This is a genomic window from Microbacterium sp. LEMMJ01, assembly GCF_002114135.1.
Classification (GTDB): Bacteria; Actinomycetota; Actinomycetes; order Actinomycetales; family Microbacteriaceae; genus Microbacterium.
The window spans coordinates 1-56147 of record NZ_NCTV01000036.1 but is presented as its reverse complement, the minus strand read 5'-3'; the positions used below and the strand labels follow the sequence as shown (position 1 = coordinate 56147).

54 protein-coding genes and 3 tRNA genes (1 of these 57 running past the window's edge) are annotated in these 56147 nt (G+C 70.1%); 23 read left to right on the top strand and 34 right to left on the bottom strand.

All coding sequences use genetic code 11. The features are described from left to right. Window positions 1-543, bottom strand: the 5' portion of a protein-coding gene (locus B7W94_RS15190; RefSeq protein ID WP_025103416.1) for an alpha-ketoacid dehydrogenase subunit beta. 468 nt of this gene lie to the left of the window's left edge; the window shows 543 of its 1011 coding nt (coding positions 1-543); the start codon lies at window positions 541-543; its stop codon lies off the left edge, out of view. Window positions 544-545: 2 nt separating this feature from the next. Continuing rightward, a complete protein-coding gene (gene pdhA, locus B7W94_RS15185; RefSeq protein ID WP_025103415.1) occupies window positions 546-1661 on the bottom strand; it encodes a pyruvate dehydrogenase (acetyl-transferring) E1 component subunit alpha in 1116 nt (371 codons plus the stop codon). Between the two features lie 171 nt (window positions 1662-1832). Here pdhA and B7W94_RS15180 point away from each other — a divergent pair, with 171 nt between their 5' ends. Continuing rightward, window positions 1833-2306 carry an Lrp/AsnC family transcriptional regulator gene (locus B7W94_RS15180; RefSeq protein WP_025103414.1) on the top strand — a complete coding sequence of 158 codons (474 nt, stop codon included), beginning with the start codon at window positions 1833-1835 and terminating at the stop codon, window positions 2304-2306. On the opposite strand, the gene B7W94_RS15175 is transcribed toward B7W94_RS15180, so the two are convergent. Beyond that, window positions 2278-3177, bottom strand: coding sequence for an alpha/beta fold hydrolase (locus tag B7W94_RS15175; protein ID WP_025103413.1), 900 nt, complete (start codon window positions 3175-3177; stop codon window positions 2278-2280). The genes B7W94_RS15180 and B7W94_RS15175 overlap by 29 nt on opposite strands. 136 nt (window positions 3178-3313) lie before the next feature. Here B7W94_RS15175 and B7W94_RS15170 point away from each other — a divergent pair, with 136 nt between their 5' ends. Both B7W94_RS15170 and B7W94_RS15165 read left to right on the top strand, forming a co-directional pair. Further along, window positions 3314-4228, top strand: coding sequence for a helix-turn-helix transcriptional regulator (locus B7W94_RS15170; RefSeq protein ID WP_085607936.1), 915 nt, complete (start codon window positions 3314-3316; stop codon window positions 4226-4228). 185 nt (window positions 4229-4413) lie between these two features. Next, entirely contained in the window at window positions 4414-4731 is a 318-nt protein-coding gene (locus tag B7W94_RS15165; RefSeq protein ID WP_060921991.1) for a DUF7882 family protein, read from the top strand. A 53-nt stretch (window positions 4732-4784) separates the two neighbouring features. On the opposite strand, the gene B7W94_RS15160 is transcribed toward B7W94_RS15165, so the two are convergent. The 7 genes from B7W94_RS15160 to B7W94_RS15130 all read right to left on the bottom strand — a co-directional run bounded on the left by B7W94_RS15160 (window position 4785) and on the right by B7W94_RS15130 (window position 10439). Next, the gene (locus B7W94_RS15160; protein ID WP_025103410.1) at window positions 4785-5045 is read right to left on the bottom strand and encodes a DUF6458 family protein; all 261 of its coding nucleotides are present in this window, start codon (window positions 5043-5045) and stop codon (window positions 4785-4787) included. Window positions 5046-5153: 108 nt separating this feature from the next. Next, window positions 5154-6365 carry a globin domain-containing protein gene (locus B7W94_RS18590; protein ID WP_085607469.1) on the bottom strand — a complete coding sequence of 404 codons (1212 nt, stop codon included), beginning with the start codon at window positions 6363-6365 and terminating at the stop codon, window positions 5154-5156. A gap of 99 nt (window positions 6366-6464) precedes the next feature. Then, the gene (locus B7W94_RS15150) at window positions 6465-7067 is read right to left on the bottom strand and encodes a hypothetical protein (protein WP_085607467.1); all 603 of its coding nucleotides are present in this window, start codon (window positions 7065-7067) and stop codon (window positions 6465-6467) included. A 52-nt stretch (window positions 7068-7119) separates the two neighbouring features. Beyond that, a complete protein-coding gene (locus B7W94_RS15145; protein WP_085607465.1) occupies window positions 7120-8886 on the bottom strand; it encodes a DUF5979 domain-containing protein in 1767 nt (588 codons plus the stop codon). Window positions 8887-9192: 306 nt separating this feature from the next. Continuing rightward, a complete protein-coding gene (locus B7W94_RS15140) occupies window positions 9193-9705 on the bottom strand; it encodes a DoxX family membrane protein (protein WP_085607463.1) in 513 nt (170 codons plus the stop codon). A gap of 95 nt (window positions 9706-9800) precedes the next feature. Continuing rightward, window positions 9801-9874: transfer RNA gene (locus tag B7W94_RS15135), tRNA-Ile, on the bottom strand. Window positions 9875-9902: 28 nt separating this feature from the next. Beyond that, window positions 9903-10439 (bottom strand): gamma carbonic anhydrase family protein, encoded by a 537-nt coding sequence (locus B7W94_RS15130; protein WP_085607461.1) that lies wholly within the window; start codon window positions 10437-10439, stop codon window positions 9903-9905. A 130-nt stretch (window positions 10440-10569) separates the two neighbouring features. Between B7W94_RS15130 and B7W94_RS15125 the strand changes: the two genes are divergently transcribed. Further along, the gene (locus tag B7W94_RS15125) at window positions 10570-11055 is read left to right on the top strand and encodes a Dps family protein (RefSeq protein ID WP_025103404.1); all 486 of its coding nucleotides are present in this window, start codon (window positions 10570-10572) and stop codon (window positions 11053-11055) included. Window positions 11056-11118: 63 nt separating this feature from the next. Here B7W94_RS15125 and B7W94_RS15120 read toward each other — a convergent pair whose 3' ends face one another. Genes B7W94_RS15120 through B7W94_RS15100 form a run of 5 tightly spaced genes read right to left on the bottom strand, consistent with a single transcriptional unit; the run spans window position 11119 to window position 15999 of the window. After that, complete coding sequence (locus B7W94_RS15120; RefSeq protein WP_085607459.1) at window positions 11119-12615, bottom strand: amidohydrolase; 1497 nt, start codon at window positions 12613-12615, stop codon at window positions 11119-11121. Further along, window positions 12612-13253, bottom strand: a complete 642-nt coding sequence (locus B7W94_RS15115; protein ID WP_025103402.1) for an FMN-binding negative transcriptional regulator — start codon at window positions 13251-13253, stop codon at window positions 12612-12614. Before B7W94_RS15115 ends, B7W94_RS15120 begins: the two co-directional genes overlap by 4 nt. 42 nt (window positions 13254-13295) lie before the next feature. Further along, window positions 13296-14294, bottom strand: a complete 999-nt coding sequence (locus B7W94_RS15110) for an Fpg/Nei family DNA glycosylase (RefSeq protein ID WP_025103401.1) — start codon at window positions 14292-14294, stop codon at window positions 13296-13298. Window position 14295: 1 nt separating this feature from the next. After that, window positions 14296-14781 carry a ribose-5-phosphate isomerase gene (locus B7W94_RS15105; protein WP_025103400.1) on the bottom strand — a complete coding sequence of 162 codons (486 nt, stop codon included), beginning with the start codon at window positions 14779-14781 and terminating at the stop codon, window positions 14296-14298. Window positions 14782-14814: 33 nt separating this feature from the next. Further along, complete coding sequence (locus tag B7W94_RS15100; RefSeq protein ID WP_025103399.1) at window positions 14815-15999, bottom strand: ferrochelatase; 1185 nt, start codon at window positions 15997-15999, stop codon at window positions 14815-14817. A 170-nt stretch (window positions 16000-16169) separates the two neighbouring features. Between B7W94_RS15100 and pepN the strand changes: the two genes are divergently transcribed. The 4 genes from pepN to B7W94_RS15080 all read left to right on the top strand — a co-directional run bounded on the left by pepN (window position 16170) and on the right by B7W94_RS15080 (window position 21987). Next, window positions 16170-18722, top strand: coding sequence for an aminopeptidase N (gene pepN / locus B7W94_RS15095; RefSeq protein ID WP_085607457.1), 2553 nt, complete (start codon window positions 16170-16172; stop codon window positions 18720-18722). Window positions 18723-18803: 81 nt separating this feature from the next. After that, entirely contained in the window at window positions 18804-19880 is a 1077-nt protein-coding gene (locus tag B7W94_RS15090; protein WP_085607455.1) for a mechanosensitive ion channel family protein, read from the top strand. After that, complete coding sequence (locus B7W94_RS15085; RefSeq protein ID WP_085607453.1) at window positions 19877-20326, top strand: globin; 450 nt, start codon at window positions 19877-19879, stop codon at window positions 20324-20326. Before B7W94_RS15090 ends, B7W94_RS15085 begins: the two co-directional genes overlap by 4 nt. Then, a complete protein-coding gene (locus B7W94_RS15080) occupies window positions 20323-21987 on the top strand; it encodes an FAD-binding dehydrogenase (RefSeq protein WP_085607451.1) in 1665 nt (554 codons plus the stop codon). The genes B7W94_RS15085 and B7W94_RS15080 overlap by 4 nt, the downstream gene beginning before the upstream one ends. A gap of 31 nt (window positions 21988-22018) precedes the next feature. Here B7W94_RS15080 and B7W94_RS15075 read toward each other — a convergent pair whose 3' ends face one another. Then, the gene (locus B7W94_RS15075) at window positions 22019-22684 is read right to left on the bottom strand and encodes a hypothetical protein (protein WP_025103394.1); all 666 of its coding nucleotides are present in this window, start codon (window positions 22682-22684) and stop codon (window positions 22019-22021) included. A 50-nt stretch (window positions 22685-22734) separates the two neighbouring features. Between B7W94_RS15075 and B7W94_RS15070 the strand changes: the two genes are divergently transcribed. Then, window positions 22735-23622, top strand: coding sequence for an acyl-CoA thioesterase (locus B7W94_RS15070; protein WP_085607449.1), 888 nt, complete (start codon window positions 22735-22737; stop codon window positions 23620-23622). Between the two features lie 8 nt (window positions 23623-23630). Here B7W94_RS15070 and B7W94_RS15065 read toward each other — a convergent pair whose 3' ends face one another. The 4 genes from B7W94_RS15065 to B7W94_RS15050 all read right to left on the bottom strand — a co-directional run bounded on the left by B7W94_RS15065 (window position 23631) and on the right by B7W94_RS15050 (window position 26837). Next, window positions 23631-24119: an acyl-CoA thioesterase gene (locus tag B7W94_RS15065; RefSeq protein ID WP_025103392.1), complete on the bottom strand. Its 489-nt coding sequence runs from the start codon at window positions 24117-24119 to the stop codon at window positions 23631-23633. A 7-nt stretch (window positions 24120-24126) separates the two neighbouring features. Next, complete coding sequence (gene ettA / locus B7W94_RS15060) at window positions 24127-25806, bottom strand: energy-dependent translational throttle protein EttA (RefSeq protein ID WP_025103391.1); 1680 nt, start codon at window positions 25804-25806, stop codon at window positions 24127-24129. A gap of 80 nt (window positions 25807-25886) precedes the next feature. Then, window positions 25887-26372: a DUF6993 domain-containing protein gene (locus tag B7W94_RS18160; RefSeq protein ID WP_025103390.1), complete on the bottom strand. Its 486-nt coding sequence runs from the start codon at window positions 26370-26372 to the stop codon at window positions 25887-25889. Window positions 26373-26381: 9 nt separating this feature from the next. Further along, entirely contained in the window at window positions 26382-26837 is a 456-nt protein-coding gene (locus B7W94_RS15050; protein ID WP_025103389.1) for a single-stranded DNA-binding protein, read from the bottom strand. A 206-nt stretch (window positions 26838-27043) separates the two neighbouring features. On the opposite strand from B7W94_RS15050, the gene B7W94_RS15045 reads away from it, so the two are divergent. After that, window positions 27044-27316: a hypothetical protein gene (locus tag B7W94_RS15045; RefSeq protein ID WP_025103388.1), complete on the top strand. Its 273-nt coding sequence runs from the start codon at window positions 27044-27046 to the stop codon at window positions 27314-27316. Between the two features lie 26 nt (window positions 27317-27342). Here B7W94_RS15045 and B7W94_RS15040 read toward each other — a convergent pair. Beyond that, window positions 27343-27418, bottom strand: a tRNA-Arg gene (locus B7W94_RS15040). A gap of 61 nt (window positions 27419-27479) precedes the next feature. Between B7W94_RS15040 and orn the strand changes: the two genes are divergently transcribed. The 6 genes from orn to B7W94_RS15010 all read left to right on the top strand — a co-directional run bounded on the left by orn (window position 27480) and on the right by B7W94_RS15010 (window position 30081). Continuing rightward, a complete protein-coding gene (orn, locus tag B7W94_RS15035) occupies window positions 27480-28106 on the top strand; it encodes an oligoribonuclease (protein ID WP_025103387.1) in 627 nt (208 codons plus the stop codon). A 36-nt stretch (window positions 28107-28142) separates the two neighbouring features. Continuing rightward, window positions 28143-28218 (top strand) — tRNA-His (locus B7W94_RS15030). A gap of 68 nt (window positions 28219-28286) precedes the next feature. Next, on the top strand, window positions 28287-28916 hold the full coding sequence (locus B7W94_RS15025) for a LysE family transporter (protein WP_085607447.1): 630 nt from the start codon (window positions 28287-28289) through the stop codon (window positions 28914-28916). Window positions 28917-28949: 33 nt separating this feature from the next. Beyond that, window positions 28950-29297 carry a metallopeptidase family protein gene (locus B7W94_RS15020; protein ID WP_025103385.1) on the top strand — a complete coding sequence of 116 codons (348 nt, stop codon included), beginning with the start codon at window positions 28950-28952 and terminating at the stop codon, window positions 29295-29297. Further along, window positions 29288-29587, top strand: coding sequence for an ATP-dependent Clp protease adapter ClpS (clpS, locus tag B7W94_RS15015; RefSeq protein ID WP_025103384.1), 300 nt, complete (start codon window positions 29288-29290; stop codon window positions 29585-29587). The genes B7W94_RS15020 and clpS overlap by 10 nt, the downstream gene beginning before the upstream one ends. Beyond that, window positions 29584-30081 (top strand): DUF2017 family protein, encoded by a 498-nt coding sequence (locus B7W94_RS15010; RefSeq protein ID WP_085607445.1) that lies wholly within the window; start codon window positions 29584-29586, stop codon window positions 30079-30081. Before clpS ends, B7W94_RS15010 begins: the two co-directional genes overlap by 4 nt. A gap of 6 nt (window positions 30082-30087) precedes the next feature. On the opposite strand, the gene B7W94_RS15005 is transcribed toward B7W94_RS15010, so the two are convergent. The 6 genes from B7W94_RS15005 to gatC are packed head-to-tail and all read right to left on the bottom strand — an operon-like array spanning window position 30088 to window position 35640. Beyond that, entirely contained in the window at window positions 30088-30669 is a 582-nt protein-coding gene (locus B7W94_RS15005) for a hypothetical protein (RefSeq protein ID WP_085607443.1), read from the bottom strand. Next, window positions 30653-30970, bottom strand: a complete 318-nt coding sequence (locus tag B7W94_RS15000; protein WP_071328758.1) for a hypothetical protein — start codon at window positions 30968-30970, stop codon at window positions 30653-30655. The genes B7W94_RS15005 and B7W94_RS15000 overlap by 17 nt, the downstream gene beginning before the upstream one ends. Before the next feature lie 37 nt (window positions 30971-31007). Beyond that, the gene (locus B7W94_RS14995; RefSeq protein ID WP_085607441.1) at window positions 31008-32264 is read right to left on the bottom strand and encodes a DNA polymerase IV; all 1257 of its coding nucleotides are present in this window, start codon (window positions 32262-32264) and stop codon (window positions 31008-31010) included. Between the two features lie 48 nt (window positions 32265-32312). Next, the gene (gene gatB / locus B7W94_RS14990; RefSeq protein ID WP_085607439.1) at window positions 32313-33827 is read right to left on the bottom strand and encodes an Asp-tRNA(Asn)/Glu-tRNA(Gln) amidotransferase subunit GatB; all 1515 of its coding nucleotides are present in this window, start codon (window positions 33825-33827) and stop codon (window positions 32313-32315) included. After that, window positions 33827-35344 carry an Asp-tRNA(Asn)/Glu-tRNA(Gln) amidotransferase subunit GatA gene (gatA, locus tag B7W94_RS14985; RefSeq protein WP_085607437.1) on the bottom strand — a complete coding sequence of 506 codons (1518 nt, stop codon included), beginning with the start codon at window positions 35342-35344 and terminating at the stop codon, window positions 33827-33829. The genes gatB and gatA overlap by 1 nt, the downstream gene beginning before the upstream one ends. Continuing rightward, a complete protein-coding gene (gatC, locus tag B7W94_RS14980; protein WP_025103377.1) occupies window positions 35341-35640 on the bottom strand; it encodes an Asp-tRNA(Asn)/Glu-tRNA(Gln) amidotransferase subunit GatC in 300 nt (99 codons plus the stop codon). Before gatC ends, gatA begins: the two co-directional genes overlap by 4 nt. Before the next feature lie 64 nt (window positions 35641-35704). On the opposite strand from gatC, the gene B7W94_RS14975 reads away from it, so the two are divergent. From B7W94_RS14975 to B7W94_RS14965, 3 genes are read left to right on the top strand one after another with little or no spacing between them, the layout of a single operon-like run. Next, the gene (locus tag B7W94_RS14975) at window positions 35705-37405 is read left to right on the top strand and encodes a long-chain-fatty-acid--CoA ligase (RefSeq protein WP_085607435.1); all 1701 of its coding nucleotides are present in this window, start codon (window positions 35705-35707) and stop codon (window positions 37403-37405) included. A gap of 46 nt (window positions 37406-37451) precedes the next feature. Then, window positions 37452-39299, top strand: a complete 1848-nt coding sequence (locus B7W94_RS14970) for a DEAD/DEAH box helicase (RefSeq protein WP_441338633.1) — start codon at window positions 37452-37454, stop codon at window positions 39297-39299. Between the two features lie 11 nt (window positions 39300-39310). After that, window positions 39311-39790 (top strand): GNAT family N-acetyltransferase, encoded by a 480-nt coding sequence (locus B7W94_RS14965; protein WP_085607431.1) that lies wholly within the window; start codon window positions 39311-39313, stop codon window positions 39788-39790. 3 nt (window positions 39791-39793) lie between these two features. Here B7W94_RS14965 and ligA read toward each other — a convergent pair whose 3' ends face one another. The 3 genes from ligA to B7W94_RS14950 are packed head-to-tail and all read right to left on the bottom strand — an operon-like array spanning window position 39794 to window position 44430. After that, window positions 39794-42109, bottom strand: a complete 2316-nt coding sequence (gene ligA, locus B7W94_RS14960; RefSeq protein WP_085607429.1) for an NAD-dependent DNA ligase LigA — start codon at window positions 42107-42109, stop codon at window positions 39794-39796. A 38-nt stretch (window positions 42110-42147) separates the two neighbouring features. Then, entirely contained in the window at window positions 42148-43245 is a 1098-nt protein-coding gene (mnmA, locus tag B7W94_RS14955) for a tRNA 2-thiouridine(34) synthase MnmA (RefSeq protein WP_085607427.1), read from the bottom strand. Between the two features lie 9 nt (window positions 43246-43254). Then, window positions 43255-44430: a cysteine desulfurase family protein gene (locus tag B7W94_RS14950; protein WP_085607425.1), complete on the bottom strand. Its 1176-nt coding sequence runs from the start codon at window positions 44428-44430 to the stop codon at window positions 43255-43257. Between the two features lie 101 nt (window positions 44431-44531). Here B7W94_RS14950 and glgX point away from each other — a divergent pair, with 101 nt between their 5' ends. From glgX to glgB, 3 genes are all read left to right on the top strand, one after another. Then, window positions 44532-46604: a glycogen debranching protein GlgX gene (gene glgX / locus B7W94_RS14945; RefSeq protein ID WP_085607423.1), complete on the top strand. Its 2073-nt coding sequence runs from the start codon at window positions 44532-44534 to the stop codon at window positions 46602-46604. Window positions 46605-46668: 64 nt separating this feature from the next. After that, entirely contained in the window at window positions 46669-48738 is a 2070-nt protein-coding gene (locus tag B7W94_RS14940; protein ID WP_085607421.1) for an alpha-1,4-glucan--maltose-1-phosphate maltosyltransferase, read from the top strand. After that, the gene (gene glgB, locus B7W94_RS14935) at window positions 48735-50936 is read left to right on the top strand and encodes a 1,4-alpha-glucan branching protein GlgB (protein ID WP_139833339.1); all 2202 of its coding nucleotides are present in this window, start codon (window positions 48735-48737) and stop codon (window positions 50934-50936) included. Before B7W94_RS14940 ends, glgB begins: the two co-directional genes overlap by 4 nt. A gap of 38 nt (window positions 50937-50974) precedes the next feature. Here glgB and B7W94_RS14930 read toward each other — a convergent pair whose 3' ends face one another. Next, entirely contained in the window at window positions 50975-51913 is a 939-nt protein-coding gene (locus B7W94_RS14930) for a tetratricopeptide repeat protein (protein ID WP_085607419.1), read from the bottom strand. After that, window positions 51910-53856, bottom strand: coding sequence for a glycosyl transferase (locus tag B7W94_RS18155; RefSeq protein ID WP_172400134.1), 1947 nt, complete (start codon window positions 53854-53856; stop codon window positions 51910-51912). The genes B7W94_RS14930 and B7W94_RS18155 overlap by 4 nt, the downstream gene beginning before the upstream one ends. Before the next feature lie 178 nt (window positions 53857-54034). Here B7W94_RS18155 and B7W94_RS14920 point away from each other — a divergent pair, with 178 nt between their 5' ends. Next, the gene (locus B7W94_RS14920; RefSeq protein WP_025103365.1) at window positions 54035-55096 is read left to right on the top strand and encodes an AI-2E family transporter; all 1062 of its coding nucleotides are present in this window, start codon (window positions 54035-54037) and stop codon (window positions 55094-55096) included. A gap of 18 nt (window positions 55097-55114) precedes the next feature. Here B7W94_RS14920 and B7W94_RS14915 read toward each other — a convergent pair whose 3' ends face one another. Together B7W94_RS14915 and B7W94_RS14910 are read right to left on the bottom strand one after the other, a co-directional pair. Continuing rightward, window positions 55115-55831 (bottom strand): alpha/beta hydrolase, encoded by a 717-nt coding sequence (locus B7W94_RS14915; protein ID WP_085607415.1) that lies wholly within the window; start codon window positions 55829-55831, stop codon window positions 55115-55117. 2 nt (window positions 55832-55833) lie between these two features. Beyond that, window positions 55834-56121, bottom strand: coding sequence for a hypothetical protein (locus B7W94_RS14910; protein ID WP_085607413.1), 288 nt, complete (start codon window positions 56119-56121; stop codon window positions 55834-55836). Window positions 56122-56147: the final 26 nt, after the last annotated feature.

The following is a 56147-nucleotide window of genomic DNA, read 5'->3' as shown; positions in this document are numbered from 1 at the left end:
CCCCTTGTGGTGATAGAGGCGCTTGGGCTCGAAGAACACGACGGGGTCGTCCGAGGCGATCGCCTGGCGAAGACTCCGGTAGGCGTCCTCCGGGTTCGACACGGCGACCACCCGAAGGCCGGCCGTGTGCGCGAAGTACGCCTCCGGAGACTCGGAATGATGCTCCGCGGCACCGATGCCGCCGGCCCAGGGGATCCGGATGGTGATCGGCATCTTCACCCGCCCCTGGGTGCGGTAGTGGAGCTTCGCGACCTGGGAGACGATCTGGTCGAAGGCCGGGTAGACGAACCCGTCGAACTGGATCTCGACGACCGGGCGGTATCCGCGGAAGGCGAGGCCGACGGCCGTGCCGACGATCCCGGACTCCGCGAGGGGGGTGTCGATGACCCGGGCCGCCCCGAACTCGTCGAGGAGGCCGTCCGTGATCCGGAAGACGCCGCCGAGCTTGCCGATGTCCTCCCCCAGGAGCACCACCTTCTCGTCGTCGCGCATCGCCTGACGCAGGCCGGCGCCGAGCGCCTTGCCGAGAGTGAGCTCGGTCATGGTCACGCCTCACCCTCGAACGACGCCAGATAGGCGGCGTACTCGTCGCGCTGCCGCTCCAGACCCGTGTGCGGCTCGGCGTAGACGCCGTCGAAGACCGCCAGCGGCGGACGGGTGACCATGCCCAGGCAGGTCGCGCGCATCTCCTTGGCGATGGCGTCCGCAGCCGCCTGCGTCTCGGCGACGTGCTCCGCGGTGAGGTCGCCGGTCGCGCGGAGGTACGCCTCGATGCGCGCGATGGGGTCGCGGCGCCGCCACGACTCCAGCTCGGCCTCGTCCCGGTACCTGGTGGGGTCGTCCGCGGTGGTGTGCGGACCCATCCGGTAGGTCACCGCCTCGATGTAGGCCGGCCCCTTCCCGGAGCGTGCGTGCTCCAGCGCCCAGCGCATCGCCGCCAGGCACGCGAGGACGTCGTTGCCGTCCACGCGGAGGCTCGGGATCCCGAATCCGGGGGCGCGTCCCGCGATCGGGTACTGCGACTGCACCGCGACCGGCTCGGAGATGGCCCAGTGGTTGTTCTGGCAGACGAACACGACCGGCACCTGGTAGGACGCAGCGAAGATCATCGCCTCGTTCACGTCCCCTTGACTGGTGGCCCCGTCTCCGAAGTAGGTCACGGCGACCTCCGGGGCCTTCTCGTGCCGGATGCCGAGGGCGTACCCGACCGCGTGCAGGGTCTGGGCGCCGATGATGATCTGCAGCGGAGCGACCCGCAGGACCGCGGGATCGTAGGCGGCACCCTCCTCGCCGCGCCACATGCGCACGTAGTCCCCCGGCTGGGCGCCGCGGGCGTAGATCACGCCGGTCTCACGGTAGCTCGGGAAGACGTAGTCCTGCGGATCGAGGGCCCGGGCGGTGCCGATCTGCGTGGCCTCCTGCCCCTGGCACGGCGCCCAGAGACCGAGCTGCCCCTGGCGCTGCAGGGCGACACCTTCGGCGTCGATCCGGCGGAGGATGACCATGTCGCGATGCAGGGCGCGCAGCTGCGCGGCGTCGACATCGGCGACGAATGGGTCGAGGCGGGCGTTCGCGACGCGGGTCCCGTCCGGAGCGAGGATCCGCTCCGACAGCTCGAGATCCTGGGCGGTGTCCGCGATGGGGGTGGTCTGCGGCGACATCATCGTCCTCCTCGTCCCTGGCGGCCCTCGTGGGGCGACGCACAATGGAGCCGGCGTCATCACCGGCATGGTCTGAGGGTACGTCTGGTCAACACCTCGCTCAAGCAACTCAACGCCGATTGAGCATGTTGCTCATTTTTCTCCGATGCCGTGCTGCTAGGGTTTGGCACTATGCCTGGACTGGACCGGATCGACCTGGAGCTTCTCGCCGCCCTCGCCGACGACCCGCGCGTGACGATCGTCGCTCTCGCCGAGCGCATGAGCCTGTCGCGCAACACCATCCAGGCGCGGATGGCCCGGCTGGAGCAGAGCGGCGTCTTCCTCTCCTACGAGCGCGCCTTCTCCCCCGACGTCCTCGGGTTCCCGCTGCAGGCGTTCGTCAGCATCGGCGTCCGCCAGACCGAGCTCCCCCGCATCATCAACGAGCTGGCGCGCATCCCGGAGGTCGTCCAGGCACACGGTCTGAGCGGCTCCATCGACCTGCTGGCGCGCGTGGCGTGCCGCGACGCCCGTCATCTGTTCGACACGGACGCCCGGATCCTCTCGATCGAGGGTGTGGAGCGGACCGAGACCTCGCTCGCCATGGGTGAGGTGATCCCGTTCCGAGTGGCCGGGCTCATCGGCCTCGCGCGACGGGAATCCTGAGGAACCGACGGATTGCGCCGGCCGCTTCCGCCGGCGTCTCATAGTGGATCAGGTGACCCACCTGGGCGATCTCGACGAGAGACGCGTCGGGGAAGAGCGTCACCAGCTTCCGTTCCGCCTCGATCGGGGTGATGTCGTCCCGCTGTGCGGCGATGAGGAGCGTGGGCACGTCGATCGCGGGGGCGAACTCCCTGACGTCGTGCGAGACGCTCGCGACGAAGGCGTCGTGCAGCACGTCGCGATCGGAGAACCGCGAGAAGTAGGTGTCGTGCTGGTCGTGGATGAAGCGCCGCAACTCGGGGTCCCGCGTCTTCGCCATGGTCATGCTCATCACGCGGACGATCACCCGATTCCGCAGCAGCGCGGTCCCGATCCGCGGCGGGAGCTTGGCGCCGAGCGCGTAGTACAGCACTGCGAGTCGGGTCATGACGCCCTTCGGACCCTCCAGCGCCGGTGCGCCGATGGGGTTCACGAGGATCAGCCGCGGCGTCTCGAGCCCTCCGGCCACAGCGGCGGCGGCCACGATGGAGCCGAAGGAATGGCCGAGGATGACCGCCCCCGGCGCTGTGGCCGCGGCGAAGTCGGTCAACCACCCCGCGTACTCCTGAAGGTCGTGGCGACGACCGGGCAGCGGTGCGGACTCCCCGAACCCGGGCAGATCAGGCGCGAGCACGCGGAGCTCCGGAAGGAAGGCGAGGACCGACTCGAGGCCGTGGTGCTCGCCTCGGAAGCCGTGAACCGCGATGACGGTCGTCTCGGCGTCGTCCGGACCGTAGACCCAGTACGCCGTCGTTCCCCCGCGCACCTCCACCTCCTGGCGCTGCACCGGAATCCGGCTCAATCGCTCCGCATACGGGGAAGGCACACTCATGGTCCGAGTCTACGAGGCCTCTGCACTCCCGCCTTCCCGACGGATACCCCCGGGGCGTCCCCACCGTCTTGTCAGTGGCGTGGGTTAGTGTCCAAGAAGCCCCGGCCACCCGGACGAGGCGCAGCAAGGAGTGTCGGTGCAGTTCACATCCACGGACATCGAGCAGGTGGAGTCCACCTGGCAGCAGTTCGTGCCCTCGGCGACCCTCCAGGACGTGGACCCCCGCCGGTTCCGCTTCGACTGGCGCTCGGTGGAGGCGGCGTCCATGTCGCTCGTCCGCTATCAGCTCGCGGCCCAGGTGCACTCCCGCGCCGAGCCGGAGGATCAGCTGCTGGTGTGTCGCGTCGATGCCGCCGACGCCCGGATCTGGTCGGGCAGGCAAGGACTCGACGCCGGTCAGCCATGGCTCACGGACGGCGTCCGGGTCGAGGCGAAGTGGAACCAGGTCGCCCGCGTCCGTGCTCTCGTGTTCGATCGCGCGGCGGCGCGTGACTCGATCAGGCAGATCACCGGCGACGACCGCCTCGAGCTCCGCGCCACCGGACTCGCTCCGCACACGCGGGAGGACGGGGCACGGTGGGAGCGGATGTTCTCCTACATCGACGGCTCGTTCGGTCCGGATGGCGCCGACCCCCTCATCGCCGCCGAGCTCGAGCGCCACGCCCTGCTGCTGACCATGTCGGCGTTCCCCACCACCTTCAGCGAGTCGCTGCACCGTCCGGCCCAACGCTCCGCGGCGCCGGCCTCGGTGCGTCGCGCCCTCGCGTTCATCGAGGACAACGCACACCTGCCCATCACGGTGGACGACGTCGCGGCGGCGGCCTTCATGTCCACCCGAGGCCTGCAGTACGCGTTCCGTCGCGCGCTCGACATGACACCGAACGAGGCCCTGCGGCGCGCCCGGCTCGACGGCGCGCATCGGGATCTGCGACACGGCAAGGGCACGTCGGTGTCCGCGATCGCGCGCCGATGGGGGTTCAGCAACGTCTCCCGCTTCGCCGTGGCGTATCGCGAGGCGTACGGGAATCCGCCCGTCCTGACCGCTCTATGACGGCCGACTGACACCGCGCGCATACTCTGTTCGCACCGGACGGCGCGTCGCCCTGATGCGCACGATGTCGTGCGCAAATTGGCTAGAGTCCAAGTATCCCCGGGAGCGGTCTGCCGTCTTCCCCCCACGTTCCCAAGGAGCGCCATGAACATTCCCGCAGCCCCCGCCGCGAAGGTGGGCTGACGATGGGCAGCCTGTATTACGGCGACACCCAGACGCCGATCCAGATCGAAGACCGTGCGCTCGCGCACCTCAAGGTCGTGATCGCCACGAAGTTGCGGCGGAACGAGAGCTTCACGCTCTCCTGGCGCCACCCGGAGGGCGATGCTCCCGGCCGGTCCACGCTGTGGCTGCACCCGTCGATCCCGCTCCGTTTCGTCTTCGACGAGGCCGAGACGCCCGAGCTGAGCCGGCGCTGGATCGAGGAGCTCGCGCACTCCGCGAACTCGAGCGGGGGCATCACCCTCGTCGAGGAGCATCTCGAAGGCGCGGACGTCGTCTGACGAGAAGGGCCGCGGGTTCTCCCGCGGCCCTTCTCCTTCCTGTGTGCGTGCGCTCAGAGCCCGTCGTCGGAGCTCGAGCTGACGGAACGCCGGGTCGTGGGCTCGCCCGTCGCCGGGTCCACGTACGTGCGCGACACCGTCTCCGTGCGACGCCGACGCGCGAGGAGCACGATGCCGATGAGGAAGATGATCACGCCGGCACCCATGAGGATGTAGCCGACCATGTCCAGGTCGACCCACGGCACGTCGACGTTGATCGCGAACACGAGGATCGCTCCGATGACGAAGAGCGCGATTCCGCTGCCGATGCTCATAGTCTCTCCCGTTCCCGCGGCGCGGTGCCGCTCTCGGGGAGCATGTCAGTTCGCCATGGCCTCGAGGAGGGGCTTGACACGGCCGCACGCAGGTCTTTCGCAGTGGGGTCAGGCCGCGGCGGTCTTCGGCTGTCGTGCCCAGAGGTCCGGACCGAAGACCTCGTAGTCGATGCGGTCCGGGGCGATGCCGCGTGCCGTCAGAGCGTTTCGGATCGCCTGCATGAACGGCAGCGGCCCGCAGAGGAACACGCGCGGTGTCGGCGGGAGGTCGATGTCGGTGAGATCCATCCGGCCGGAACGCACCGCCGGGCCCTCCGCTTCACTCGCCGAGTACCAGGTCAGGGTGCGGACGTCGCTCAATCGCTGCGCGTGGGCGCGCACGTCCGAGACGAGGGCGTGGGTCTCCGGCTCGCGGTCCACGTGGAACAGGCGCACCGACCGGTCGGGACGCCGTCGCGCGAGGTCGCCCACCATCGCTGCGACGGGCGTGATGCCGATTCCCGCCGAGATGAGGACCAGCGCGTCATCGGAGTCATCGAGAAGCAGGTCCCCGGCAGGCTGGGAGACGTCGAGCACCGTTCCGACGTGGGCGTTCTCGTGCAGCCAGGTCGACACCTGCCCGTCCGGTGCGCCGTCCGCGCCGCGCACGCGCTTCACGGTGACGCGCAGTGCGGCCTCGGGCGTCGACGAGGAGATCGTGTACTGGCGGGGCTGGCGCGTGCCGTCAGGGAGGTCGACGGCGACGGCCACGTACTGCCCGATGCGATGGGGCGCTCGGCGACCGTCCACCGGCTCCAGGATGAGGGAGATGACGTCGCGAGCCTCCTCCACGCGGTCGACGACCCGGTGCGGTCGCCACGGGTGGTCCGGGTCCGTGCCGGCGTCCGCGTAGAGCCGCGCCTCCTCGGCGATGAGGGAGCAGCCGAAGAGCCAGTACACCTCGTCCCACGCCGCATGCACTGCCGGCGTGATCGCGTCGCCGAGTACGTCATCGACCGCGGCCAGGAGATAGCGGCCCACGATCGTGTACTGGCGCGCCGAGATACCCAAGGAGACGTGGCGGTGGGCGATGCGTCGCATCACCGGGGAGAAGTCCGGCGCGTCCGGATCGATGAGGTGCACCGCGAACGCCACGACGGACGCCGCCAGCGCCTTGGGTTGATCGCCCTGGACCTGATGCGCGCGGTTGAAGACGTTCAACAGCTCAGGATGCGCCTCGAACATCCGCCGGTAGAACAGGGTGGTGATCTCGTCGGCGTGAGCGGCGACGACGCCGGCGGTGGCGCGGACGATGACTTCGGAGTCCGTGGAGAGCTGCATGGCTGCCTTTCGGTCGGTGTCCGTTCAGCCTCTCGACGACGAGCGCGCCACGCCGCCGCGGATACCGTGGAAAACGCGGCCGCGGCGCGCGGCCGCACTTCACCTCACGTAGCCGTACGACTCGACCCGCGGGAACGCGAGCCCATCGCCGTCGCCGGTCCACACGCCGGTGAAGCGCAGCACGACGCTGTCTCCGGCATCGAGCGGCCCGTTCCACGTGACGGCATTCCCGGCGACGGAAGGGCGACCGGAGGTCGCCTCCAGGGTGGACGCCGCCCAGGTCGAGTCGTCGAGGAGGCCGTCCAGGCGGAACGTGAGCGCGCTCTTCGTCGAGTCGACCTCGCCGTTGTTGAGGAACTGCATGGTGTACGTCACGGTGTCCCCCACCTGGGGATCGGTCGGACTCATGTTGAACGTGTACTGGAAGAAGAGACACGCCGCCCCGACGCGCTGCGTGAGAACGCCCGTGCTCTGCGTACTCGACGCCGTCGGATCCGCCGGCGTCGACTCGGCGTGAGCGGCGGAAGCGAGCACCGCCCCGCCGAGCGAGAGAGCGGCGGCCACGCCCAGGGTGGCCGAGGTACGGGCGAGGAGCGTCTTGGTCATGAGAGGTGCCTTTCTCCGACGCGCTGCGGCGTCGACGTCGTCGTCGAGGGAGAGCCCCTCGACGACGACAGGACGCTGAACGGCGCGATCGATCACGCGACGACGGTGAAGTCGTCGCGTGATCGATCGGCGTGGCCCCTCGCGGCCCTCAGTCGCCGGTGCGCGAACCCGAGACCCGGTGACGGACGCCGAGCGCCACGACTCCGGCGAGCAGGAGCAGCGCTCCCAGGAGGATCGGGCCGGTGGGCCCCTCGGCCCCGGTCAGGGCGAGCTCACCGCCCGACGTGGGCGGAGGAGTGACCGCGGTCCCGTTGGTGAGCACGACCGCGACCGTCGCGTCTTCGGAGATCGTGAGCGTGGCACCGCCGTCGCCGACGTCGACTCCCGCGCCGGTGAAGCGCGGGCTCTTCCACGTGACGCCCTCCACGGAGCTCGGCGCCTTCTCGCGGAGCGTGACGACCGTTCCCGCCGGCAGATCCGCGAGTCCGTCGCTCTTCCCAGCGCGGAGCGCGAGTTCACCGGCGACGGGCTGTCCCGCGAGCTCGTACGAGTACTCCACCGTGAACGTCTGGTCCGCAGGGACCAGCGACGCCCCCGGGCCCGTGACGTTCTTGGTCACCGTGAAGCCCCCGACCGGCGGCGGCGTGACCGTCGTCGGGTTGGTGAGCGTCACCGCGACCGTCGCCCCCCGTGCGATGGTGACGGTCGCGCCGCCATCGGTGATCGCCACACCGGTGCCGGAGAAGACCGGCGCCTGCCAGGTCACGCCGTCGACGTCCGCCGGCGTGACCTCAGATAAGGTGACGACCGTGCCCACCGGCAGATCCTTCAGGCCATCGGTCTGGCCGGACCGCAGGGCGAGCTCGCCCTCCACCGTCTGTCCGGCACGCTGATAGGAGTAGGCCACCCGGAACTCGCGGTCGTCGGGCACCAGAGCCGCGCCGGCACCGCTGACCTCCTTGGTCACGGTGAATCCGCCGACCGGGAGCACCCCTTCGCCATCGCCCCCGCCCTGGGAGTAGATGACCGGTGTGCTCTCGGTGACCCAGCGGGAACCGGTCACGGTATTGTGGAACGCATCACCGGGACGGACGTCGGTGGGCAGAGCCGTCTTGTAGCGGAGCACGTAGATCGCGTCGGCGACGATCGGCGCGTTCACTGTCACCGTGAACGACTCGGAGCTGACCTCCGTGACGGTGAAATCGCTGCCCGACTGTAGCCCCGTCGACACGGTGTACTTGCCTCCCGCCCAGTCCTTCGCGAGCACGTACGCCACGGTGACGGACGCGGGATCGAGCACGAGGCCGGCCGTGAACGTGTCGGTGAGCGTCGGAGCCTCCCCGGCCAGCGCGGAGGACGGGATGTTCACGCCCCACGCGATGTTCCGACCGTCGAGCGTCACGTCGCCCCACTTGGTCGGGGTCGTCGGCGCCGGGAACTCCGGGACCGGTCCGATCCCGCCCGGGACGTCGACCGGGACGACGGTTCCGCCGCCCGTGGTGAACGGGATCTCCGTCAGTGTGGTCTCCTCGTCGGCCCTGGCACGGAAGTGCAGTGTGCCGCTGACGTCGGTGTGGCTGTCGACGTAGTCCGTGAGCGTGCACACGAGCTCACCGGTCGACACCTCGCACATTCCGATGGTCTGGCCATCCGGAGCCGTCAGGGCGAAGGAATCCCGCACCCCGGTCAGGCTCGGGCTCGTCGGAAAGGCGAGGCGGAACGTGTCCCCCGCGGTCGCCGTGTCCGGCACTGCCCAGGTCGCTTCGAACGCGATCCGGTCCCAGACCTTGATCTGGTCGGTGGGTTCGGTGATGGTCAACGAGGTGATCCCCGCCACCTCCGCAGCGCGGGCCGTGGCCGGCGTCGCGATGACGGCCGCCAGGGCCGCCAGACAGATCGCGAGCAGAGCACCCACGAACGTCGTCAGGCGCGTTCCCCGCGCGCCCGATCTGATTGCATGCTGAATGACTGGCACTTTCGACTCCCCAGATGATCGATGAACTCGCGCATTTGGCTTCTTCCGCGCGAGTGATGTCCCCAGGAAGGGATGCAGAACGGCGCGTTCTGTTACGCGGTTCGGCCGAACGGGTTTCTCGCGGCACACGCAATATGCCGTGATCCTGCGGAAAACGGCGTCATGAAACGGTCACCTCGTCATCTCTCCCGTGACGGATCGCTTCCCCTTCCGACGCGTCCGTCCGTCTGTAGAGGCATTCGCCGTCTACCTGGTGCCGGGGGCATCGTTGTCTCTCCCCGCTCCCGGCACCTCCTTTCGCAGCGCATCGATGCTCCACCGGTAGCGCTTCAGCCCCGCGAGCAGGATCGCGGCGGCTGTGAAGACGAAGACCGGGTACCGGAACGGCGCAAGCGGTCCGAGGAAGACGAGCATCGTCACCCCGAACGTCGCCGTGAGCAGCGCAGCGACTCCCGCCGCGATCCGGGTCCACAGCCCGACGGCCAGAAGCAGGGCGAGGACGGTCTCCAGAGTCGTCGCCAGCACCGCCGCCGTGTCGACCACTGCGTCGACGGGGACAGGGACGAGCTGCGCGGTGTACGCACGGAAGATCGTCCACGAGCCCCACGACACACCATCTGCCCCCGGGCCGCCGAGGACGCCGAAACGGTCGGCGACGGCGAGGGCGAAACTCGCCGCGATCGCGAGACGCAACGCGAACTGCCCCACATCCTCGATCCGACGACGCGTCTCCGCGTTCGGCACACTCGTTGTCGTCATGGCTCCTGCTCCGATCCGGAGGCTGACGGGCGTCGAGACCTCCAGAGAAGAGACAGGAGAGCGCCGCGACGATTACGACAGACGAGGCCAGGGAGTAGGGCGGGTCGGACTTGAACCGACGATCGTTGGGTTATGAGCCCACTGCCTTAACCAGCTTGGCCACCGCCCCGTACCGCCCAGCCTAGCGGGGGGAGGTCTCACGCCTCGCTCGCCTGCGTGTGCGTGGCCACGTGTTCCAGGTAGATCGCGGCATTCGCCAGCAGCGCGGCGCGTTCGTCGTCGGAGAGCGCCCTGCGCACCTTCGCCGGCACGCCTGCCACGAGGGAACCCGGCGGCACCTCGGTCCCACCCAGCACGACGGCACCGCCGGCGATCAGGCAGCCCTCTCCGATCACGGCGCCGCTGAGGACGACGGCCCCCATCCCGATGAGAGAGCCGTCACCGATCGTGCAGCCGTGCACGACAGCGTTGTGCCCGATCGACACCCGTGACCCGACGAGGACGGGATGCCCGCCGTCGACGTGGATCGACACGTTGTCCTGCACGTTGCTGCCCGGTCCGATGACGATCGGCGAGGAGTCACCGCGGAGCACCGCGTTGTACCAGATGCTGGCACCGGCTCCGAGAGACACCGCGCCGACGATGCGCGCGCCGTCAGCGACGAAGGCGGTGTCGTCGAGCTCGGGGGTGCGATCCGGGAGGGCGAGGACGGAGGCTCCGGCAGCGATGCTCATGACGCGAGACTACCCTCACGCCCCCGGAATCACGCGGAAGTGAGTGGAGCCTCAGCTTCCTTGCGGAATGCCTGAGCCTGAGTAACGTTGTACTCGTCAGACAGAGAACTTCATTCGGAGGAGCAAGAAGATGAGCAAGGCCCAGACCGTTTCCACCACCGCCATCGACCCGACTGTGGCCGCCGGTGCGGCGCAGTTCCTCTCCCCCGTCGTCCTCGGCCTCCAGGCGCTGACCGTCAACGGCAAGCAGGCGCACTGGCACGTCCGCGGCGCCAACTTCGTCGGCGTGCACGAGCTGCTCGACACGATCGTCGCCCACGCCGGAGACTTCGCCGACACTGCCGCCGAGCGCATCGTCGCTCTGGGCCTTCCGATCGACGCGCGCGTGAACGCCGTCGCCGAGAAGGCAGGCGCCACCGGCGTTCCGGCCGGCTTCGCGCAGTCGGACGAGCTGATCCGCGCCGTGATCGCCGACATCGACGCGATCCTCGTCGATGTGAAGGCGGCCGTGGAGGGCCTCGACGAGGTCGACCTCACGAGCCAGGACGTGGCGATCGAGATCCAGCGCGGGCTGGAGAAGGACCGCTGGTTCCTCGTGTCGCACATCGCGGCCTGATACCACGCACACGACGAAGGGCGGCTCCGATCCGGGGCCGCCCTTCGTCGTGTGCGCGCTGCCTCAGGCGACGTGCGTGAGGCGACCGCCGAGCAGCGTGGTGGTGACGGGCATCATCCGGAGCCCCGCCGCGTCAGCGGTGCGAGGATCACTCCCGAGGAGCACGATGTCTGCGCTCTGACCGGGCCGGAGCGACGTGCGGACACTCGCTTCGAGGGCCTGATCCAGCGTCACCCGCTCCTCCGGATGCCAGGCGGCCCTGTCGTCGTCGGTCCGCCAGACCGCCGCGGCGATCGCATGCCAGGGGTCGAGCGGCGCGACCGGCGCATCGGAGCCGAAGCGCACCTCCGCACCCGCCGACAGCAGCGAGGCGAGCGGGTAGCCGATCGCGGTCTGCTCCGCCCAGTGGTGCTCGACGAGGTCGCGGTCGTCCACCGCATGCTGGGGTTGGACGCTCGCGCGCACCCCGAGCCGGCCGAATCGGGCGAGGTCGGCGTGCCGCACCAGTTGCGCGTGCTCCATCGACCCCGTGGCACCGGAAGCGCCGAACGCGTCGAGGGCCGCCGTCACGGCGCGATCGCCGATCGCGTGCACGGCGACCTCGATCCCCGCTCCCGCCGCAGTGGTCAGCAGCGCCGTGAGCTCGTCCGGAGGCACCGTCAGCACCCCGAAGTTCGCGGGGTCGCCGGGGTAGGAGTGTGAGCACGCCGCCGTACGGGTGCCGAGCGAGCCGTCGCTGATCACCTTCAACGACCCGACCCGCACGAGGGACCCGACAAGCCCGGTCGGATCCGTCACCGCAAGGCGCTCCCCCGTGCGGAGGCCCGCGGCGATCGCCCGATCGAGATCCGCCGGGTAGAACGCGAACTCGACACGGTGCGCGGCGAAGCCCGCGAGGATCCGTCGCGGCCAGGCATCGGCGTTCCACGCCATGTCGAAGTCGACCAGACCGGTCACGCCCCGTGCCGCGGCGGCCGCCCCCGCGCGGATGACCGCCTCATCGCTGTGGGCAGGATCGACGGCATTGAGCCGCCGGGAGATCTCGAACGCGTCCTCCTCGCGGAGCAGACCGTCGTCTCCGCGGAAGCCTTCGCGCGCCAGGGCCGCCGAGTTCAGCCAGACGCTGTGCACGTCCGCATTGATCAGGTAGGTGGGCACGACGCCCGTCTCGGCATCGAGCGCGGCCACGGATGGCCGATCCGGCCACAGCGCGTCCCGGAACCCCGTGCCGATCCGTCGGCCGTCCGGCAGCACGGGCGCGTCGCGCATCAACCTCGCGGCCCCGGCGGCCGAGTCCGCCGCGCCGAGCGGCACGCGCTCCGCGGCGAGGGCCCACTGCACAGTGTGCACATGGTTGTCCCAGAGCCCCGGCACCGCCCAGGCACCGTCGGCCTCGATGACCTCGCCGCGCGCCGGCAGGGCCCCGGTCGGCGCGATGTCGACGATGCGTCCGTCGGCGAGGTGGAGGTCGACCGGCTCATCATCCAGCAGGAACTCCCGCCCCGGACCGACGGGGCGGACGGCACGGACCGTTCCGACCTCGACTCCGAGGGCGCTCACGCCCTTCCACCCGTCCGTGCGTCCTGTGCACGACGCATCTCCGCGGCGAGGGCGGCGTTCGCATACGGCCCTTCGGCATGCAGCGCCGCGATCACCGCCTCGATGGTCTCCGCGGGCTTGTTCTGGCTCAGCTTCCGCTTGGCGACGACCTTCGTCGGGGTGAGGCGGAAGCCGACCGTTCCGGATTCGAGTCTTTCGATGAAGGCCGCGTCGTTCGGACGCTCCCACATCAGGCGCGGGTCGGGCAGCCGCGACTCGAACCGCGCGACCAGGGCATCGAGCACACGGAGGTTCTCCGCGGTGCTGAGGATCTCGGGAACGCCCGACAGGTGCACCGCGGTGTAGTTCCAGGTCGGGACCGCGGGAACGTCGCCGTACCAGCCCGGGGAGACGTACCCGTGCGGCCCCTGGAAGGCGAGCAGGATCTCCCGCTCCCCCAGGCCGTGGATGGCGTCGTCCGGGCGGCCCACGTGCCCCACGACCGTCAGATCATCGCGGTCGTCGTCGAGGAGGACGGCATAGTGCGAGGCGACCAGACCGTCCTCAGGCGCACTCACCACCGTCGCCCACGGGTTGGCGTCGATGACGCGGCGGATCTCGGCCACATCGGCGAGCGTGAAGCTCGGATTCTGTCGCATGGATCCCAGCCTAGAGCGGCGGGAGCCCCGGGGATCCCGCCCTCAGGCCTGACAGCGCGGGCACCAGTACAGCTTGCGGGCGCCGATCTCCTCCAGCGCGATCTCGGTCCCGCAGACCCGGCACGGCAGGCCGGCCCGGTGGTAGACCCAGTGACGATCGTCGCGGCTCGCCATCGCGGCGCGGTACTGCTCGGGAGACAGCCCGTCCATGGTCATCATCTGACCCGTCTCCACGCCGATGGCCAGCAGTCGCACCCAGTCATGCCAGAGCGCCCTGACGACATCCTCCGGGACGTCGCGGCCGGGCGTGTGCGGGTTCAGCCGCTGCCGGTAGAGCATCTCGGCGCGGTACACGTTGCCGATGCCGCTGACGACCGCCTGGTCCATCAGCAGCAGCGCGATCGGGGTCGGCTTCTTCCGCACGGCGCGGACGAACCGCTCCTCGTTCTCCGCCGGATCGCCGACGAGCGGATCGGGACCGAGCTTGGCCACCGTCGCCAGCATCTCCTCGGGAGTCTGCAACACGCAGGCGGTGGGACCGCGCAGGTCGGCCACCGTGATGTCGGTCATGAGGCGCAGCCGCACCTGACCCACCACGGGCGGCGGCCATTCGTCGACCTCGTCGGTCAGCCCCTTGGTCTGCTCGGACATCCGCACGTGGACCCTGGCGCGCCGCGGCGCCCCGATCGAGGCGAGGGAGTTCTCCCCCGCGTCGTCGAGGATCGCCTCGTCGAGAGTGGTGCCGCGCTGATTGGTCTGGCCCATCCTGCCGTTGGCCGACGCGATGGTGGGGTCGACGAGGATCTCCCCCGCGAAATCCCAGGCACCGTAGAGACCGAGATGCACGCGCAGCCAGAGGTCACCCTCCGCCTCGAGGAACATCTGCTTGCCCACGGCCTGCACGCTCACGGCCTGGCGTCCGTCGAGCACCGCGGCGCCCTCGGCGAAGCGTCCCTGCGGGCTGGAGGCGCTCATCGTCTTGCCGACGAAGTTGCGATCGAACTGCCGCGCGATGCGGTGGACGGAATGTCCCTCGGGCATGTCAGGCTCGGGGGTCCGGGAGGAGCGAGCCGTCGCGCTCGAAGTCGGCGATCTGTCCGATGCGCCGGACGTGCCGCTCGTCGCCGGAGAACGGCGTGGCGATGAACCGGTCGATGAACGCCGTGACCTCGTCGTAGGTGTGCTGACGAGCTCCGATGGAGATGACGTTCGCGTCGTTGTGCTCCCGCGCGAGCTCGGCCGTGGAGAGGTTCCAGACGAGCGCTGCGCGGACCCCGGCGACCTTGTTCGCGGCGATCTGCTCGCCGTTGCCCGAGCCCCCGAAGACGACCCCGAGCGCCGGCACCCCTGTCGCCTGATCGACGACGACGGCCTGCGCCGCCCGGATGCAGAAGGCCGGGTAGTCGTCGAGCGCGTCGTACTCCACCGGACCGTGGTCGATCACCTCGTGCCCCGCGGCGCGGAGATGCTCCTGCAGCTGGGTCGAGAACTCGAGTCCGGCGTGATCGGTGGCGATGTGGATGCGCATGTTCTCCATCCTAGGATCCGCTCCGTCCGCGACTCAGGGGGCGATGCCGGCAGCCGCGGGCTTGAACCCCGCGCGCACGTTCTCGCAGCACCCGGGACGGCAGACGTCGAACGCACCGGGCAGATCGGTGACGTGCGGACGCTCCGCGTTCGGGCGACCCTGCAGGCGCTCCTCGATGAGGTCGACGATGCCCTCGACGAAAGCCTCGCGGACACCGGGCGTCGGCGTGCGGACGAAGGCGAGGCCCGCCTCCTCCGCGGCCTCGGCGGCCTCGGTGTCGAGATCCCAGAGGACCTCCATGTGGTCGCTCATGAAGCCGACGGGGACCACGATGACCGCCTTGCGACCGCGCGCCGGGAGCTCCGCGATCACGTCGCAGACGTCGGGCTCCAGCCAGGGCTGCGACGCGGGGCCGGAACGCGACTGGTAGACCAGCTCCCAGGGCACGTCGGCGGCTCCCGGGACGGCGGCCCGCACCTGCTCCATCGTCCATTCCGACACGGCGAGGTGCTGGGCGGCGTAGGCCCCGCCCTCGCCCCAGTCGATGTCGCGGGCGCCGGAGCGCTCGGCGTCGGCGGTCGGGATGCTGTGCGTGGAGAAGAGGACCTGGATCTCGGTCGGCGCGAACCCCTGGTCGAGGTAGCCCTGCACCGACTCCCGCACGCCCGCCTCGAAGGCCTCGACGAAGCCGGGGTGGTCGTAGAAGGGACGGATCTTGTCGATGGTGACCGTCTCGCCGAGGCCGGTGTCGGTCAGCACGCGGGCGAAGTCCTCGCGGTACTGGCGGCAACTGGAGAACGAACTGTAGGCGCTCGTTGCGAAGGCGAGGAGGGTGGTGTGGCCGTTGGCCGACGCCTCGGGGAGCACGTCCTCGAGGTACGGACCCCAGTTGCGGTTGCCCCAGTACACCGGGAGGTCGATCCCCCGGGCCACGAGCGCCTTCTCCAGCGCCTCCTTGAGCACGCGGTTCTGGCCGTTGATCGGGCTCACGCCGCCGAAGTGACGGTAGTGGTGCGCGACCTCCTCCAGCCGCTCGTCCGGGATGCCCCGACCACGCGTCACGTTCCGGAGGAAGGGGATCACGTCCTCCTGGCCCTCCGGGCCGCCGAAGCTCGCCAAGAGGATGGCGTCGTAGGCGACGGGCGTGGTCACATAGGGGTCGCCGCCGGCAGCGGCGGGCGAGGCAAAGGGAACGACATTCGGCTCGATCGCGGTCACCCCTCCATCTTCCCATCTCCGCGGACGACGAGCGTCCGCACGACCGTGACTATCCCCGGTTCGTGAGGATCGACGGCGCGCGCGTCGCTCTGGCGTAGGCTGTCATGGTTGCCGTCGGCGCCAACTGCGCCGACCCCCGGTTACATCCCCTCACCCCTGGGAGTACAGCTTTGCCTGGAGAGAACCTCACCCGAATCGAAGCGCAGGAGCGCCGCGACGTCGTCGACACGCACTCCTATGAGGTCGCCCTCGATCTGACCAAGGGCGCCGAGGTCTTCGGCTCCCGGAGCGTCGTGCGCTTCTCCGCGTCCCCCGACAGCTTCACCTTCATCGACCTCATCGCCCGCGACGTGCGCGAGATCTCGCTCAACGGAGAGCAGCTCGACCCGCGCGAGGTCTTCGCCGACTCCCGGATCGCACTCGCCGGGCTGCAGGAGGAGAACGTCCTCGTCGTCGACGCCGACTGCCTGTACACCAACACCGGCGAGGGTCTGCACCGCTTCGTCGACCCGGTGGACGGCGAGGTGTACCTCTACTCGCAGTTCGAGGTGCCCGACTCCCGTCGCGTGTTCGCCGTCTTCGAGCAGCCCGACCTCAAGGCCACCTTCCAGTTCACGGTGACCGCCCCTGCGGAGTGGAAGGTCGTCTCCAACTCCCCCACCCCGGAGCCCATCGTCCACGACGACGGGGTCTCGGCCACCTGGGGCTTCGAGCCCACGCCCCGGATCTCCTCCTACATCACGGCCCTCGTCGCCGGACCGTACGAGGCCACCTTCTCGGAGCTCACCAGCGCCTCGGGCCGCGTGATCCCGCTCGGCGTCTACGGACGCAAGAGCCTCTGGCAGCACCTGGACGCCGACTACATCTTCGACAAGACCCGTGAGGGCTTCGCCTACTTCGAGTCGAAGTTCGGCGTGCCGTACCCGTTCGCCAAGTACGACCAGCTCTTCGTGCCCGAGTTCAACGCCGGCGCGATGGAGAACGCGGGAGCGGTGACGTTCACCGAGACGTATGTCTTCCGCAGCAAGGTCACCGACGCCGTCAAGGAGCGTCGCGTCGTGACGATCCTGCACGAGCTCGCCCACATGTGGTTCGGCGATCTCGTCACCATGAAGTGGTGGAACGACCTCTGGCTCAACGAGTCGTTCGCGGAGTGGGCGTCCACCATCGCGACGGCCGAGGCGACCGAGTGGACCGAGGCCTGGACCACCTTCAACGCGATGGAGAAGACCTGGGCCTACCGCCAGGACCAGCTCCCCTCCACGCACCCGATCGTCGCCGAGATCAACGACCTCGAGGACGTGCAGGTCAACTTCGACGGCATCACCTACGCCAAGGGCGGCTCGGTCCTCAAGCAGCTCGCCGCGTGGGTCGGCATCGAGGCGTTCTTCGCCGGTGTCTCGCAGTACTTCCAGAAGCACTCCTGGGGCAACACCGAGCTCAGCGACCTCCTGACGGAGCTGGAGGCCACGAGCGGCCGCGATCTCGGCACCTGGTCGAAGAAGTGGCTGGAGACGGCCGGTGTGAACACCCTCGAGCCCGTCGTGGCCGAGGACGACAACGGCAGGATCTCGCGCTTCGCCATCACCCAGACGGCTCCGGCCGACTACCCGACCATCCGTCCGCACCGTCTCGGCATCGGCTTCTACTGGCTGCAGGACGGCGCGCTCACGCGCACCCATCACATCGAGGTCGACGTGGACGGCGACCGCACCGAGGTCCCCGAACTCCAGGGCCTCGACCGTCCCGACCTCATCCTCCTCAACGACGACGACCTCGCGTACGCGAAGATCCGTCTCGACGAGAAGTCGCTCGCGACCGCGATCGCCCACCTCGCCGACATCCACGATCCCCTCGCCCGCTCGCTCGTCTGGGGAGCAGCCTGGGACCAGACCCGCGACGCGGAGACGGCGGCGTCCGACTACATCGACCTCGTTCTCGGCAACATCGGCCGGGAGACCGAGTCCACCACGGTCCGCACCACCCTCGCTCAGCTGCGCACGGCCGCGACCCTGTACGTCGCCCCGGCGGAGCGCGAAGCGGCACGGCTGAAGGTGGCGGATGGCCTCTGGGCACTCGCCGAGTCGGCGGAGGCCGGCAGCGACAGCCAGCTCCAGTTCGTCACCGCCTTCGCGAACAACCTGGTGACACCGGAGCACGCCGGCATCGTCGGGCGTCTGCGCTCGGGTGAGGAGACGCTCCCCGGGCTCGACGTGGACGCCGACCTGAGCTGGCAGCTCCTCGTCGGCCTCGCGACGATCGGTGCGACCGACGCCGGGGCCATCGACGCCGCGCTCGCCGCCGACAACACCGCGAAGGGTGCGGAGTTCGCCGCGCAGGCGCGCGCCGCTCTTCCGGACGCGGCCGCGAAGCAGGAGGCCTGGGATGCGCTGATCGCGCGCGACGACGCCCCGAACACGATCGTCCGCTCGGCGGCGCTCGGCTTCGTCCACCCGGCGGGTGCGGAGGTGCTGGGCGCCTTCGTGCCGCAGTACTTCGACATGCTCCTGCCGGTGTGGGAGTCGCGGACCTACCAGATCGCGCAGTACCTGATCGTCGGGCTCTTCCCCACCGCTCTCGCCGACGTCGCGCTGCGCGACGCGACGCGGGGCTGGCTCTCCGAGCACCAGGACGCGCCGCCCGCTCTGCGCCGTCTCGTGCTGGAGAACCTCGCGGACGTGGAGCGCGCCCTCGCCGCGCAGTCCCGCGACGCCGAGGACTGACCCTCCACCGCCGACACCGACACGGGCCTCTGCCGCCGCTCTTCCAGCCGGCGCAGAGGCCCTCTCGGTACCATCGAGACGATGCTGATTTCCGCTGACACGACCCCCACGCCGACGCCCGCCGAACTCCCCGCGTGGGTGGTGGACATGCTCGCGCTGCTCACCAAGGTCGGCGGCAAGCTCCTGCAGATCGCCCTGATCATCGGCGCCTGCGTCCTCATCGCGCTCGTACTGCGCCGGGTGATCAGGCGGGTCGTGCACCGCATCGTCGACACCGCCAAGAACAAGGCCGCCGTCGACGACACCCAGGCACTCGAACGCTCCCCGCTGGCCGACATGCGACTGGTCCAGCGCACACGCACACTCGGCACCATCCTGCAGAACATCGTCAACGTGATGCTCGTGATCATCGCGATCATCCTCATCGTCAACGCGATCGACAATGCTCTCCTCGGATCGCTCACCCTTCTCACGGCGGCGGTCGGTGCCGGCCTCGGTTTCGGGGCCCAGAACATCGTCAAAGACGTGCTGAACGGGATCTTCCTCGTCGCCGAGGACCAGATCGGCATCGGCGACGTCGTCGACCTCGGGCTCGCGAGCGGCGTCGTCGAGTACGTGAGTGTGCGCGTGACCCAGGTGCGGGACGTGAACGGGACCCTCTGGTACGTGCGCAACGGAGAGGTCACCCGGATCGGGAACATGTCGCAGGGCTGGGCACGTGCCATCGTCGACATCGGTGTGGCACCCGATTCCGACCTCAACCAGGTCGAGCACATCCTGCTGGAGACGGCGCAGGGCCTGGCGAAGGACCCGAAGTGGCGCACGCGCATCGTCGAGAAGCCGGAGCTGTGGGGCTTGGAGTCGGTGGACGGCGACGCCCTCGTGGTGCGCGCCGTCATCAAGACCAGGGCGAACGCGCGCGACGACGTGGCGCAGGAGCTCCGACGTCGCCTCCGAGCCGCTCTGCTGGAGAAGGAGATCGACGTGCCGCGTCTCGCGGACGTCGTGCCCACCGGATTGGAGGGTGCGCGCCGCGTCCGGGGCGCCAACCCGCCGAAGACGCGCCCCAACGCCGTCACCGGGGTGCCCGTGATCCCGGATCGCGGCATCTGGCGGCGCAAGAAGAACACCGGCGGCGACGGGAGTGCAGACAAGTGACGTTCTACGACGAGGTCGGCGGGCGCGAGACGTTCGCGAAGATCGTCTCGGTGTTCTATCGCGAAGTGGCCCTCGACCCCGTGCTCAAGCCGATGTATCCGGAGGATGACCTCGGTCCGGCCGAGGAGCGCCTGCTCCTGTTCCTCGAGCAGTACTGGGGCGGCCCGAGCACCTACGGCGAGACCCGCGGCCATCCCCGCCTGCGGATGCGTCACATGCCCTTCCGGGTCGACCCCGACGCCCGGGATCGTTGGCTTCGTCATATGCGCACGGCCGTGGACGAGGCGCAGTTGTCCCCGTTGCACGAAACCACTCTCTGGGACTACCTGGAGCGCGCCGCCTATGCCATGGTGAACACATTCGAGCCGTCCGGCATCGGCACGGCACCCCAGGGGCGCACGACCCTGGAGACCCGCTCCCGTCAGGAATCAACGGAGACCCCATGACGACCACACCCCCGACCGCAGACGTCCTGGTGATCGGTTGGGGGTTGGCCGGTCTCGTCGCCGCCGCGGAAGCCCTCGAGGCCGGACGTCGGGTCGTCATCGTGGACCAGGAACCCCGGACGAACCTGGGCGGGCAGGCGTGGTGGTCCTTCGGCGGGCTGTTCCTCGTGGACTCTCCGGAACAGCGCCGCCTCGGCATCACCGACTCGCTCGAGCTCGCGACCCAGGACTGGTTCGGCACCGCCGGGTTCGACCGCCCCGAGGACGAGTGGCCCCGGCGCTGGGCAGAGGCCTATCTGCAGTTCGCGGCCGGCGAGAAGCGCTCGTGGCTCCGCGCCCGCGGCGTCGGCTTCTTCCCTGTGGTCGGCTGGGCCGAGCGGGGCGGCTACGGCGCCCTCGGTCCGGGGAACTCGGTCCCTCGCTTCCACATCACCTGGGGCACCGGGCCGGGGATCGTCACCCCGTTCGCGGCCGCCGTCGAGCAGGGAGAGCGCGAGGGACGGCTCACCGTCCTCGCCAGACACCGCGTCGAGGAACTCGTCCTCACCGGCGGGCGCGTGACCGGTGCCCGCGGGAGCGTGCTGGCGTCGGACGGTGCCGCCCGGGGCGTCGCCTCGTCCCGAGACGTGATCGGCGCGTTCGAGATCGACGCGACGGCGACGATCGTGGCCTCCGGGGGCATCGGCGGAAACCATGACCTCGTCCGCGCGGCCTGGCCCTCGCGCCTCGGCACTCCCCCGGCGCACATGCTCTCCGGCGTGCCCGCCTATGTCGACGGCTCGATGCAGACCGTGAGCGTCGCCGCCGGGGCGCGCCTCATCAACGGCGACCGGATGTGGCACTACGTGGAGGGCATCACGAACTGGGACCCGGTGTGGCCGCAGCACGGCATCCGCATTCTGCCCGGGCCCTCGTCGCTGTGGCTCGACGCGACCGGACGCCGGCTCCCCGTTCCGCTCTTCCCCGGCTTCGACACCCTCGGCACGCTCGAGCACCTGCGGCGGACGGGTCACGACCACTCCTGGTTCGTGACCTCGCGGCAGATCGTGGAGAAGGAGTTCGCGCTGTCCGGCAGCGAGCAGAACCCGGATCTCACCGGCAAGGACGTGGCCTTGCTCCTCAAGTCCCGCCTCGCGAAAGGGCCGACCGGACCCGTGCAGTCGTTTCTCGACGAGGGCGAGGACTTCATCGTCGAGAACGACCTGGAGTCCTTGCTGGAGCAGATGGCGGCCCACCCCGGGGGCGAGCTCCTGGACATCGAGGCCGTGCGCCGCGAGGTGGTCGCCCGCGACCGGGAGATGGCCAACGACTTCAGCAAGGACCCGCAGATCGGCATGCTGCGCTCGATGCGGGCCTATCGCGGTGACAAGCTCATCCGCACCGCGGCCCCGCATCGGCTCCAGGACCCCGCCGCCGGGCCGCTGATCGCGGTCAAGCTGCACGTGCTCACCAGGAAGTCCCTCGGGGGGATCAACACGGATCTCGACGGTCGCGCCCTGGATGGAAGCGGCGCGCCGATTCCGGGTCTCTTCGCCGCGGGCGAGGCCAGCGGCTTCGGCGGCGGTGGCGCGCACGGCTACCGAGCCCTGGAGGGCACGTTCCTCGGCGGGTGCCTGTTCTCCGGCCGTCAGGCCGGACGCGCAGCGGCTGCCCTCGGCTGATCCGGAGCTGCCCGCCGGTCCCGTGGTCCCGTCAGGCGCGGGTGCCGGTGGCTCGCACGCTGGTCAGCCCGGAGGCCACGGGACCGCGGGCGAGCACGTGGCCGCGGCGGAACGCGAGCCGCGTCCAACGACCGGAACGCGTCACGGGCACGTCCTCTTCGCCGGAGATGAAGCCGAGCGCGTCGGCCGCGAAAGCGACGCCGCGCGGCAGGCCGCCGAGGTCGTCGTCCGGCTCGCCCCAGATCGCCGCGCGGAGCGCACGCACCGCCTCTTCGCCGGATCCCGGTCCCGCGCCGTGCGCGACCGCGGAGATGCCCCACTGCGCGCGCTGCGCGATGACGGAGGCGGGAAGGGTCGACTCCAGCGCCCACCCCTGTCGTGGGGGCGCGACACCGGCCCACGCGGGCGAGAGAGCGGTCTCCGGCAGAGCGAGGCGCTGCGGGTCGTCCGTCGACCTCAGGGCGTCGATCACGAGGTCGCACTCGAGTTCCGGGTCGGCACGGACGATGCGCATGGCAAGGATCGTCGGCGTCTGATCGAAGAGCCCCTGAGGCGCGAGGACCGCCGTGGTGAGCGCCAGGACGCCCTGATGAGCCTGGAGACGCACACCCTCGTCGGACACCCGGGCCGCGCGGCCCGTGAACGTGAGGACATCCTTCGCCGTGTCCGGATCGGCGAGCAGGAGCTGAGGGGTCACGCGTTCTAAACTACCAACGAGCGGCGACCCCGGGCCGCGGAGGGGAACACATGAGCGCCGACGAGCACGCCATCCAGACCGTGGAGCGTCTTCTCGACGTCCTCGACCTCGACGCCACCCAGGCGCGGACCACCGAGGACATCTTCACGGGCTCGTCGCACCCGATGCCGAGCGGCCGCATCTACGGCGGACAGGTGCTCGCGCAGACCCTCGTGGCCGCGGAGCGCACGCTTCCGGAGGACCGCGCCGTCCACTCGATGCACGGCTACTTCCTCCGTCCCGGCGATGCGAGCCAGGGGATCACCATCGCCGTCGACCGGATCCACGACGGACGTTCGTTCTCCACCCGCCGCACCCAGGCGTACCAGAACGGCGTGCCGATCTTCTCGATGATCGCCTCGTTCCAGGATGCCGACCCCGGGGTGGAGCACGCGGAGCCCATGCCCGCCGGTGTGCCCGTCCCGGAAGACCTCGCCCCCGATGAGGACCGTGTGCCCGCACTCGCCGGAGGTGCGCGACGCATGCTGAGCGAGCGTGCGGCCGACATCCGCCACGTCGACTCCCCCCTCTATCTGCCGAACGATGACGAACGGGTCCCCCGGCAGGCGGTGTGGATGCGACTGCGCGCCCCGCTCCCCGACGACCAGCGGCTGCATCGTGCCGCCCTGGCCTACCTCAGCGACATGACGATCCAGGAGTCGATCCTGCGCGCTCACGGGGTCTCCTGGTCACTTCCCGGCCTGAAGGTCGCGAGCCTGGACCACGCGATGTGGTGGCACCGCCCGGCGCGCGTGGACGAGTGGCTCCTCTATGTGCAGGAGTCGCCGAGCGCCCGCGGCGGTCGCGGTCTGGCCACGGGGCGCGTGTACACCCGAGAGGGCACGCTCGTGGCGAGCGTCGCTCAGGAGATCATGATCCGGGTTCCCGAGGATCGCTGACGCTGCGCTCAGCGGTGTGCGTACTCGATGGAGGGACCGACGTACGGCTCCCACGCCTCGCGCATCTCCGCCGTCAGGCGTGTCGGCCGTCCCGTGCCCGCGTCGACGAGCACGATGATGGCCGTGGATCGCGCGTAGAGCTCACGCGGCTCGGCGGCCGGGTCGTTGTGCACCTCGTAGCAGACCTCGACGCTGGACCCGCCGAGCTTCCCGAACCACATCTGCACCTCGAGCGGGCGCCGCTGGTACGGAACCGGAGCGAGGTACTCGATCTCCTGCCGCGCGATGAGCGTCAGGATGCCCTCCTCGATCCCGGAGTCGAGGACGGCGGTGGACGGCGCCTCCTCGCCGGGTCCCGCACGCCAGAACGCGCGGACGCGCGCCTCCTCGAGCAGCTTGAGCATCGAGGTGTTGTTGACGTGGTTGAACGCATCCAGATCGCCCCAACGGAGGTGGATCGGGATGTGCAGGCGGGAACCCGGCGAGTCGGTGCTCATGGCCGCCTCAGTCGCGGGTGAGCTTGCGGTGCGTCGACCGGTGGGGCTTCGCCGCATCCGGGCCGAGACGCTCGATCTTGTTCTGCTCGTAGGCCTCGAAGTTGCCCTCGAACCAGTACCACTGGTCGGGCTTCTCGTCCGTGCCCTCGTAGGCGAGGATGTGCGTCGCGATCCGGTCGAGGAACCACCGGTCGTGGGTGATGACCACCGCACAGCCGGGGAACTCGAGCAGCGCGTTCTCCAGGGAGCTCAGCGTCTCGACGTCGAGGTCGTTGGTCGGCTCGTCGAGGAGGAGCAGGTTGCCACCCTCCTTGAGGGTGAGCGCGAGGTTCAGACGGTTGCGCTCACCACCGGAGAGCACGCCGGCCTTCTTCTGCTGGTCCGGGCCCTTGAACCCGAACTTCGAGACGTAGGCACGGGACGGGATCTCGGTCTTGCCGACCGTGATGAAGTCCAGGCCGTCGGAGACGACCTCCCACAGGGTCTTGTTCGGGTCGATCGACGACCGCGACTGGTCGACGTAGCTGATCTTGACGGTCTCGCCGATCTTGAGGTCGCCGCCGTCCAGCGGCTCCAGCCCGACGATGGTCTTGAACAGGGTCGTCTTTCCGACGCCGTTCGGGCCGATGACGCCGACGATGCCGTTCGGCGGAAGGCTGAAGCTCAGGCCGTCGATGAGCGAGCGGCCGTCGAAGCCCTTCTTGAGGTTCTTGGCCTCGATGACGACGTTGCCGAGTCGAGGACCGGCGGGGATCTGGATCTCCTCGAAGTCCAGCTTCCTGGTGCGCTCCGCCTCGGCCGCCATCTCCTCGTACCGGGCCAGACGCGCCTTCGACTTCGTCTGACGGCCCTTCGCGCTGGAGCGGACCCAGTCGAGCTCGTCCTTCAGGCGCTTGGCGAGCTTGGCATCCTTCTTGCCCTGGATGTCGAGGCGCTCCGCCTTCTTCTCCAGGTACGTCGAGTAGTTTCCCTCGTAGCCGATGAGGCGTCCGCGGTCGACCTCGGCGATCCACTCGGCCACGTGGTCGAGGAAGTACCGGTCGTGGGTGATGGCGATCACGGCGCCCTTGTACGACTGGAGGTGCTGCTCGAGCCAGAGCACGCTCTCCGCGTCGAGGTGGTTGGTGGGCTCGTCGAGGAGCAGCAGGTCGGGCTTCTGCAGCAGCAGCTTGGCCAGCGCCACACGGCGCTTCTCACCACCGGAGAGCGGAGCGATGGCCGCGTCGCCGGGCGGGGTGCGGAGGGCGTCCATCGCCTGCTCGAGCTGGGAATCGAGGTCCCAGCCGTCCGCCGCGTCGATCTCCTCCTGCAGCGTCCCCATCTCCGCGAGGAGCGCGTCGAAGTCGGCGTCCGGATCGGCCATCAGCGCGGAGATCTCGTTGAACCGGTCGACCTTGGCCTTGATGGCGATGCCGTCCTGGATGTTCTCGAGGACCGTCTTCGACTCGTCGAGCTCCGGCTCCTGCATGAGGATGCCGACGGAGTACCCCGGCGAGAGCTTGGCCTCACCGTTGGACGGGGTGTCGAGCCCGGCCATGATCTTGAGGATCGTCGACTTTCCGGCGCCGTTGGGGCCGACCATGCCGATCTTCGCGCCCGGCAGGAACGCCATCGTGACGTCGTCCAGGATGAGCTTCTCACCCACCGCCTTGCGGGCACGAACCATGGAGTAGATGTACTCAGCCACCGAAAACCGCTCCTTCTGTTGGCGTCGAAGATCGACACTCCAGCCTACCGGCCGCGAGTGGGCTTATCTGTGTACGCGAGTCACCAGTCGATCGGCCGCGTCGCGCCCACCAGGCACCGCCCGCCGGCGAGCTGGGGCATGACCGTGGTCACGACGGCACCGGTGGAGGGACCGACCTGTCCGATCAGGCACTCCTCCTCGCCCCAGCGGACCGAGAACTGGATGCTCTCCGCCGGGTTCCCGACCGTGGACTGGTCCGGCGTGAGCTGCATGGCGTCCCGATCGAATCCCGCCGCGACGAGACCGTCGACGTACGCGCGCCCCTCCCCGCGTTGCTCCGTCCCCCAGACCTGCTCCGCCACCGCCGTGAAGACGGGGAGGTTGTCCTCGGCGCTCCCGTCCGGCACCAGAGCAGGAGCGGCGGACGGTGTCGGATCAGCGGTGGCTGTCGCCGTGGGAGTCGGCGTCGCCGTGGGCTCCGGCGCGCATCCGGCGAGGACGGCGGCCGAGACACCGGCGACGAGCACGAGCGCCGCAGCGCGGGACGGGAGGACCGATCGGAGCACGAGCAGAGTCTAGGCCGCCTCGGTCTCTGCAGGCTGATCCCACGCGTCGTGCGCCTCGTCATCCACCGTCGAGAGATCAGCGCTCTCCCCCGCCTCCCCGGATGACGGCCGGGAGCTCGGCCGATATGCCGTGGTCCCCCACCGCAGATCGTGTCCGATGGTGTCCGCGTCGATGTCGACGCTCGTCCCCTGCTTGCCGTTGCTCTCCCATGGGCGCACCCGGAGTCGCCCGGAGACGATGACGCTGTCGCCCACTCGCAGCGATGCCCGCGCGTGCTCCGCCAGCCGTCGGAAGGCGGCGATCGAGAACCAGTTGGTCCCCGCATCCACCCAGGTCCCGCTCGCCGGGTCGAAGCGCCGGTGCGTGCTCGCCAGCCGGAAGTTCGTGACGGGCACTCCGGCGCTCGTCCGCCCGGGGGTGGGGTCCGTCGCGACTCTGCCCACGATGGTCACGGTGTCGATCATGTGTTCGTCCTCTCGGTGCCGGCTCGGCGGCCGGATGACCTCCAGCGTGCACCGCGCCGATGGGTGCGCGAGGGCGCGATCGCGCGTTCTGTGGAAGCTCGACAGCGGAGACGGTCCGTGCAGAAGAGGCCCGGTCACCGCCGCATATCGACGCCCGGACGAATGTCGGTGGCCGGTCGTATGTTCGAACCATGGAAGGAGAGACCATGACCGCCACCACCACCTCGACCCCCGCTCCCGGAGTCCCGCTTGCAGCCCCGCCGCTCGCGTCCCGTCGAGAGCACCTCGTCCGTGCCGCCGATCACCTGTGGCGTGTCCAGGACAGCCGCGAGCATGTCCTCGGTCACCTCCGCGCGGTGGCCGATCCCCTCGGCGTCCGCTACCGTGCGGAGCGGCTCCATCTGGCGACGGGCGGCTTCCGGCTGATCGGCGAGTTCTGGCGCGCAGACGACGCGGTCGACGCGCTGCGGCACTGCTGAGAGCCGTCGATGTGACGGGCGATCAGTGGCGCCCCCGGCAGGATTCGAACCTGCGACCAAGAGATTAGAAGGCTCCTGCTCTATCCCCTGAGCTACGGAGGCGGACGTCTCTACCGTACCGCGCCCCGCGGGTCGATGTCGGGGCCGTCGATAGGATGGCGACATGGTGACTGCTTCGGAGAACGACCGCCTCGTCTGGATCGACTGCGAGATGACGGGGCTCGATCTCGCCGTCGACGAGCTCGTCGAGATCGCGGTGGTGGTCACCGACTTCGAGCTCCGTCCGCTCGACCCCGGATTCCAGGTCGTCATCCGTCCGAGCGCGGACGCGCTCGCGAACATGAACGACTTCGTCACCGCCATGCACGAGACCTCGGGGCTCATCGACGAGATCCCGCACGGGGTCACCCTCGAGGAGGCGGAGGAGCAGACGCTGGCGTACATCCGCCGCTTCGTCCCCCTCGAGCGCCGCGCGCCTCTCGCCGGCAACACGATCGGCACCGACCGGATGTTCCTCGCGAAGTACATGCCTCAGGTCGACCAGTGGCTCCACTACCGGAACGTCGATGTCTCCAGCATCAAGGAGCTCTCCCGCCGCTGGTACCCCCGCGTGTTCTTCCAGGCTCCGGCGAAGGACGGCGGCCACCGCGCGTTGGCCGACATCCTGGAGTCGATCCGCGAGCTCCGCTACTACCGGGAGGCCGTCTTCGTGGACGAGCCGGGTCCCTCCAGCGACGACGCCAAGGAGATCGCCGCGCGCACGGTGTCAGAGTTCGCTCCGAACATGTAATAGACTCGTGGGGTTGCCTGTTTCGACGGGCGCATGGTGGGTATAGCTCAGTTGGTAGAGCGCCTGGTTGTGGTCCAGGAGGTCGCGGGTTCAAGCCCCGTTACTCACCCCAGCTCGAAGAGGCTCGGACCGGTTCGGTCCGAGCCTCTTCGCCTGTCACGCGGGCCCTAGACTGTCCTGGTGTCACTGGCGGTCTGGTTCTCTCTTCTCACCGCATCCGTGGTGATCAGCTTCACGCCGGGGGCCGGCGCGATCAACACGATGTCCAACTCCCTCACGCAGGGCTGGAAGCGCTCGATCTGGGGAATCATCGGCCAGCAGATTGCGCTCATCGTGCATGTCGTGATCGTGGCTGCCGGCGTCGGGCTCCTCGTCTCGCGCTCGGACGTCCTGTTCAACCTCATCCGATACGCCGGCGCCGCCTACCTGGTGTACCTCGGCATCCGTTTGATCCTGACCCGCCCCGCTCCGGCGCTCGATGACGCGCCGGATCCCGTGGATGCTCGGGAGAGCCACTGGTCGATGATGCGCCGAGGCTTCTGGGTCAACCTGCTGAATCCCAAGGCGATCGTCTTCTTCCTCGCGTTCATCCCGCAGTTCATCCGGCTGGACCAGCCTCCGCTCCCCCAGTACCTGGCCCTCGTCGCGACCGTCGTGGTCGTCGACGTGCTCGTCATGTGGGGATTCTTCGCCACGGCCGCACGCCCCTTCCGCCGCCTCACCCGCTCTCCGCACGGCCAGCGGATCCTCAACACCGTGTTCGGAAGCCTCTTCATCGGCGTCGCGGCGCTGCTCGTCCTCCTGCACTGAGGAACCCGTCGCCGTCCCCGTAGGCTGGAGGGGATGGACATGGACGCCGCGGCCTTCGAGGCCCTCGTGATCGACGAACTCGACCAGCTGCCCGACGAGATGGTCGAGCAGCTCGAGAACGTCGTCTTCGTGGTGGAGGATCGTCCCGAGGACGGCAGCCTCGATCTGCTCGGCCTGTATGACGGCCTCGCGTTGCCGGAGCGCACGCAGTACGGGATGGGTGAGCTGCCCGATCGCATCATCGTCTACCGGGAACCGCATCTCGCGCAGTGCGAGGACATCGACGAACTCCGCGACGAGATCCACACCACCCTCGTCCACGAGATCGCGCACTTCCATGGCATCGACGACGCCCACCTGCACGAGCTCGGATGGGCCTGACCGTGTCGACTGCTCTTCCCGAGATCGATGAAGCCACCGATCTCTCCGCTGCGCCCCTGGAGCCCTGGGAGGTCGTCGTGTGGAACGATCCGGTGAATCTGATGAGCTACGTCGTCCGTGTCTTCCGCACCTACTTCGGCTACACCCGCGAGCATGCCACCCGCCTCATGCTCGCCGTCCACCACGACGGACACGCGATCGTCGCCACCGGACCCCGCGAGACCATGGAGGTGCACGCACAGGCGATGCACGACTACGGGCTCTGGGCCACCGTCAGGAAGGCCGCATGAACACCCCACCGATCACCGTCTCGGTCGCCACGATCGAGGGCATGCACCTGGCCCGGCTCGTCGATGACTTCATGGACCTGCTCCGGGATTCCGAAGGCGACGACCCGGGCGTGGCCCGGTTGACGCCGACCGCCTATCCGGACGACGACGACGCCGCGGCGGCGTTCGCCTCGGCCACCCGCGCGGACCTCCTGGACCGACGGCTGCACGACGCGCGGGTCATGCGCACGGCGCTGCAGGTGTTCGACCCCGACGCCGAGGTGACCGATGAGGGCGCCCGCGTTCCCCGCGACGTCGTCGTACGCCGTGAGGACGTGGACGCGTGGCTCCGCACCCTCACCGCCATCCGGCTCGTCATCGCCACGCGGCTCGGCATCACCGACGACGAACCCGACGTCGGCGGTGACGGCCAGGCCGTCTACGACTGGCTGGGATACCGTCTCGAGCTGCTCATCGAAGCCGTGGACGAGAGCGACGCCCACTTCCTCCGCTGAGCGGAATCACGGGACCTCGATCACGCGAGTGGCGAGTTCCCTCGGACGGTCTCGCTCGAGGTGACGGCGCTCCTGCGCCGCCCACCGGTCCCAGTGCGGGCGGTAGGTGTCGCCATCCCGCGCCAGCGCACGGGCCTTCCGCGATGACTCGCCGGACTCCACCCAGATCCGGATGTCGGCCAGGCGTGCCGTCGAGGGTCGCAGGATCCCGCTGCCCTCGACGATGACGCCGAGGGCCGGATCGACGGCGTGGGTCTCCGCCTCCTCGCCGTGCTCCCAGTCCCAGCGACGCCACGCCCCGAGAAGCCCGCGTCCGTGGGGACGGAGGATGCCCTCGAGCGCGCGCTCCGCCCCGTCGTCGAGGCCGTCCCAGCCGGGATAGAGGGAGTCCAACGCGATGACCTGCACGCGTCCGCTGACCGGCCAGGCTCGCGCCACGCGCGCGGCCAGAGAGGTCTTGCCTGCGCCGCTCCCCCCGTCGATCAGCACGACGGGGTTGGAGGCCGCGAGTGCGCGGACGTCTTCCGCGATCAGCGTCGCCGCGTGCGAGAGCGCCGCTGCGACCGCGTCGTCACTTCTTGAGGGCACGGATGATGCGCGTGAGGGCCCGACCGGTGACCCAGACGAAGGGCACGGCCACGACGAGGAGCGTCACGATGTTCGGCTCGAAGCGCAGGCCCTCCTCGCGCCGGACGTAGACGCCCACCGGCACCGAGACGCCGCCACCTCCGCCGCCTTCTCCGCCGTCCCCGCTGGCTCCGCCGAAGCCCGCGTAGGTGAACGCCACCGGAGTGACGGTGACGCCATCGATCTCCTGCGGTTCTCCGTACGCGCTCTTCACGCCGAAGGACGCGACCTGATTCCCGAGTTCCAGTGCAATGTTCGGCATGTTCCCACGGTAGCCGACGGCGGCCTGCGGCGCGCGGTCAATCGACGCCGTGGTCCTTCGGATGCCGCGCGGCGCCCCGTCCTTCACCGCGTCCGATGTGGCGCGCCCTGCTGATCGTCGCCGAACCGAACCGCGCCATGGCCTCGTCGACGGCCCCTTCGACCTTGCGCCAGTCCTCGTCCTCGTCCCACAGCGCCAGCGCGCCACCTCCCGCCGGCCGGAGGTTCTCCGCCCGGACACCCACGAGGCGGACCGGATCTCGACGCTCGACGAGCGCGAACAGGCTCTGGGCCGCCTCGCCGATGCGCTGGCCGACCGCGGTCGGCTCCGGCAACGTCTGGGAGCGGGTGACGGTCCGGAAGTCGTCGAAGCGGATCTTGATCGCGACCGTGGAGGTCTCCCACCCGGCCCGGCGCAGGCGCGCGCCCACGCGATCGGCCAGCCGCAGCAGCTCCGCGCGGAGGAAGGCACGATCCGCGACGTCGTGGTCGAAGGTCTCCTCGTGTCCGATGCTCTTCTCCACGCGCTCCGTGTCGACCGCACGCGCGTCCTCCCCCCGCGCCAGCTGCGCGAGCCTCGCGCTCAGCGCCGGCCCCACGGCGCGGTCCAGCATCTCGGGCGATGCGGTGCGGAGGTCGCCGATCGTGCGGAGGCCGCGGGCCTCCAGGGCCTCCGCCGCCTTCGGCCCCACGCCCCACAGCGCTCGCACGGGGCGCGGCGCGAGGAAGGCGAGAGTGTCGTGTTCCGCGACCACGAGCATCCCGTCCGGCTTGGCCATCGTCGACGCCATCTTCGCCACATGCTTGGTCGCGGCCACGCCCACGCTGCACGTGATGCCGACCTCGGCGAGGACGCGCTCACGAATCTGGGCCGCGATCCGGGCGGGGCTCCCCCAGAGCCGGCGCACACCCTGTACGTCGAGGAACGCCTCGTCCACCGACAGCGGCTCCACGAGCGGCGTGAACGACTCGAAGATCGCCATCACCTGCCGCGAGACCTCTTGGTACCGGTGGAAGTGCGGCGGGACGATCCGTGCCGTCGGGCACAGCCGCACGGCCTGCGACACGGGCATCGCGGAGCGCACGCCGTAGCGCCGTGCCTCGTAGGAGGCGCTGGAGACCACGGAGCGGCCATCCGGAGCCCCGATGATCAGCGGCAGTCCGCGGAGACTCGGGTCGTCCAGCACTTCGACGGCCGCATAGAACGCGTCCATGTCGACGTGGAGGATGCGCGTACCGGAGTCGTCGGCATCGGCCGAGGACACCATGCGGCCTCTGCCATCACCGTGTCCCATGAATCCATTGTCCCCTGGGCCTCCGACATGGAGGCCCAGGGGCGAGAATCACTGCGCGGCGCGCTCGAGGATGAGTTCGCGGACGCGGGCGGCGTCGGCCTGGCCCTTCATGGCCTTCATGACCGCACCGATGATGGCACCCGCGGCCTGGACCTTGCCGTCCTGGATCTTGGCCATCACATCGGGCTGTGCGGCGAGAGCCTCGTCGATCGCCGCGATGAGCGCACCGTCGTCCGAGACCACGGCGAGACCGCGTGCGTCGACGACCTCCTGCGGCGTGCCCTCACCGGCGATCACGCCCTCCAGCACCTGGCGTGCGAGCTTGTCGGTCAGCGTCCCGGCGTCGACGAGCTGCTGCAGCGCCGCGACGTTCTCCGGGCTGACGAGGTCGACCGCGTCCTTCTCCTGCGCATTGGCGAGGCGGGTGATCTCCCCCGTCCACCACTTCCGTGCCGCGGCCGGCGTGGCCCCGGCGGCGATCGTGGCCTCGACGACGTCGAGCAGACCGCCGTTGCGCACGTCCTGGAACTCCAGCGGGGTGAAGCCCCACTCGTCCATGAGCCGGCGCCGACGGGCGACGGGCTGCTCGGGCAGGGCGGCGCGCAGCTCCTCGATCAGCGCGCGCGGCGGCCGCACCGGAAGCAGATCCGGCTCGGGGAAGTACCGGTAGTCGTCGGCGTCCGACTTCGGACGTCCGGGAGAGGTCGTCCCGGTGTCCTCGTGCCAGTGCCGGGTCTCCTGGATGATGGTGCCGCCGTCGGCGAGGATCTGCGCCTGACGCTGGATCTCGTACCGCACCGCGCGCTCCACGGATCGCATGGAGTTGACGTTCTTCGTCTCCGTGCGCGTGCCGAGCTTCTCCTCACCCCGACGACGGAGCGAGACGTTGGCGTCGCACCGCAGGTTGCCGCGCTCCAGCCGAGCCTCGGAGATGCCGAGTCCGCGGACGATGTCGCGGATCGCGGCGACGTACGCCTTGGCGACCTCGGGAGCCCGGTGATCGGTGTCGAAGATCGTCTTCGTCACGATCTCGACGAGCGGGACGCCGGCGCGGTTGTAGTCGACGAGCGAGTACTCGGCGCCCTGGATCCGGCCGGTCGAGCCGCCCATGTGCGTGAGCTTGCCGGCGTCCTCCTCCATGTGCGCGCGCTCGATCGGGATCGTCACCATGGTGCCGTCCTCGAGCTCCACCTCGACCGACCCCTCGAAGGCGATCGGCTCGTCGTACTGGGAGATCTGGTAGTTCTTGCCCAGGTCCGGGTAGAAGTAGTTCTTCCGGGCGAACCGGCTGGACTCCGCGATTGAGCAGCCGAGCGCGAGGCCGAGGCTGATCGACGAGCGGATGGCCGTCTCGTTGACGACCGGCAGCGCACCGGGCAGTCCCAGGTCGACCGGGGCGATCAGCGTGTTCGGCTCCGCCGCGTGGTACGCCTCGTTCGCGGGGTTGGGAGCGTCGGAGAACATCTTCGTGTTCGTGTTGAGCTCGACGTGCACCTCGAAACCGAGGACGGGCTCGAACAGCTCGAGCGCCTTGTCGAAGTCCATGAGCGTGGCGGCGGCCATCAGCGCGCGCCTCCTTCCAGCTGAGGGGCACGGGACAGCAGCGGCGCGCCCCAGGAGTCCACGAGCAGCGTCGCGAGGGCGGCACCCACCCGGTAGAGGCGGGCGTCCTCCCGCGCCGGCGCGAGGAACTGGATGCCGACGGGCAGCCCGTCGTCGTCCGAGAGACCGCTGGGGATCGAGATGCCGGGGACGCCGGCGAGGTTCGCCGGGATCGTCGTGATGTCGTTCAGGTACATCTGCAGCGGGTCGTCGATCTTCTCGCCGAGCTTGAAGGCCGTGGTCGGGGCCGACGGCGTGGCGATGACGTCGACATCGGCGAAGGCCGCGGCGAAGTCCTGCTGGATCAGCGTGCGGACCTTCTGCGCGCTGCCGTAGTACGCGTCGTAGTATCCCGCCGACAGCGCGTAGGTGCCGAGGATGATGCGGCGCTTGACCTCGTCGCCGAAACCGGCGTCGCGCGTGGCGGACATCACGTCCTCCACCGTGGGGTTGCCCGCCGGGGTGACCCGGAGACCGAAGCGGACCGAGTCGAACTTGGCCAGGTTGCTCGAGGCCTCGGCCGGGAGGATCAGGTAGTAGGCGGCGACGCCGTACTCGAAGTGCGGTGCACCGATCTCGACGATCTCCGCACCCTGCGCTTCCAGCAGGGCCAGGGCGCTGCGGAAGGAGGCCGCAACCCCCGGCTGGAAACCGCTGTCGGGAAGCTCGCGGATGACGCCGACACGGAGGCCCTTGAGGCCGTCCCCGCGCGCACCCTCGCGTGCGGCCGCGGCGAAGGACGGCCACTGCTCGTCGAGCGACGTGGAGTCCTTCGGGTCGTGCCCGCCGATCGCGTCGTGCAGCAGACCGGCATCGAGGACGGTGCGGGTGACGGGGCCGACCTGGTCGAGGCTCGACGCCAGCGCGATCGCGCCGTAGCGGCTGACACCGCCGTAGGTCGGCTTCACGCCGACCGTGCCGGTCACGTGCGCAGGCTGACGGATCGATCCGCCGGTGTCGGAACCGAGGGCGAGCGGGGCCTCGAAGGCGGCGACGGCGGCGGCGGAGCCCCCACCCGAGCCGCCGGGGATCCGGTCGAGGTCCCAGGGGTTGCGGGTCGGGCCGTAGGCGGAGTGCTCCGTCGAGGAGCCCATTGCGAACTCGTCCATGTTCGTCTTGCCGAGTGGGATGAGTCCGGCGGCACGGGAGCGGGCCACGACCGTCGCGTCGTACGGCGAGCGGTACCCCTCGAGGATCCGCGAGCCGCTCGTGGTCGGCTGATCCGTCGTGACGAGCACGTCCTTGATCGCGAGCGGGACACCGGCGATCGGCCCGAGGTCCTCCCCCGCGGCGCGACGGGCGTCGATCTCGGCCGCCGCGTCGAGCGCGTGCTCGTTGACGTGCAGGAACGCATGGACGTCGCCGTCGACCTGGGCGATGCGGTCGAGGTGCGCCTGCGTGGCCTCGACGCTGGAGACCTCCCGCGTCGCGAGCTTGTCGGCGAGCTCCGCCGCGGTCAGCCGGATGATGTCGCTCACTGCTCTTCTCCCAGGATCGCGGTGACGCGGAACCGGCCGTCGGCCTGATCCGGGGCGTTCTGCAGCACCTGCTCGTGCGTGAGCGTCTCGCCGACCACGTCGGGACGGAACACGTTGCTCAGCGGGATCGGGTGGCTCGTCGCGGCGACATCGGCGGTCGCGACCTCGGACACCTTGGCGATGTTGTCGACGATGGCGTCGAGCTGGCCCGTGAGCCGCGTCACCTCGTCGTCGTTCAGCTGGATGCGCGCGAGCACGCCGAGATGGCGCACAAGATCAGGGGTGATTTCAGACACGCCCCCAGTCTAGTTGGCGAGCCGCCCGCCGCTCGGCGCGGCGCGGCCCGCCTAAGCTGGGCGCGTGAGCACGTTCCAGCCCCCTCGCCCGTGGATCGCCAGCTACGCCGACGGCGTTCCGGAGGACCTCGCCCCCGTCAGCGGCTCCCTCGTGGACATCGTCGCCGCGTCGGCGCGGGACTATCCCGATGCCCCCGCCCTGCAGTTCTTCGGCAGGGAGACCACCTATGCGCAGCTGCAGGAGGCGATCGATCGCGCCGCCGCGGGGCTCCGGGATCTCGGCGTCCGTGCGGGCGATCCCGTCGCGATCGTCTTGCCGAACTGCCCGCAGCACATCGTCGCGTTCTATGCCGTGCTGCGTCTCGGTGCGGTCGTGGTCGAGCACAACCCGCTCTACACCCCTCGCGAGCTGCGCAAGCAGTTCGAGGACCACGGCGCCAAGCACGCGATCGTCTGGAACAAGGTCGTCGCGACGGTGCAGGAGTTCCCGAGCGACCTCGCCGTCTCGACTCTCATCTCGGTCGACGTGACGCGAGCGATGCCGGCCCTCACCCGCTTCGCCCTCCGGCTGCCGGTCGCGAAGGCGAGAGAGTCGAGGGCGGCGCTGACCGAGCGCGTCCGCGGCACCGTGCTGTGGGAGTCGGTGGTGGCCAGCACCCCGATCCCCGCCTCGCATCCTCAGCCCGATACCGACGACCTGGCGATCATCCAGTACACGTCCGGCACGACCGGCACACCGAAGGGCGCCGCCCTCACTCACCGCAACCTCCTCGCCAATGCCGCCCAGTCCCAAGCCTGGGTGCCGTCGATCCAGCGCGGCAAGGGCTGCGTCGTGTACGCCGTGCTGCCGATGTTCCATGCGTACGGGCTGACACTCTGCCTCACCTTCGCCATGTCGATGGGCGCGCGTCTGGTGCTGTTCCCGAAGTTCGACCCGGACCTCGTGCTCGACGTCGTCAAGAAGCATCCGGCGACGTTCCTCCCGCTCGTGCCGCCCATCGCCGACCGGCTGCTCGCGGCCGCCAACGCCAAGGGCGTCTCCCTCGACGGCATCGAGGTCGCGATCTCCGGGGCCATGGCCCTGCCGCACGAGCTCGTCGTCCCGTTCGAGGCCGCAACGCACGGCTACCTCGTCGAGGGCTACGGGCTGAGCGAGTGCTCGCCCGTCCTCATGGCGAACCCGGTCGCCGACAACCGGGTTCCCGGCACCGTGGGACTCCCTCTCCCGGGCACGGAGTGCCGCGTCGTCGATCCGGAGAATCCCACCGAGGATGTGCCGGGGGGCTCCGCCGGGGAGCTCATCGTGCGGGGTCCTCAGGTCTTCTCCGGCTACTACGGCAAGCCCGAGGAGACCGAGGCCGTGTTCGTCGACGGCTGGTACCGGACCGGCGACATCGTCACGATCGATGACGCCGGCTTCGTCCGCATCGTCGACCGCATCAAGGAGCTCATCATCACCGGCGGCTTCAACGTCGCCCCGACCGAGGTGGAGAACGCGCTGCGCCAGCATCCGTCGGTGGCGGACGCCGCGGTCGTCGGACTGCCCAGCGACCACTCGGGCGAGGAGGTCGTCGCGGCGATCGTCGTCGACCCCGGAGCCGATGTGGATGTGGAGGCGATCCGTGAGTACGCGCGGAGCATCCTCACCCCGTACAAGGTGCCGCGCCGCGTCTTCGTCGTCGACGAGCTGCCGAAGTCGCTGATCGGGAAGGTGCTCCGCCGGCAGGTGAAGGAGAAGCTGCTCGCCCTCACGTCGGGGGTCTGAGCCGGCCCCACAGGAAGAGGGGGGCCGGGCGCGCTACCCTTGGGAAGTGACCCCTGAAGAAGTGACCCCCGCCGACGCCCCCGACGAGTCCCCTGCCACCCCCGGATTCGAGGACCTCGGCATCACCGGGCCGGTCCTCAAGGCCATCAAGGATCTCGGCTACGAGACCCCGTCGCCCATCCAGGCCGCGACCATCCCCACCCTCCTCGCCGGCCGCGATGTCGTCGGCATGGCGCAGACCGGAACCGGCAAGACCGCCGCCTTCGCCCTGCCCGTGCTGGAGCGGCTCGACGTCGCGCAGAAGACGCCGCAGGCCCTCGTCCTCGCCCCGACCCGTGAGCTCGCGCTGCAGGTCTGCGAGGCGTTCGAGTCCTACGCCTCCCGCATGAAGGGCGTGCACGTGCTGCCCGTCTACGGCGGTCAGGGATACGGTGTGCAGCTGTCCGCCCTCCGCCGCGGCGTGCACGTCGTGGTCGGCACCCCCGGCCGCATCATGGACCACCTGGCCAAGGGCACCCTCGACCTCTCCGAGCTCCAGTACCTCGTGCTGGACGAGGCGGACGAGATGCTGAAGATGGGCTTCGCGGAGGACGTCGAGCAGATCCTCGCTCAGACCCCCGAGGAGAAGCAGGTCGCCCTGTTCTCCGCCACGATGCCCGCGCAGATCCGCCGCCTCGCGCAGCAGTACCTCCGCGACCCGGAGGAGATCACGGTCAAGTCCAAGACCGCGACCAACACGAACATCACCCAGCGCTACCTCGTCGTCTCGTATGCGCAGAAGGTGGACGCGCTGACCCGCATCCTCGAGGTGGAGAACTTCGACGGGATGATCGTCTTCGTCCGCACGAAGAACGAGACCGAGACCCTGGCCGAGAAGCTCCGCGCCCGCGGGTACTCCGCCGCCGCGATCAACGGTGACGTGCCGCAGGTGCAGCGCGAGCGCAGCGTCAATCAGCTCAAGGACGGGAAGCTCGACATCCTCGTCGCGACGGACGTCGCCGCCCGCGGACTCGACGTCGAGCGCATCAGTCACGTCGTCAACTTCGACATCCCCACCGACACCGAGTCGTACGTGCACCGCATCGGACGGACCGGGCGGGCCGGGCGGACGGGCGACGCGATCAGCTTCATCACCCCGCGCGAGCGCTACCTGCTCAAGCACATCGAGAAGGCGACGCGGCAGCAGCCCACGCAGATGCAGCTGCCGAGCACCGAGGACGTGAACACGACGCGACTCGCCCGCTTCGACGACGCCATCACGACCGCACTGTCGGAGACGTCGCGCATCGACGCGTTCCGCGACATCATCGCCCACTACGTCCGGCATCATGACGTGCCGGAGGGCGACGTCGCGGCCGCTCTCGCCGTGGTCGCCCAGGGCTCCACGCCGCTGCTCCTCGACCCCGCAGACGACGCCCTGTCGCAGGCGGTCGCCGCCGACAACCGCCCGCAGCGCGAGCGGCAGACGCGGGAGCCCCGGGAACCCCGGGAGCGTCGCAGCCGGGGCGACTACACCCCGTACCGCATCGAGGTGGGTCGGCGGCACCGCGTCGAGCCGCGGCAGATCGTGGGCGCGCTCGCGAACGAGGGCGGTCTGGGCCGCGACGACTTCGGCGCGATCAACATCCGTCCCGACTTCTCGATCGTCGAGCTCCCGGCGAACCTCGACCCCGCCGTCCTCGACAAGCTCCGCGATACGCGCATCTCCGGACGGCTGATCGAGATCGCTCCTGACCGCGGTCCCGGCGCACGGCGGGGCTCGTCCTCGCGCGACGGCGACGGCCGCGGCCGGCCGGCCCGCTACGACCGGAGCGACCGCCGCGACCGTGACGAGCGCCCGCCGCACCGCGACCGCGAGGAGAAGCCTTTCCGGAAGCCCCGCCACAAGGCCTGAGCGGACCGACGATGCGCATCGACCGCGCCGGCAGGGAGGATCTCGCCGCGCTCGCCCAGCTCAAGTGGGAGGACGTGCCCGCGGACCTGACGGCCGGTCGATCGCTCGACGCCTTCACCGCCGAGCTGGGCGACTGGTGGCGGGCCCACGACCGCACCCACGTGGCCTTCGTCGCGCGGCGCGATGACGACGACCGCATCGTCGGCGCGACGTGGGTCGCCCTCGTGCCCCGCGTGCCGCGGCCGGGCGCTCCGCACCGCCTCTCCGCGGACATCCAGAGCGTCTTCGTCCTTCCCGAACATCGCGGACGAGGAGCGGGCCGCGGTCTCGTCGCCGCGGCTTGCGCCCACGCCGTCTCCGTCGGCGCCGAACGGATCACCGTGCATTCGAGCGAGGCAGCCGTCGGGCTCTATCAGGAGCTGGGGTTCGCGGACTCCCCACGGCTGCGGCAGTTCCTCGCTCCCACCACGGCGGCGCCGGAGAACGCCTGATCCTCAGTCCAGCGCCGCGGGCCCCTCGTTGACCAGGACGTGGAACTGCGCGGCGTCGAGGATGCGGACGCCGAGCTCCTCCGCCTTCGCGAGCTTGGAGCCGGCTCCCGGCCCCGCGGCCACGAAGTCCGTCTTCTTGGACACGCTCGAGGCCGCCTTTCCGCCAGCCTTGATGATCGCCTCCTGCGCCCCCTCGCGGGTGTACCCGTCGAGGGATCCCGTCGCCACCACGGTGAGTCCCTCCAGCACTCCCCCGGCCGCGACCGCCGCTCCCGGGCCGGGGTGACCCGGCGTCGCCCACTGCACGCCCGCATCAGTCCACTGGCGGACGATCTCCTGGTGCCAGTCGACGTCGAACCACGCGAGCAAGGAGTCCGCGATGATGCCGCCCACGCCCTCGACCGCGGCGAGCTCTTCCCGCGATGCCTCCCGGATCGCGTCGAGCGACCCGAACCACTGCGCGAGCGCCCGCGCAGCGACCGGTCCGACGTGACGGATGTTGAGCGCGACGAGGAGCCGCCAGAGGTCTTTGGTCTTCGCCTTCTCCAGCTCCGCGAGCAGGGTCAGCGCCTGGGAAGACGGCTGCGGACCCTCCAGACCCGACTTCTTCTCGGCCGCGGTCGGGTTGCGTCGGAACGGCGCGCGGGTCTTCACGAGGCCGTCCTCGTCCTCGCGCGGCAGACCCGTCTCCGCATCGCGCACGACGACCTCGATCGGCACGAGCTGCTCCAGGGTCAGGGCGAACAGGCCCGCCTCCGTCACCAGGGGAGGCTCCGCCGGACTCGTGGGCTGGGTCAGCGCCGCCGCCGTCACCTCGCCCAGGGCCTCGACATCGAGGGCTCCCCGCGAGCCGATGTGCTCGACGCGTCCGCGCACCTGGGCGGGGCACGACCGGGCGTTCGGGCACCGGAGGTCGATGTCCCCCTCCTTCATGGCGCGCAACGGCGTGCCGCACTCGGGGCAGTCGGCGGGCATGACGAACTCCCGCTCGGTCCCGTCCCGCTTCTCGACCACCGGGCCGAGCACCTCGGGGATCACGTCGCCCGCCTTGCGCAGCACCACGGTGTCGCCGATGAGAACGCCCTTGGCCTTCACCACGTCCTTGTTGTGGAGCGTGGCCTGACGGACCACGGATCCGGCGACGTGCGCCGGCGCCATCACCGCGAAGGGCGTCGCGCGACCGGTGCGACCGACGGAGACGACGATGTCGAGCAGCTTCGTCTGCACCTCCTCCGGCGGGTACTTGTAGGCGATCGCCCAGCGGGGCGCCCGGCTCGTCGCTCCCAGTTCGTCATGCAGGTCGAGCTCGTCGACCTTGACCACGATGCCGTCGAGCTCGTGCTCGATGTCGTGCCGATGCTCGCCGTAGTGCTCGACGAAGGCGACCACGTCGTCGATGCTGCGGCACACCTTCGTGTGCGGACTCGTCGGCAGCCCCCAGGCGGCCAGCAGCTCGTAGACCTGGCTCTGGGCCGCGACCGGCGGGTTCGTCCAGGCACCGATGCCGTGCACGTACAGCGCGAGCGACTCGATGCGCAGCAGACCCGCTTCCAGCTCCAGGCCGTCCTTCTTGTCGATCTGCTGACGCAGGCCGCCACTGGCCGCGTTGCGGGGATTCGCGAAGGCCGGGAAACGCCGTGCCGCCGCGGTGCGCGCCTTCTCCTCGTCGAACGGCTTCTTCGCGCCGCCCCTGGCCTCCCAGCGCGCGAGGGCGTCCGCGTACGCGCGGTCTCGGAACGCCGCCTGCGCTGCGTTCAGCCGCTCGAACGTGGCGACGGGGATGAAGACCTCTCCGCGCACCTCGACGATCGGCGGGTGCCCCTCCCCGGCGAGCCGTTCCGGGATCTCGGGGAGTCGGAGCGCGTTCTCGGTGACGATCTCGCCGACGCGCCCGTCGCCACGGGTCGCGGCCGACGTCAGCACGCCGTCCTCGTACCGCAGGTTGATCGCGAGGCCGTCGATCTTGAGCTCGGTCAACCAGTCGACGTCACGCCCGGCGGCGGCGCGCGTCTTCTGCGCCCACTCGCGCAGCTCCTCGATCGAGAAGACGTTGTCGAGGCTGAGCATGCGCTCGGCGTGCTCGATGGTCGCGAGCCCCGTCGCCTCGGCCGCGCCGACCATCTGCGTGGGCGAGTCCTGTCCCTGCAGCTCGGGGTGCAGGCGCTCGAGCTCTTCCAGGCGCCGCATCCAGCCGTCGTACGTGGCATCGTCGACGAGCGACGTGTCACGCCCGTAGTACGCGTCCTTCGCCTCGAGGATGCGGGTCGTCAGCTCCTCCGCCTCGCGGCGGGCGTCTTCCAGTGAGATGTTCTCCGGCACTCCGTCAGTCTAGGAGCGGCGACCGACATCCGCCCGGATCAGACGCCGACGGGGACCGCGGAGACGGTCGCATCGATCGTGAACTGCCCGAGCACGCGCGTGCCGATGTAGAGCACGGCGGTCTGCCCCGGGGCGACGCCGTCCAGGGGCGTGTCCGGGACGACGCGGACGCCCTCGGCCGTCACCGTGGCCGTGGCGGGCACCGGCTCGGCATGCGCGCGGATCTGGACGTCGCACGCGAACGACGACGAGGTCGGCGCGGCGCCGGCCCAGCTGAACCGCTCCCCCGCGATCTCGGCGATCGCCAGGGCCTCCTTCGGGCCGACGACCACCGTGTTGGACACGGGGCGCACCTCGAGCACGAAGCGCGGCTTGCCGTCCGCCGCCGGGACGCCGAGCTTGAGTCCGCGCCGCTGACCGACCGTGAACGCATGAGCACCCTCGTGCGCACCGACGACGGCACCGGAGCGGTCGACGATCTCACCGGTGGCCGTGCCGACCTTCTCGGCCAGCCAGCCCCGGGTGTCCCCATCCGGGATGAAGCAGATGTCGTGGCTGTCCGGCTTCTGGGCGACGCTGAGACCGCGCTGTTCCGCCTCCGCCCGCACTTGCGCTTTCGACGGCGTGGTGCCCAGGGGGAAGTAGGTGTGCGCGAGCTGGTCGGCCGTGAGGACGCCGAGCACGTAGGACTGGTCCTTCGCGTTGTCCGAGGCCCGGTGCAGCTCGAGTCCCGCCGGGCCGTCGACGAGGGTCGCGTAGTGCCCGGTGCACACGGCGTCGAAACCGAGCTCAAGGGCGCGCTCCAGCAGGGCGGCGAACTTGATCTTCTCGTTGCACCGCATGCACGGGTTCGGCGTCCGACCCGCACGGTACTCGGCGACGAAGTCGTCGATCACGTCGTCGCGGAACCGCTCCGAGAAGTCCCACACATAGAAGGGGATGCCGAGGAGGTCGGCGGCGCGACGCGCGTCGAGGGCGTCCTCGATCGTGCAGCAGCCGCGGCTGCCGGTGCGCAGGGTCCCGCCGGCGCGGGAGAGCGCGAGGTGCACGCCGACCACATCGTGCCCCGCCTCGACGGCCCGGGCGGCCGCGACGGCGGAGTCCACACCACCGCTCATGGCCGCAAGGATTCGCATGGGTCCAGTCTACGAGCGCTCGGCTGCACGGGCCCCGGATGCCCGTGCGTAGGCTTCTCCGATCACCGCCAGCACCGCATCCACATCGGCGTCGGTGGACGTGCGCCCGAGGGAGAATCGCAGCACGCTCCGGGCGTCCGCCTCACTGCGCCCCATCGCCATCACGACGTGCGAAGGCTCGGCGACCCCCGCCTGACACGCGGAGCCCGTGGAGGCCGAGACGCCGGCCACGTCCAGCAGGAACAGCAGGCTCTCTCCCACCGCACCGGGGAAGAGCAGATGGGCGGTACCCGGAAGACGGTGATCGGGATCGCCCAGGAGCTCGGCCGCCGGCACCCGCGCACGGATGCCCTCGACCAGGCGGTCGCGCAGACCGCCCACCCGGACCCTCTCGGCGGACCGCTCCCGTTCGGCGAGTTCGAGCGCCGTCGCCAGCGCCGCCGCTCCCGGCACGTCCTGCGTGCCCGCACGCAGACCCCGCTGCTGGCCCCCGCCCCGCAGGAGCGGGGTCAGCCGGGCGGACCGGGCCACCACCAGCGCGCCGACGCCGACCGGTGCGCCGACCTTGTGTCCGGCGACGCTGAGCGCCACGAGACCCACGCCGTCGTCCGCGCGGCCGCGGAGGTCCCGGAAGGACAGCGGCAGATGCCCGAGAGCGGCGACGGCGTCGAGGTGCAGGGGTACACCGGCGTCGGCCGTGGCCGCCGCCAGCGCGGGCGCACCGTTGATCGTCCCGGTCTCGTTGTTCGCGACGAGCGCGGTCGCGAACGCGGCCCCCGGCAGGGCCGCGGCGAAGCGATCCTCGTCGATGCGCGCGTGGGCCGACACGGGCACGGCCCGCACCTCGGCACCGTCGGCCACCAGGGCTGCGACCGTGTCCATCGTCGCGTGATGCTCGCCGTCCGGCACCACGACAGCGGTCGTCTCCGGACGACGCGAGTGCCACAGTCCCTGGAGGGCGAGGTTGATGGATTCCGTCCCACCGGAGGTCAGCACCACCTCGATGGGATCGGACCCGAGGACCGCGGCGATCCGCTCCCGTGACTCCTCCAGCACCCGGCGCGCGTCCTGCCCCGCTCCATGCGTCGACGACGCGTTGCCGACGATGACCGACGCCTCCAGCCACGCGTCCCTGGCCTCCGGGCGCAACGGGGTCGTCGCCGCGTGGTCGAGATAGTGCCGCATGCTTCGATTCTCCCCGATCCGCGCCCCGAGCGGTCCGTCTGCGCGTGAGACCGGGTGCGTCCTGTCATGAGACTGAAATGCAACACGTTTAGGGTGTATCCATGTCTTCGTCCCCCGACTCCGTCGTGCCCGGTGGGGCGATCCTCGACAACCTCGGCGTCCGGCTGCACGACGGCGTCGGCACGCTGCGGGTCTGGTCGCAGAACGCCTCCGCCGTCGAGCTCGTCGTCTTCGACGCGACGGACCTCGACTGGGTCGTCGACCAGGCTCCGCTCGAACGGCGGCCCGGAGGCGTCTGGGAGATCACGACGCCGTTGCTGCAGCCCGGAGTCCGCTACGCGCTCCGCGTCGAGGGTCCGCACGGGCCCGGCAACACGTTCAACCCGGAGACGCTGCTCCTCGACCCGTATGCGCGAGGCCTCGCCCAGGGACACGGCTACCAGGAATGGCGAGCCGTGGTCATCGAGGACGGCTTCGACTGGGGCGGCTCCACGAAGCCGCGGATCCCCGCCGACCGGACGCTGATCTACGAGGGCCACCTGAAGGGACTGACCAAGCGGCACCCCGACATCCCGCCCGCGCTGCACGGCACCTACGCGGGCCTCGCGCATCCGGCCATGATCGCGTACCTCCGCACGCTCGGGGTGACGTCGGTGGAGCTGCTCCCCGTCCACGCCTTCGTCCCGGAGCCGCGGCTGCTGGAGCGGGGGCTGACGAACTACTGGGGGTACAACACCCTGAATTTCTTCACGCCCCACGCCGCCTACGCGACGGAAGACGCCAGGAAACGGGGCCCCGAGGCGATCATCGCCGAGTTCAAGGGCATGGTGCGTCTGCTGCACGAGGCCGGCCTCGAGGTGATCCTCGACGTCGTGTACAACCACACGTCGGAGGAGGGCATCGGCGGGCCGCGCTCCAGTCTCCGCGGTATCGACAACGCGCGGTACTACCGACAGGACGACGCGGGCGTCTACATCGACACCACGGGATGCGGCAATACGCTCAACACGGCCACCGACGCGGGCGCACGACTGGTGCTGGACTCGCTCCGGTACTGGGCCGAGGAGATGCAGATCGACGGCTTCCGCTTCGACCTGGCGACGGCGATCGCGCGCGACGGCGCTCACGCCTACACTCCGGATCATCCGCTGCTGCAGGCGATCGCCGCCGACCCCGTCCTCGCGGACACCAAGCTCATCGCGGAGCCCTGGGACGTCGGACTGGGCGGCTGGCAGACGGGCAACTTCCCTGCGGGGTGGCACGAGTGGAACGACCGGTACCGCGACCGCGTGCGCAACTTCTGGCTGAGCGACATCGACTACGCACGACGAGCCTCGGCGCCGGTCGGCATCGGCGGCTTCGCCACCCGGCTCGCCGGATCGTCCAACACCTTCAGCGAGGACCGCGGACCCCTCGCGAGCATCAACTTCGTCACGGCGCACGACGGGTTCACGCTGCACGACCTCGTGTCGTACGACGTCAAGCACAACGAGGCCAACGGCGAGCACAATCGCGACGGCGCCGACCTGAACCGCTCGTTCAACCACGGCGTCGAGGGACCGACCGACGATCCCGCGATCCTCACCGCCCGGCGCAAGGCCATGCGCAACCTGCTCGGCACCCTCCTCCTCTCGGCCGGCATCCCGATGCTCACCGCCGGGGACGAGGTGGGGCGGTCCCAGCGCGGCAACAACAACGCCTACGCGCAGGACTCGCCGCTGTCCTGGCTCTCCTGGGAGTTCGAGCCTTGGCAGGACGACCTCCGGGCCCACGTCGCGCGCCTCGCCCGGTTGCGCGAGGAGAATCCGGCGCTGCGGCCGAGTCGGTATGCGCGCCTCGGCGAGCACATCCCGAACGCCTCGGTCATGGACTGGTACGACCAGGACGGTGCGACCATGGAACCGGGGCAGTGGACCGATCCCGGCAATCGCACGCTGCAGTACGTCGCCGCCTCCACACCGGACAAGGAACCCGCCAACCGCATCCTCCTGATCGTGCACGGGACGGAGGCGCCGATCGACGTGCGGCTCCCGGAGGAGATCGAGGGTGCCAGCCGATTCGTCTCCCTCTGGTCGAGCACCGACGAGCGCCCGTCGGAGGCCGAGGAGACGTACGCTCCGGGTGACGTGCTGCCGATCCCCGGCACATCCATGCGCCTGTTCCGGGTGGTGTGATAGCACGGTTCGGCGCCGGGGTCGAGCGGTAGGTTCCGACAGGGCCGAGCGGTAGATTCGGCATGTGACTGCTCGTGCTGGAACCCGACCCACGGCTCTGCGGAGCCCCGTTCAGATCCCGACGCGCGCCGTCAACGCCGACCAGCCCGGAGCTCTTCGGACCACCCGGATCCCGCTGCTGGACGGCACGCCGGTGGTTCCGGGAGGCTTCCCCGCCAAGGCGTTCGCGGGCGAGGTCGTCCCCTTCCGCGTCGTGGCGTTCCGCGAAGGGCACGACCTCATCGGCGTGCACGTGCGACTGACCTCACCGGCCGGCGAAGAGAGCCTGCACCGGCTCACGGCGCTCGCCGACGGCACCGATCGCTGGGAGGCGGAGATCGCCCTCGATGCGGAGGGTCTCTGGCGGTATCGCTTCGAGGCGTTCTCCGACGACTTCGCTACCTGGGCGCACGCCGCGCACGTGAAGATCGCCGCCGGGGTGGACGTCCCCGTGATGGCCGCCCTCGGAGCCGAGCTCCTGCAGCGGGCGGCTGCCGAGAAGGACCGCCCCGCAGCGCAGCGCACGCGCCTCAGGACCTGGGCGGAGGAACTCCGGGCCGGCGACCCCGTCGTCGCCGCCGAACGGGCCGTGGACCCCGACCTCGCGGCGATCTTCCGCGATCGCCCCGTCACGACGCTCCGTTCCGCCTCCGCGGAGCAGCTCCTCCGCGTGGAGCGCACCCGCGCCGGAGTCGGCGCCTGGTACGAGTTCTTCCCGCGGTCGGAGGGAGCCCGCCGCCTCAAGGACGGAACGGTCCGCAGCGGCACGTTCCGTACTGCAGCGAAGCGCCTGCCCGAGGTCGCCAGGATGGGCTTCGACGTGATCTACCTCGTCCCCGTGCATCCCATCGGCACGACCAACCGCAAGGGTCGCAACAACACCCTCGTCGCCGAGGCCGGGGACCCGGGCTCGCCGTACGCCATCGGAGCGGCGGAGGGCGGGCACGATGCGATCCACCCTGACCTCGGCACCCCGCAGGACTTCCGCGCCTTCGTGCGGGCCGCGCGGAAGGAGGGACTGGAGGTCGCCCTCGACCTCGCGCTGCAGGCCTCTCCCGACCACCCCTGGGTGCGCGACCACCCGGAGTGGTTCACCACCCTCCCCGACGGCACGATCGCGTACGCCGAGAACCCGCCGAAGAAGTACCAGGACATCTACCCGCTGAACTTCGACAACGACCCGGAGGGGATCGCCGCCGAGATGCTCCGGATCGTCCGGCACTGGGTGGCGGAGGGGGTTCGGATCTTCCGCGTGGACAACCCGCACACCAAGCCGCTGCAGTTCTGGGAGTGGCTGATCGCGACGGTGAACGAGACGGATCCCGACGTGATCTTCCTGGCCGAGGCGTTCACCCGACCGGCGGTGATGCGCGCGCTCGCCGCGGTGGGCTTCCAACAGAGCTACAGCTACTTCACGTGGCGCAACACCAAGGCGGAGCTGGAGGAGTTCCTCACGACGATCTCCCACGAGACGGCCGACTACATGCGCCCGAACCTCTTCGTCAACACGCACGACATCCTCACCGAATACCTCCAGTTCGGCGGACGCGCGGCCTACCGGATCCGCGCCTGCATCGCTGCCACCGCGGGCCCCGTGTACGGCGTGTATGCGGGATACGAACTCATCGAGAACGTGGCCCGCCCGGGTTCCGAGGAGAACATCGACAACGAGAAGTACGAGTACAAGTTCCGCGACTGGGCGGGGGCCGAGGAACGCGGGGAATCGCTGGCTCCGCTCCTGCGGCGGCTGAACGAGATCCGCGCGGCGCATCCGGCCCTGCGGCAGCTGCGCAACCTCGAGCTGCACTGGAGCGACGATGACGCCATCCTCGTGTTCAGCAAGCATCTCGACGCCGCCTTCACCGGAACCGGGCGGCCGGACACGCTCATCGTCGTCGCGAACGTCGACCCGCACTCGGTGCGCGAGACCACCGTCCATCTCGACACCACACGCTGGGGCGTCCCCCTGGGTGAGAGCTACGAGGTGGAGGACCTGCTCACGGGCAGCGTCTGGACCTGGACCGATCACAACTACGTCCGGCTCGACGCCTTTGCCGAGCCGGTCCACATCCTGAAGGTGAGGGAGCGCGCATGAGCGGCATCGACGACACCGCGAACGCCGACTGGGAGGCCGTGGCGGAAGGGCGGCACCACGCGCCGCACGCCGTGCTCGGCGCCCACCCAGCGAAGGATGCGGCGGATCGCACTGTCACCGTGATCCGGGCTCGCCGTCCGCTCGCCGAGACGGTGGAGGCCGTCTTCGACGACGGCAGCCGCCTGACGCTCACCCACGTCGCGCACGGGGTGTGGGAGGGCACGCATCCGGGACCGCCGCTCCCCTACCGCCTCGCGACGCGCTACCGCGGCGAGGAGGAGAGCGTCGCGGGCGACCCGTACCGTCACGCGCCGACCCTCGGCGACCTGGACCTTCATCTGATCGCCGAAGGCCGGCACGAGCGGCTGTGGGAAGCGCTGGGAGCCCATCCCCGCACGCAGGGCGACGAGCAGGGCGTGTCCTTCGCCGTCTGGGCGCCCGATGCCACGGCCGTCCGTGTGGTGGGCGATCACAACGGCTGGAACGGTGAGAGTCACGCCATGCGCTCGCTCGGCGCGAGCGGCGTCTGGGAGCTCTTCATCCCCGACCTCCCCGTCGGCACCCGCTACAAGTTCGAGATCCGGACGCGGAGCGGCAGCTGGATCCTCAAGGCCGACCCGATGGCGTTGGCGGCGCAGGTGCCGCCGGAGACCGCCTCCGTCGTGACGGCGTCGTCCTACGTCTGGGAGGACGGCGCGTGGATGACCCGTCGTGCCGCCACGCATGCCGTCGCGCAGCCGCTGGCGGTGTACGAGGTGCACGTCGGCTCCTGGCGCGGCGGCCTGGGCTACCGCGACATGGCGGATCCGCTGATCGCGCACGTGCAGGAGACGGGGTTCACGCACGTCGAGTTCATGCCGCTCGCCGAGCATCCGTTCGGCGGATCCTGGGGATACCAGGTCAGCGGCTACTACGCGCCGACGAGCCGGTACGGCTCCCCCGACGACCTGCGCTACCTCATCGACCGCCTGCACCAGGCCGGCATCGGCGTCATCATGGACTGGGTGCCGGGCCACTTCCCCAAGGACGACTTCGCCCTGGCGCGCTTCGACGGTCAGCCCCTGTACGAGCACCCCGACCCCCGGCGCGGAGAGCACCAGGACTGGGGCACGCTCATCTTCGACTACGGTCGTCCCGAGGTCCGCGGCTTCCTCGTCGCCAACGCGCTGTACTGGCTCGAGGAGTTCCACGTCGACGGTCTGCGCGTCGACGCCGTCGCCTCGATGCTCTACCTCGACTACTCGCGCCGCGAGGGTGAGTGGGAGCCGAACATCCACGGCGGACGCGAGAACCTCGAGGCGATCCGCTTCCTCCAGGAGGTCAACGCCACCGCCTACCGCCTGCACCCCGGGATCCTCATGATCGCCGAGGAGTCCACGAGCTTCCCCGGTGTCACCGCGCCGACGGATCACGCCGGCCTCGGGTTCGGGTTCAAGTGGAACATGGGGTGGATGAACGACTCGCTGCAGTACATCGGCAGAGACCCGATGTACCGGGCGCACCACGAGGGCGAGATGACGTTCTCGTTCGTCTACGCGTTCGGCGAGAACTACGTGCTGCCGATCAGTCACGACGAGGTCGTGCACGGCAAGGGCAGCCTGCTGTCGAAGATGCCCGGCGACCACTGGCACAAGCTCGCGAACGTCCGCGCCTACCTCGCGTACATGTGGGGGCATCCGGGCAAGAAGCTGCTGTTCATGGGTCAGGAGTTCGGACAGCTCGCCGAGTGGTCGGAGGGGCGCGAGCTGGACTGGTGGCTCCGCGACCAGCCTTCGCACGCCCAGCTCCAGGACTTCGTCGCCGCGATGAACGGGGTGTACCGGGCGCAGGCACCGCTCTGGGAGCGCGACAGCGACGGCTCGGGGTTCACGCGGCTCGGGGCACCGAGCTGGGATCCGTCCGTGATCGCCTTCGAACGGCGGGACGCGCACGGCGGCCGTCTGGTCGTGGTCAGCAACTTCGCCGGCGTGGAGCGCACCGGGTACCGCCTGGGATTGCCGCGCCCCGGCGTCTGGCAGGAGATCCTGAACTCCGATGCCGACGTCTACGGCGGACGCGGTTCCGGCAACCTCGGGATGGTGGTCGCCGAATCCGGAGACGGGGGCACGGCGACGGCCTCGATCACGCTGCCGGCCCTGTCCACGCTGTGGCTCCGCCATCAGCCGGAGCCGCACGTCCCCACCGTGAACAACGGCTGACGGGGGTCTGCGCGGGGGCGTTCCCCCGCGCAGACCGCTCAGAAGAGCAGCGAGGAGAGCCGGTTGCGGGCCGCGATCACGCGCGGGTCTCCGGCTCCGATGAGACCGAAGAGCTCGACGAGGCGCTCGCGCACAGGCGTCCGCTGATCCGACGGCAGCTGCGCGAACAGGTCGAGCAGACGGCCGAACGCGTCGTCGACGTGTCCGCCGGCGAGGTCCAGATCGGCGACGTCGAACTGCGCCTGCACATCCTGCGGTGCGGCGGCGGCTGCTGCGCGCGCGGCCTGGAGGTCGAGCCCCTGCACGCGGTCGAGCAGGCGGACCTGACCGAGACCGGCGATGGCGTCCTCGTCGCGCGGGTTCTCGGCGAGGGCCTTCTCGTAGGCGGTGATGGCGGCCCGGTAGTCCCCGCGCTCGATCGCGGCGAAGGCCTCCGCGTGCAGCGGCGGCAGCTCGGGCTCGGCCGGGGCGGCGGCCTCGGCCGCCTCGCCCTCTCCGACGGGCAGCGACCCGGACACCCCGTTCTGCGCCGCTACCTGCAGCAGCTGCGCGAACACCTCGCGGACCTGCTGCTCCGGAACCGCGCCCGTGAACATGGGGACCGGCTGACCGGCGATGAGGGCGACGACCATCGGGATCGACTGCGCGCGGAAGCTCTGCGCGAGCTGCGGGTTGGCGTCGACGTCGACCTTGGCGAGGAGGACGCGTCCGCCCAGCTCACGGGTGACCTTCTCGATGATCGGGCTCAGCTGCTTGCACGGCCCGCACCACTCGGCCCAGAGGTCGACGACGACCGGCACCGTGCGGGAGAGCTCGAGCACCTGACCGAAGTTCTCGTCGGTCGCGTCGACGACGACATCCGTGACCGGAGATCCGGCGGGAGCGGTCGCCGAGCCGCCTGCCGGGGCGGCGGGGCGATGGCGCAGGCTGGACAGGTCGACGGCACCGCGCAGGGCGGCGGGAGAGATCTCGCTCACTTGATCACCTTCACGGACACGAGGTCCTGGCGCGACGCCAGGAGCCGGATCGGGTCGCTCGATCCCTGCGAGGGGACGGCGAAGAACAGCTGGAATGCATAGGTCGTCTCGGCGCCCTTGGCGGACTCGTTGGCACCGGTGAGGGCCTTGGCCTCCTCGTTGTCGCCGAAGCGGATCACCACATCGGACGAGGTGGGAGTGATCGTCTCGACGTCCAGCACGGAGACGGCGACGATGGCACCGCTGTCCAGGGTCGTCAGGGAGACCGGGTCCTCCTCCGTCGGCGTCATGTCGAAGGCCGCCGTCGAGGTCTCCGCGGCACCGGCGTCGGCCAGCCCCTGCACCAGGCTCTGGCGGCTGTCGGTGATCGACTTCGCGAGGTTGAGTGCCAGCTCGTCGAACTGCCCGTACGACTCGCTCTTCTCCCCGTTGTCGACGACGTCCGCGAAGGCGGCGGCGACCTCGTCCGGGGGCACCGACAGGAACGCGGAGTCCGCGGGGACGAGGGAGGTGCCGAGCCAGCTCGCCGCCACCTCGGGGAAGGCCGCGTCGGCGGACATCTCGGCCATGTTCGTCACCTTGTAGTTGGACCAGGGGTCCGCCTGCGTCATGGTGAGGACCACGGGCGGCACGCTGTCGTCGCCGGTGCTCTTCGAGAGCATGAGGACGGTGCGCGGCCAGCGGTCGGTCGCCTCCGGAAGCACGACCTCGACGTCGTCGGTCGGGATCGCCGCCGGTGCGGGGCGGTCGGGCAGCTTCTCCCGCAGGGCGTAGTCGGTGGTGCGGGTCGCCAAAGCGGTCCCGTCCAGGCGGGTCGCCGCGAGATCGAGGTCCTTCTCCTCGTCGGCCTTCACCAGCGTCTCGGAGATCTCCCCGAGGATGCGGTCGGCCTGCGTCTCGGTGACCGCCGGGGGTTTCTGGTTGTCGGGCGCGATGACGGTGGGGCTCGGCGACGGCGACGCAGAGGCATCCCCGAACTCCGGCCAGGACTCGGCGCTGCAGCCGGCGGCCAGCACCGCGGTCAGACCGAGCGCGGGCACGACGAGCAGACGCCGACGACGGCGCGGGCGCACACTCTGCATGGCGTTCTTCCCCTCCGTGGGCTTCTCGTCGACGACCTCCGCGTCCTCCGCGTCGTCCTTCCGCGCCGGAGTCTTCGGCTCCGTGCCGTCCGCGGCCTCCAGCGCCTCCCGCTCGGACGGCGGGAGCGCCGCCACGTCGATCGGCTGGGTCGTGGGCAGCGGCCCCGGCCCCTTCCGGCGCGGGCCGCGGCCACGGCGCTGGTGGCGGATCGCGAGCACGTAGAGCACGAGCCCCACCAGCAGCACGACTCCGCCCGCGACCATGAGCGGACCGGCGAGCGGGGTCCGCGTGTCCAGCGGCCAGGAGACGACGATGTCGTCCGGCGCGTCCTCGGTGCCGTCGTAGGCGATCAGCACGCTCGTCCCCTCGGGGAGCTGCATGGTGTCGGTGGAGAGGAAGTTCTTCTCGCTGAAGGAGTCGAGCCACAGGTCCGACCCGGCCGGATTGCGGCCGGCGGGCTCGGCGGACTCCTCGTCCTCCGGCGCGGGGGTCTCGGAGTCCTCCGGCGCGGGGGTCTCGTCCGACTCCTCCGGGTCCGGGGCCGCGACGTGCTCGACGAGGAGCTCGTCGTCGTCGCCGACCGAGACGTGGTTGTACTCCGCGTCAGAGAGCCACGCCTCCATGTCGGCCGTACGGCCGTAGCTCGCGAAGATCTCGCCCTCGCCGCGGATCAGCACCTTCTGCGCGCCCGGGTTCATCCGGAGCACATCGCCGTCCATCAGCACGTACGGAGCGGGCTCCTCGATGTCGACGCGGGCCTCCTGGGACGAAGGACCGACGAAGACGGTGCGTTGGGCGATCCCCGCACCGATCAGCACGGCAGCCAGCACGAAGGCCACGACGGCCCATACGAAACGCACGAATAGTCTCCTCACGCACCACGGCTTCCCGCCCGTGACGCCACACTCGACATTTCAGACTAGCGAAGTCACCTGTGTGTTGACCACGAGGCCCCTCCCCTGGCGACGCTGCGGCACGTCGGCGACGCGTCGTGGCCGGTCATGGGTAGCCTTGCTGCAGCCGTTCCGAGGAGTCTGCATGAAGATCCACAACCCGTTCCGCACCGCCCTCGTGGCGACACTCGGCGTGGGCCTCGGCATCGTGCTGATCAGCAGCGTGCAGACGCTGTCCACGGTGCTGCTCTACATCGGCACCGCTCTCTTCCTCAGCCTCGGGCTCGATCCGCTCGTCACGTTCCTCGAGCGACGGCGCCTGCCCCGGTGGCTCGCGGTCCTGGTCACGATCGTCGCCGTGCTGGCGGTCTTCAGCGGGATCGTGCTGATCGTCCTCCCGGTGCTGGTCGACCAGATCTCCCAGCTCATCGCGCAGATCACGGCGATCGTGCAGCGGGGAACCGCCATCGAGGACCTGCGCACGTGGATCCAGGAGACCTTCCCCAACCTCCGCGTCGACGACGTGTTCGCCTACGTCGAGGACTGGCTGGCGACAAACCTCGCCGAGATCGGCGGATCGATCGGTCAAGGCGTGCTCGTCGCCAGCGGGGCCGTGCTGAGCGGGGTGTTCGGCGCCTTCATCGTGCTCATCCTGACCATCTACCTCACGGCCTCCACCCCCTCGCTCAAGCGCGCGGTGTACCAGCTCGTGCCGGCGTCCAAGCGGGACCGCTTCATCGACCTCTCCGAGCAGATCACCGACTCCGTGGGCTACTACGTCATGGGGCAGGTCAGCCAGGGAGTCATCAACGGCATCCTCAGCGCCATCTACCTCACGATCATCGACGCGCCGTTCCCCGCCGTCCTCGCCGTCGTCGCCTTCTTCTTCTCGCTCATCCCCCTCGTCGGCACGTTGACGGGTTCGACGATCATCGTCCTCGTCTGCCTGATCCCCGGTCTCGGCTCCCCCGGCACGGCTCTCGCCGCGGCGATCTACTACCTCATCTACATGCAGATCGAGGCGTACGTGATCTCGCCGCGGATCATGAGCCGCGCCGTGTCGGTGCCCGGCGCCGTGGTGGTCGTGGCCGCCCTCGCCGGAGGAAGCCTGCTCGGTTTGCTCGGCGCGCTCATCGCGATCCCCGTGGCGGCCAGCATCCTCATCATCTACCGGCAGGTGCTGATCCCCCGCATGAACGAGCGGTGACCGGACCGTCGCTCCGCGTCAGCCCTCGACGGGCCAGTGCGTCGGCAGCGGCAGGGCCGACGGGTTGACCGCGGCGACGATCTCGGTGAGCACGCGCCTCGTCTGCGTCTCCCCCACCCACAGGTGCTTCCCGCCGTCGACGGCGATCAGCTGCGCGTGCGGGATGCTCGCGAACCGCTCCCGGGCCTCGGCGGGGCGCAGGTAGTCGTCCAGCTCGGGGACGAGGATGACGACGCGGTGGTCGGTCGTCCCCCAAGCGGCGACTTCCTCCGCCGTCGCGCGGTGCAGCGGCGGCGAGAGCAGGATGATGCCCTCGATGTCGTGGTCGGCGCCGTACTTCAGCGCGAGTTCCGTTCCGAACGACCAGCCGACGAGCCAGGGGCGAGGCAGTCCGCGGTCACGCACGAAGTCCATGGCGGCGGCGACGTCGAACTGCTCCGCAGCCCCACCGTCGAATGCGCCCTCGCTCGTGCCGCGCGGCGACGTCGTGCCGCGCGTGTTGAACCGCAGGACGGCGAGATCGGCCAGGGCAGGCAGGCGTGCGGACGCCTTGCGGATGATGTGCGAGTCCATGAAGCCGCCCGCCGTCGGCAGCGGATGCAGCGTCACCAGCGTGGCCACCGGGGCGGCCGTCTCGGGCACCGCCAGCTCGCCCACCAGCGTGAGCCCGTCTGCGGTGTACAGCTCGATGTCCTCACGCGTCGCGGGGAGCTCGAGCGGTCCGCGGATCTCCATGGTCATGCGATCCTCCAACAGGGGGTGTGCCAGTGTCTGCGGTCGGCCAGCGCCGCCGCCTCGCCGAGGATGCCATAAGCCCGCCAGGCGCAGAGCTGCGCCGTCCCGGGGTCGACGGACCGGCCGCAGCCTGGGCAGACGTAGGCCTTCTGCGCCTGGACGGCGGAGACCGGCTGGACCGTCCACTCCACGCCACGACGCACCTCGGTGCGCTTCCACCCGGCGAGGAGGCGATCGAACGAGGCCTCGCCCTCAGGGCGCGGGGGAGGAAGACGACGTGAGCGGGGCATGGTGCCGGCTCACCACCAGTGGTTGG

What these genes read in the sequence shown, in the direction of transcription:
- B7W94_RS18590 (WP_085607469.1), bottom strand. Translation starts at nt 6,365, where the DNA reads ATGCAGCTCTCCACGGACTCCGAAGTCATCGTCCGCGCCACCGCCGGC.
- B7W94_RS15165 (WP_060921991.1), top strand. Translation starts at nt 4,414, where the DNA reads ATGGGCAGCCTGTATTACGGCGACACCCAGACGCCGATCCAGATCGAA.
- B7W94_RS15070 (WP_085607449.1), top strand. Translation starts at nt 22,735, where the DNA reads ATGAGCGCCGACGAGCACGCCATCCAGACCGTGGAGCGTCTTCTCGAC.
- B7W94_RS15000 (WP_071328758.1), bottom strand. Translation starts at nt 30,970, where the DNA reads ATGCCGAACATTGCACTGGAACTCGGGAATCAGGTCGCGTCCTTCGGC.
- B7W94_RS15050 (WP_025103389.1), bottom strand. Translation starts at nt 26,837, where the DNA reads ATGATCGACACCGTGACCATCGTGGGCAGAGTCGCGACGGACCCCACC.
- pdhA (WP_025103415.1), bottom strand. Translation starts at nt 1,661, where the DNA reads ATGTCGCCGCAGACCACCCCCATCGCGGACACCGCCCAGGATCTCGAG.
- B7W94_RS15020 (WP_025103385.1), top strand. Translation starts at nt 28,950, where the DNA reads ATGGACATGGACGCCGCGGCCTTCGAGGCCCTCGTGATCGACGAACTC.
- B7W94_RS15180 (WP_025103414.1), top strand. Translation starts at nt 1,833, where the DNA reads ATGCCTGGACTGGACCGGATCGACCTGGAGCTTCTCGCCGCCCTCGCC.
- B7W94_RS15115 (WP_025103402.1), bottom strand. Translation starts at nt 13,253, where the DNA reads ATGCGACAGAATCCGAGCTTCACGCTCGCCGATGTGGCCGAGATCCGC.
- B7W94_RS15080 (WP_085607451.1), top strand. Translation starts at nt 20,323, where the DNA reads ATGACGACCACACCCCCGACCGCAGACGTCCTGGTGATCGGTTGGGGG.
- B7W94_RS14965 (WP_085607431.1), top strand. Translation starts at nt 39,311, where the DNA reads ATGCGCATCGACCGCGCCGGCAGGGAGGATCTCGCCGCGCTCGCCCAG.
- B7W94_RS14950 (WP_085607425.1), bottom strand. Translation starts at nt 44,430, where the DNA reads ATGCGGCACTATCTCGACCACGCGGCGACGACCCCGTTGCGCCCGGAG.
- mnmA (WP_085607427.1), bottom strand. Translation starts at nt 43,245, where the DNA reads ATGCGAATCCTTGCGGCCATGAGCGGTGGTGTGGACTCCGCCGTCGCG.
- B7W94_RS15160 (WP_025103410.1), bottom strand. Translation starts at nt 5,045, where the DNA reads ATGAGCATCGGCAGCGGAATCGCGCTCTTCGTCATCGGAGCGATCCTC.
- B7W94_RS14910 (WP_085607413.1), bottom strand. Translation starts at nt 56,121, where the DNA reads ATGCCCCGCTCACGTCGTCTTCCTCCCCCGCGCCCTGAGGGCGAGGCC.
- B7W94_RS14995 (WP_085607441.1), bottom strand. Translation starts at nt 32,264, where the DNA reads ATGGGACACGGTGATGGCAGAGGCCGCATGGTGTCCTCGGCCGATGCC.
- B7W94_RS14915 (WP_085607415.1), bottom strand. Translation starts at nt 55,831, where the DNA reads ATGGAGATCCGCGGACCGCTCGAGCTCCCCGCGACGCGTGAGGACATC.
- B7W94_RS15065 (WP_025103392.1), bottom strand. Translation starts at nt 24,119, where the DNA reads ATGAGCACCGACTCGCCGGGTTCCCGCCTGCACATCCCGATCCACCTC.
- B7W94_RS14920 (WP_025103365.1), top strand. Translation starts at nt 54,035, where the DNA reads ATGAAGATCCACAACCCGTTCCGCACCGCCCTCGTGGCGACACTCGGC.
- gatB (WP_085607439.1), bottom strand. Translation starts at nt 33,827, where the DNA reads ATGGCCGCCGCCACGCTCATGGACTTCGACAAGGCGCTCGAGCTGTTC.
- B7W94_RS15130 (WP_085607461.1), bottom strand. Translation starts at nt 10,439, where the DNA reads ATGAGCATCGCTGCCGGAGCCTCCGTCCTCGCCCTCCCGGATCGCACC.
- glgB (WP_139833339.1), top strand. Translation starts at nt 48,735, where the DNA reads ATGAGCGGCATCGACGACACCGCGAACGCCGACTGGGAGGCCGTGGCG.
- B7W94_RS15045 (WP_025103388.1), top strand. Translation starts at nt 27,044, where the DNA reads ATGACCGCCACCACCACCTCGACCCCCGCTCCCGGAGTCCCGCTTGCA.
- clpS (WP_025103384.1), top strand. Translation starts at nt 29,288, where the DNA reads ATGGGCCTGACCGTGTCGACTGCTCTTCCCGAGATCGATGAAGCCACC.
- B7W94_RS15125 (WP_025103404.1), top strand. Translation starts at nt 10,570, where the DNA reads ATGAGCAAGGCCCAGACCGTTTCCACCACCGCCATCGACCCGACTGTG.
- B7W94_RS15140 (WP_085607463.1), bottom strand. Translation starts at nt 9,705, where the DNA reads ATGACGACAACGAGTGTGCCGAACGCGGAGACGCGTCGTCGGATCGAG.
- glgX (WP_085607423.1), top strand. Translation starts at nt 44,532, where the DNA reads ATGTCTTCGTCCCCCGACTCCGTCGTGCCCGGTGGGGCGATCCTCGAC.
- orn (WP_025103387.1), top strand. Translation starts at nt 27,480, where the DNA reads ATGGTGACTGCTTCGGAGAACGACCGCCTCGTCTGGATCGACTGCGAG.
- B7W94_RS15110 (WP_025103401.1), bottom strand. Translation starts at nt 14,294, where the DNA reads ATGCCCGAGGGACATTCCGTCCACCGCATCGCGCGGCAGTTCGATCGC.
- B7W94_RS15010 (WP_085607445.1), top strand. Translation starts at nt 29,584, where the DNA reads ATGAACACCCCACCGATCACCGTCTCGGTCGCCACGATCGAGGGCATG.
- B7W94_RS15105 (WP_025103400.1), bottom strand. Translation starts at nt 14,781, where the DNA reads ATGCGCATCCACATCGCCACCGATCACGCCGGACTCGAGTTCTCGACC.
- B7W94_RS15175 (WP_025103413.1), bottom strand. Translation starts at nt 3,177, where the DNA reads ATGAGTGTGCCTTCCCCGTATGCGGAGCGATTGAGCCGGATTCCGGTG.
- B7W94_RS15090 (WP_085607455.1), top strand. Translation starts at nt 18,804, where the DNA reads ATGCTGATTTCCGCTGACACGACCCCCACGCCGACGCCCGCCGAACTC.